This window comes from Gemmobacter aquatilis (genome assembly GCF_900110025.1).
In the GTDB taxonomy this organism is placed as follows: domain Bacteria; phylum Pseudomonadota; class Alphaproteobacteria; order Rhodobacterales; family Rhodobacteraceae; genus Gemmobacter; species Gemmobacter aquatilis.
Map to the genome: position 1 here is coordinate 112,582 of NZ_FOCE01000002.1, position 55,474 is coordinate 168,055.

The window sequence follows — 55,474 nt, forward strand, 5'->3', positions numbered from 1 at the left end:
CGATCTGCGGCATTTCAGAGGTCCGACTATTCGACATTGACCCCGCCGCCACCCGCAAATGCGCCGCCAATCTCGCGGGCCTCGGGTTGCGCGTGGTGCCCTGCGCCACGGCGCAAGAGGCGATCCTTGGCGCGCAGATCCTGACCACCTGCACCGCCGACAAGCAGAATGCCACGATCCTGACCGACAACATGGTGGGCAGCGGCGTGCACATCAACGCCGTTGGCGGCGATTGCCCCGGCAAGACAGAGCTGCACCGCGACATCCTGCTGCGCGCTGGCATCTTCGTCGAATACCCGCCGCAAACCCGGATCGAAGGCGAGATCCAGCAGCTTGCCCCCGACCATCCGGTGACCGAGCTGTGGCAGGTCATCGCCGGTCAGGCCGAGGGGCGCCATGACCCGCGCCAGATCACCCTGTTCGACAGCGTGGGCTTCGCCATCGAGGATTTCAGCGCCCTGCGCTATGTCCATTCGCGGCTGCGCGGCACCGGATTCTATCAGGATCTCGACATGATCGCCGACCCGGACGACCCGCGCGACCTGTTCGGGATGCTGCTGCGCGCGCAGGCCGCCTGAGCGTTTTGCGCCGCACTGATGCTGCACCGGGGGTGTACAGGGGGTGCCGCCTTGTCACCCCCCCTCAATGCAGCCGGAATTCCCCCACCACATTGCGCCACTCGCCCGGCCCGATCAGCTTGCGATGGGTGAAGCGGACCGAGTGCAGCGGCCCCTCGATCTTTTCCTGCCAGAATTCGATGAAGTTGAACAGTTTGGGATAATCTGGTGCAAGATCATACTCTTGCCAGATGAAGCTGTTCAGCACATTGCGAAAATCCGGCATCCGGTAATACAGCTCGGCCGTGGTCAGCCCATAGCCTTTCAGCATCAGTTCCGTATCGCGGTGCTCCATAAGATACCTCCGTGGTTTCTTCTTGTAGAATCAGGATGCCAAAAATCCGTTATTAATCAATGAAAACAGTGTGTTGTCACTCATTCGCCACGGCTGCCAATCGCGCCCGCGATGCGCGGTTGCACCCCATATCCGCGATGGTCTATAGTGCTGCCAACTACATCTTGGGGCCTCTGACACCCCGCAGAAAAGAAGGCGGCCTCCGTGACCGACCAGCCGGAAGACACTGAAAACATGGAAGAAAAACCGCGCAGCACCTATACGGGGCCGCAGGTTTCCATCGAGGCCGAGATGAAGACGGCCTATCTCGATTACGCGATGAGCGTGATCGTCAGCCGTGCGATCCCCGATCTGCGCGACGGGTTAAAACCTGTGCATCGGCGTATTCTTTACGCAATGTCGGAAACCGGCAACACCCATGACAAGGCCTATCGCAAGTCTGCCCGTCCGGTGGGCGATGTGATGGGGAAATACCACCCGCATGGCGATAGCGCGATCTACGACGCGCTGGTCCGCATGGCGCAGCCCTTCAGCATGTCGCTGAAACTCCTTGATGGACAAGGAAATTTCGGCTCCATGGATGGCGATAACGCCGCCGCCATGCGCTATACCGAAGTGCGGATGGACAAGCCCGCCGCCTTCCTTCTGGCCGATATCGACAAGGATACCGTCGATTTTCAGGACAATTATGACGGCAAGGACAAGGAACCCACCGTCCTTCCGGCGCGATTCCCCAACATGCTGGTGAACGGTGCGGGCGGTATCGCGGTCGGCATGGCGACCAACATTCCGCCGCACAATCTGGGCGAGGTGATCGACGGCTGTCTGGCGATGATCCAGAACCCCGACATCTCGACCGAGGCGCTGATGGAGATCATTCCGGCGCCCGATTTCCCGACCGGGGGCCATATCCTGGGGCGTTCGGGTGCGCGCAAGGCTTATCTAGAGGGGCGTGGTTCGGTCATCATCCGCGCCAAGACCCGCATCGAAGAGATCCGCAAGGATCGCTGGGCGATCATCCTCGACGAGATTCCCTATCAGGTGAATAAAGCGACGATGATCGAAAAGATCGCCGATCTGGTGCGCGAGAAGAAGATCGAGGGCATCTCCAACATCGCCGACGAATCCGACCGGATCGGCGTGCGCGTGGTGATCGAGTTGAAGCGCGACGCGACGGCGGATGTGGTGCTGAACCAGTTGTTCCGGTTCTCGCCGATGCAAACCACCTTCGGCTGCAACATGCTGGCGCTGAACGGCGGTCGCCCAGAACAATTGACGCTGCGCGATTTCCTGAGCCATTTCATTACCTTCCGAGAAGAAGTTGTGGCGCGCCGCACCGCGTATGAACTGCGCAAGGCGCGCGAGCGCAGCCATATCCTGTGTGGCCTGGCCGTTGCCGTGTCCAACGTGGACGAGATCGTGGCGACCATCCGCTCCTCCGCCGATCCGGCCGAAGCGCGCGAACGGCTGATGACCCGGCGCTGGCCTGCCCATGACATCGTGGCCTATATCCGGCTGATCGACGACCCGACCCACAAGGTCAATGACGACGGCACCTATAACCTGTCGGAAACCCAGGCCCGCGCCATCCTGGAACTGCGCCTGCAGCGCCTGACCGCGATGGGTGTCAAAGAGATCACCGACGAACTTGAAGAACTGGCTGCAAAGATCAAGGATTACTTGGAAATTCTTGGGTCTCGTGACCGGATCATGGCGATCATCTCGGACGAGCTGACCGAGGTGAAGACCCAGTTTGCCATTCCGCGCCGGACGGAAATCGTCGATTGGGCCGGCGATATGGAAGACGAGGATCTGATCGAGCGCGAGGATATGGTCGTCACCATCACCTCCGGCGGTTATATCAAGCGCACCCCGCTGGCCGAATTCCGTGCGCAGAACCGGGGCGGCAAGGGCCTTTCGTCGATGGCGACGAAAGAGGATGATGTGGTGACCACGCTTTTCGTGGCCAACACCCACACCCATCTGCTGTTTTTCACAACAGATGGAATGGTTTACAAGCTGAAATGCTGGCGGCTGCCTTTGGCCGGTCGCACGGCCAAGGGCAAGGCGATCGTCAATATCCTGCCGATCGAGCAAGGCGTTTCCATCGCCGCGCTGATGCCGGTGGACGTGCCGGAAGCGGAATGGGACGATCTGCAGATCGTCTTTGCCACCTCGGACGGCGATGTGCGGCAGAACGATCTGTCGGATTTCACCAATGTGAAGCGCAACGGCAAGATCGCCATGAACCTGCCCGAGGGCGTTTCGCTGGTGAATGCGGCCATTGCGGACGAGAATGACGACGTGATGCTGGTCACGGCGGGCGGGCGGGCGATCCGCTTTTCTACCACCGAGATTCGCGTGTTCAAGAGCCGCGGTTCGACCGGCGTGCGCGGCATCCGGCTTGCCGAGGGTGACAAAGTGGTCTCCATGGCGATCATCCGCCATTTCGAGGCCAATCCCGAAGAGCGGGAGGCCTATCTGAAACAGCGCCGCCTGATGGCCGGGGCGCCGGATGAAGAGGTTGAAGCCGACGATGAGGAAGAGGCGGTCGCCATCGGCCAACTCTCGCCCGAGCGCTATGCCGCGATGTCGGCGGCCGAGGATCTGATCCTGACAATTACATCAGGAGGGTCTGGTAAGCTCAGCTCCAGCCATGATTATCCGGTGCGGGGCCGTGGCGGCATGGGCGTGAAGGCGATGGATGGGGCGATGCGCGGCGGCAAGCTGGTGGCCTCGTTCCCGGTCGATCTGTCGGATCAGATCATGCTGGCTACCTCCACCGGCCAGTCGATCCGCGTGCCGGTGGATCAGATCAGCTTCCGTTCGCGCGGGGCGGGCGGCGTGCGGGTGTTCAATGTCGGCGCCGATGAAGAGGTCGTCTCGGTTGCGCGCGTGGCTGAACAGGGGCCCGATCAGGCAGATGAGTGATCTTGAGGCGCGGCTGGCCCTGCTGGCCGCGCAAGGCCAGACCATCGCCTATGGCGCGCTGGCCCGCGAATTGGGCTGGCGCGTCGCCGATCTGACGGCCGCGCTGGAACGGCTGATGGAACAGGACGCGGCGGCCGGAAAACCCCTGCGCGCCGCCCTATGCGAGGCACGCCTGACGCCCGGCCTGCCGGCACGCGGTTTTTTCGACAAGGCCGCGGCGCTGGGGTTCAGGTTCGGTGATCCGGTGGAATTCGTGGCCGCACAACGGCTTTTGCTGCGCAGTTAACCTTCGCGCAACGGATCTGTGGTTCAACAGGGGCAGGAGGAGCCGCTGATGAACCTTTATCACTGTCTGATCGAGTTGAAGCAGGAAAGCCGGGCGCTGGCCTTTGCCGGGGCTGTCGAAGCGTGGATGGCCTATCTGAAATCGGCCGGTTTGGTGCAGGGCTGGCGGCTGATGCGGCGCAAGTTCGGGCTGGCCTCAGGCACGCATACCGATTTCCTGCTGGAGATCGAGGTTGCAGGCCTCGCCGCGCTGGAAAACGCCTTCACCGCCCTTGCCACCGCAGATGATGCGGCAAGCCGCTGCTATGACCAGATGCACCAGATGATCGCCTCGGTGGAGGTGGGGCTGTACCGGCCTTACCCGGATCCGGCGCAGCGGGAGCGGATCGCCTTGATCTGAACGCCCCGCAGGGCTATGTGCGGCCTATGCATAAGACACTCCATATCATTGGCGGCGGAATGGCCGGATCGGAAGCAGCATGGCAGGCAGCCCAGATGGGTGTGCCGGTGGTGCTGCATGAAATGCGACCCCAGGTGGGCACCTTCGCCCATCGCACCGGCAATCTTGCCGAGATGGTCTGCTCCAACTCCTTCCGTTCGGATGATGACGAACGCAATGCGGTGGGTCTGCTGCATTGGGAAATGAGCGCGGCCAATGGCTTGATCATGGAAATGGCGCGTCGGCATCGCTTGCCTGCAGGTGGCGCGCTTGCCGTGGACCGCGATCTGTTTGCCGCAGCCGTGACGGCGCAACTGCTGAGCCACCCGCTGATTTCGGTCGAATATGGCGAAATCACCGATCTGCCGCAGGATGGGCACTGGATCATCGCCACCGGCCCGCTGACCTCGGGCGCGCTGGCCGAAAGTATCCGCGCGGAAACCGGAGCTGACAGCCTCGCCTTCTTCGATGCGATCGCGCCGATCGTCTATGCGGAATCGGTTGATATGTCGGTCGCCTGGATGCAATCGCGCTATGACAAGGGCGAGACGCTGGAAGAACAGACCGCCTACATGAACTGCCCGATGACCCGCGACCAATACGAGGCGTTCATCGACGCGCTGCTCGCCGCCGAAAAGACCGAGTTCCACGAGGGTGAGACGGCGGGCTATTTCGACGGTTGCCTGCCGATCGAGGTGATGGCCGAACGCGGGCGCGAAACCCTGCGCTTCGGCCCGATGAAGCCGGTGGGGCTGACCAATGCCCATAAGCCTGACGAGAAAGCCTATGCCGTGGTGCAACTGCGCCGCGACAACAAACTGGGCACGCTCTACAATATGGTGGGCTTCCAGACTAAGATGAAATACGGCGCGCAAACCGCTGTTTTTAAGATGATTCCGGGGCTGAAGAATGCCAGTTTCGCCCGGCTGGGCGGCATCCATCGCAACACGTTCCTGAATTCTCCGACGCTGCTGGACGATCAGATGCGCCTGAAATCGCGCCCGAACATTCGCTTCGCCGGCCAGGTGACCGGAGTCGAGGGTTATGTGGAAAGCGCCGCGATGGGCCTGCTGGCCGGGCGCATGGCAGCAGCGGAGCTTCTGGGCCAGACCCTGCCGCCGCCGCCGCCCGAAACCGCGATGGGTGCGCTGATCACCCATATCACCGGCGGGGCCGAAGCGAAGACCTTTCAGCCGATGAATGTCAATTTCGGGCTGTTCCCGCCGATTGACGCGAAAGGCGGGCGCCGGGGTCGGAAGGATCGCTACAAGGCCTATACCGACCGCGCAAAGGCCGCGTTCACGGCATGGCTTTCGTAACCCGCTTCGCCCCGTCACCCACCGGCCCGCTGCATCTGGGCCATGCCTATTCGGCCCTTCTGGCCCATGACATGGCGCGCGCCGCAGGCGGGCGTTTCCTGCTGCGAATCGAGGATATTGACCGCAGCCGCGCCCGGCCGGACTGGGAAGCGCAGATTTATGACGATCTGCGCTGGCTCGGCATCCACTGGGAAGAGCCTGTGCTGCGCCAGTCGGAGCAACTGCCGCGTTATGGGGCCGCGCTGGACCAGCTTTGGGCGCACGGCATGCTGTTTGCCTGCACCTGCAGCCGCCGCGACATCGAACAGGCGCTGAGTGCGCCACAAGAGGGTGTGACCCCGGTCTTTGGCCCGGATGGCATGGTCTATCCCGGCACATGCCGCAGCAAACCGCGCCCCGCATCGCGCCCGCGCGATGCCGTGCTGCGGCTGGACCTGCAGGCCGCGCTGAGCTGCACCCCGATGCCTCTGACCTTTAGGGAAACCGGCGAAGGCCCCCCCCGCAATGTTGTGACCAACGCGGCCACCTATCGCCACGAGATCGGCGACGCCGTGCTGGCACGCACCGAGATGGGCACCTCTTACCACCTGTCGGTCGTGCTGGACGATGCGGTACAGGGCGTGACCCATGTACTGCGTGGCGCCGACCTGTTCGAGGCGACCCGGTTGCACCGCCTGCTGCAAGCCCTTCTGGACCTGCCGACACCGGTCTATCACCATCACAGGCTGATCCGCGACGCCAATGGCAAACGCCTCGCCAAACGCGACGACGCCCGCGCCATCACGAAATACCGCGCCGAGGGCGCGACAGTGCAGGACATTAGGGAGATCACCGGTTTGGCGCCAGCGGCCTGATGCAGCTTCGAAGCGGCCAAGTACTTGAAAGAACTTGGAGGCGGGTACCGGAATCGAACCGGTCTTCACGGATTTGCAATCCGCTGCGTAACCTCTCCGCCAACCCGCCGTCGTCCGTGAGGTGTGTCCAATTAACCCGAGTCTGCCCCCTGTGCAAGGCCTGCTGACGAGAAAACTGGGCGCTTGATCGGTAAAGCGAAGCAGTGCTGCCAGCCGTTCTACATGTTCAGATTGGGGGATATGGTGCACCCAGCACGATTCGAACGTGCGACCTTTGCCTTCGGAGGGCAACGCTCTATCCAGCTGAGCTATGGGTGCGTGCGGCCTGAATAAACGAAGCCGCGCGGGGCTGCAACCGGAAACGTCAGGCAAAAAGGTCGTGGCAGAGTTCCAGCGCCTCGACCAGTTTGTCCACCTCGGCTTCGGTGTTGTACATGGCGAAAGAGGCGCGGCAGGTGGCGCTGACCCCCATATGTGCCATCAGCGGCATGGCGCAATGCGTGCCGGCGCGCACCGCGACGCCCTTCTTGTCCAGCACGGTCGAGATGTCATGCGCATGGGCCGGGCCTTGCAGCGTGAACGAGAAGATCGCTCCCTTCCCTGCTGAATTTCCCTGCACGTTCAGCCAGTTCAGCCCCGCCAGACGGTTGCGGGCGTAATCACGCAGCTTGCGCTCATGCGCGGCGACATCGGCCATGCCCAGCGACATCAGATAGTCCAGCGCCACGCCCATGCCGATCTGCTGCACGATACCGGGGGTGCCTGCCTCGAACTTCATCGGCGGGTCGGCATAGGTCACGGCATCGCGGGTGACCTCGCGGATCATGTCGCCTCCGCCAAGGAAGGGGCGCATCTCGTCCATCCTCTCGCGCCGGATGAAGATCGCACCGGACCCACTTGGCCCGTAAAGCTTATGCCCGGTGATGGCGTAAAAGTCGCAGCCCATCGCCTGCACATCCACCGGCATATGCACCGCCCCTTGCGAGCCATCCACCAGCACCGGCACGCCCTTTTCGCGGGCGGCATGGCAGATTGTGGCCACATCGACCACAGTGCCCAGCACATTCGACATCTGCGTGATGGCCACCAGTTTGGTGCGCGGGCCGATGGCGTCGATCACGGCCTGCGGGTCCAGATCGCCATTCGCGTCACAATCCACCCATTTCAGCACCACGCCCTGCCGTTCGCGCAGGAAATGCCAGGGCACGATATTGGCGTGATGCTCCATGACCGACAGCACGATCTCGTCGCCGGGCTGCAGGCGCGGGGCGGCCCAGGCGTAAGAGACCAGATTGATCCCTTCGGTGGTGCCAGAGGTGAAAACGATTTCCTCTTCCGAACGGGCGTTCAGGAATCGGGCAACGATGCCGCGCACCGCCTCGTATTTCTCGGTGGCGAGGTTCGACAGATAGTGCAGGCCCCGGTGAACATTGGCATATTCCATCGAATAGGCCTGCGTCACCGCATCAATCACGCATTGCGGCTTTTGTGCGGAGGCGCCGTTATCCAGATAGACCAGCGGCTTGCCGTTCACCTCGCGCGAAAGGATCGGGAAATCGGCGCGGACTTTTGCGACATCGAACATCACGACAGCTCCTGTAGCGGGCGCGCCACTTCCCGAAGGGCGACGCACCACTGGAAAAGGAAAGCGGCAAAGGTCAGCGCGCCGATACCGGCAAGCTGCGGGCCCGGCCCGATCATCCCGGCGACCATCCCCGACAGCAAAACCATCGGGCTGGCCGCGACCAAGGCCCAGAACAGCGCCAGACGCGCACCATAACCCGTGCCCTGCCCGCCCAAAGCCCGCATCGCAAGGTGGCTGAGCGCCGCCAGAGCGTACAGGGCCGGGATGGTGGCCAGCAGGCCCAGCCCCCGCGCCAGAAGTTGCGCCGAAACCGGGATCGTCGCATCCAGCGCCGTCACGCGGGCCGCGCTGGGGATCTGCGCCACGAAGGCCAGGATCAGGAACGCCACCAGCAGGCTGAAGGCAAAAGGCTCCGACTGGCCGCGCCGCAGATGGCTGCGGATGACAGAGCGCGGGTGCCGCCAGCTTTGAACGATATCGGTCGTGACGGCCATGCCCTGCCCTTACTGCCCGTGGCGCGCCAGCCAGCCTTCCAGCCGCGCGCGAATGTCTTCGGCCAGCGCCTCGTCCTCGATCTCGCCGATCGCTTCGGCAAGGAAGGCCTGCACCAGCAGCGATTGCGCCTGCCGCAGCGGCACCCCGCGCGACCGCAGGTAATACAGCGCCGTCTCGTCGATCGCGCCCGAGGTGGAGCCGTGCGAGCATTTCACATCGTCGGCATAGATCTCCAGCTCCGGCTTTGCGAGGAACTGGCAGTCATCATCCAGCAACAGGCATTGGCTGATCTGATAGCCATCGGTTTTCTGCGCGCCGGGCTTGACCAGAATCTTGCCCTGAAACACCCCGACCGCGCCGCTTTTCAGCACCTTCTTGAACACCTGGCGGCTTTCGCACCGCTCGGCGGCGTGGGTGATGAATACGGTGTCGTCATGGTGGAAATCGCCGTCCCCCAGCGCCGCGCCAGCAACATGCGCCACGGCGTCATCGCCGGTCAGCTCGATGATTGCTTCGTTGCGGGTCATCACCCCATTGGCGGTGAGGGTGAAGCTTTTGAACAGCGACTCGCGCCCCAGACGGGCGAAGATATGCGTCACGGCGCGGCGTTCATGGTCGCGCCCCTGCGCGCGGACATGGTGGAAGCGCGCGCCATCGCCCACCTCGACCTCCAACACCTTGTTGAAGCGCGCAGCGGCAGGGCCATTTTCCAGCAGGGTCAGTTCAGCGCCGCTTTCCAGCTTGATGCAATGGTGAAGGATCGCATCGGAACTCTCTGATGTATGCAGATAAATCAGGGAAACCGGCTTTGCGGCCTTTCCCGTCACCCGGATCAGCACGCCCTCGGTTGCCGCCGCCGTGTTCAGGGCGGCCAGCGGGCGGGCAACCGGGGTCTGGCCCCGGGTTTCCAGCACACCATACAGGCCCTGCGCCCAGTGGATGTCAGCCGACACACGGCTCAGCAGTTCTACGCCTGCCGCCACCGGATCGTCCGAGGCTGCCGGATCGAAAACGCCATCGACAAAGACCAGTTTCACCCGGTCTACCGCATCGAACATCGCCGGTTCGTCCCCCGCATCGAACAGTCGGGCGTGCGGAGCGTCGGCGGTGGTCAGCGAGGTCGGATCGGTGTAGCGCCAGTATTCATCGCGCTTGCCCGGCATCCCCATCGCCTGCAGACGCGCCGCAGCATCGTGGCGCGCCGCAGCCGACCAGCCGGTCTGCGGCAGGCTCAGCGCTGCCAGACGCGCCGCGGCGGCGTCGAGTTTCGCCTGCGCCACCGCCATCACAGCACCTCGGCCAGAATGTTGGCATAGCCGTTATGTTCCACTTCCAGCGCCAGTTCCGGCCCGCCGGTTTTCACGATGCGGCCATCGGCCATGATATGCACCACATCCGGTTTGATATGGTCCAGCAGGCGCTGATAATGGGTGATCACAAGGAAAGACCGCCCTGCGCTGCGCAGGGCATTCACGCCCTCGGCCACAAGTTTCATGGCATCCACGTCAAGGCCCGAGTCGGTCTCGTCCAGGATGCACATCTTGGGTTCCAGCATGGCCATCTGCAGGATTTCGTTGCGCTTCTTCTCGCCGCCCGAAAAGCCCACATTGACCGGGCGCTTCATCATCTCGGCGTCGATCTTCAGCGTCTTGGCCTTGGCGCGCACCACTTTCAGGAACTCGCCCGCCGACATTTCCTCTTCGCCGCGCGCCTTGCGTTGGGCGTTCACCGCCGTGCGCAGGAAGGTCATGTTGCCGACACCCGGAATTTCGACCGGATACTGGAAGGCCAGAAACAGGCCCGCCGCCGCGCGCTCTTCCGGCTCCATCTCCAGCAGTTCGGCGCCGTCCAGCGTGGCGGAGCCGTCGGTCACCTCATAGCCGTCGCGGCCCGACAGCACATAGGACAGAGTGGATTTGCCCGACCCGTTCGGCCCCATGATCGCATGAACCGTGCCGGCCTCCACCGTCAGGTTCACGCCTTTGAGGATCACCTTGTCCTCTTCTTCAAGTTTCACATGCAGGTTCTTGATTTCCAGCATTCTTTTCGATCCTATACCCGTAATGCCCGCGCGGGCATGAATCTTAGCCGACCGAGCCTTCAAGGCTGATCGCAACAAGGCTTTGCGCTTCCATGGCGAATTCCATCGGCAGGGCCTGCAGCACTTCCTTGCAGAAGCCGTTCACCACCAGCGCCACCGCCTCTTCCTCGTCCATCCCGCGCGAGCGGCAGTAGAACAGCTGGTCGTCATCGACCTTGCTGGTCGTGGCCTCGTGTTCCACGCGGCTCGAATTGTTCTTCACCTCGATGTAAGGCACGGTATGCGCCCCGCATTTGTCGCCGATCAGCAGGCTGTCGCATTGCGTGTAGTTGCGGCTGTCGGTGGCCTTGGGATGCATCGACACCAGCCCGCGATAGGTGTTCTGCGCCCTGCCCGCGCTGATCCCCTTGGACACGATGCGCGACTTGGTGCGCTTGCCCAGATGGATCATCTTGGTGCCGGTATCGGCCTGTTGGGCGTTGTTGGCGATGGCAATCGAGTAGAATTCGCCCTGTGAATCATCACCGCGCAGGATGCAGGACGGGTATTTCCAGGTGATCGCCGAGCCGGTTTCAACCTGCGTCCACATCACTTTCGACCGTGCGCCCCGGCAATCGGCGCGTTTGGTGACGAAGTTGTAGATACCGCCCTTGCCGTTCTCATCGCCCGGATACCAGTTCTGGACGGTGGAGTATTTCACCTCGGCATCCTCCAGGATGACGATTTCCACCACTGCGGCGTGAAGCTGGTGAGTGTCGCGCTTGGGCGCCGTGCAGCCTTCGAGATAGCTGACGTAAGAACCCTTCTCGGCCACGATCAGCGTGCGTTCGAACTGCCCGGTGTTTTCCGCGTTGATGCGGAAATAGGTGCTCAGCTCCATCGGGCAGCGGGTGCCTTCGGGGATATAAACGAACGATCCGTCGGAAAAGACGGCGCAGTTCAGCGTGGCAAAATAGTTGTCCGATTGCGGCACGACCGAGCCGAGGTATTTCTTCACCAGTTCCGGGTGTTCGCGCACGGCTTCCGACATGGAACAGAAGATCACGCCCGCCTTCGCCAGTTCGGCCTTGAAGGTGGTGCCCACCGAAACCGAATCGAAGACCGCATCCACCGCCACCTTGCGTGGCTCGTCAGCACCTTCGACACCGGCCAGAAGCATCTGTTCCTTCAGAGGAATCCCCAGCTTGGCATAGGTGGCCAGCAGCTTTGGGTCCACCTCGTCCAGCGATTTGGGCTTGGTCGCCATGCTTTTCGGCTTGGCGTAGTAATACTGGTCCTGATAGTCGATCTCTGGGTAATGCAGCATCGCCCAGCGGGGTTCTTCCATCTGCAGCCAGCGGCGATAGGCGGTCAGACGCCAGTCCAGCATCCACTCCGGCTCGCCGTTCTTTTCAGAGATCAGCCGCACGATGTCTTCCGACAGGCCCTTGGGGGCATATTCGGTTTCAATCTCGGTTTCCCAGCCGTGCTTGTATTTGCCGGCCATCGCCTGCACGGTTTCGATCGTCTCGCGGTCCACGCCTTCGCGCAGCTCGATCTGGTCTTCGCTGTCCAGTGCCGCCATGGCCCTTTCCCCTCTCATACCCGCGCGCGGGCTTTGTGATACTGCTTGCCCCACGCCTCGGCGAAGCGCAGCACCGCGTCTTTCGTCGTCTCGGGCCCGATCGAGATACGCAGCGCCGATGTCGCCGCGATGTCGTCGAACCCCATGGCGCGCAGCACCCGGCTGGGCCGGACCTTGCCGCTGGAACAGGCCGAGCCTGCCGAGACGGCAAAGCCTGCCAGATCCATCTGCATCACCTGCGTTTCACCCTTCCAGCCGGGCGTCACGAGGCAAAGCGTGTTCGGAAGGCGCGCACCGCCATTCCCGACTGAAATAGTCTCGTTTGCGATGGAAGACAATGCTGACTCTAGAATGTTTCTAATTTCAGCGACCTGTTCCCACACCCCATTGGCCAGATCGCGCGATGCAGCCTCGGCCGCAGCGGCGAAACCGGCGATGCCGATCAGGTTTTCGGTGCCAGCCCGGCGCCCCATTTCCTGCCCGCCGCCCTTCAACTGCGCCGGAACCTCCAGCCCCTGCCGCAGAATCAGCGCACCGATTCCCTTGGGGCCGCCCAGTTTGTGGGCCGACACGAGGCCCATGGCGCAGCCCAGCCAGTTGAAGGCGAAAGGCAGCTTGCCAAAGGCCTGCGTCAGATCGCTGACCGCCAGCCCGTCGGGCAGCACCTGCACGATGCCGGTTTCGGAATTGGCATATTGCAGCGCGGTCTGGGCGGGGGCGGTCACCGCCACCTGCCCCGCCGCATCCACCGCCAGATCGGACTGACACCAGGCGCTGACCGCCTCGTGTTCAATATCGGCACAGTGCAGCCCACGCCCGGCACAGGCCAGCGCCGCCGCCTCGGTCGCGCCCGAGGTGAAGACGATATCCGCCCCATCCGCGCCAAGCGCCGCCGCAATCTGCGCCCGCGCGCGTTCCATCAGCGATTTGGCCGCCCGCCCCTCGCCATGAACCGAGGACGGGTTGCCCACCACCTCCATCGCCGCAACCATCGCCGCCTTCGCCTCGGGGCGCAGCGGCGTGGTGGCGTTCCAGTCGAGATAGACGCGCGGTGCCATCAGAGCACCGGCAGCTTGTCGGCGTCAAACCCCGGTCCGGGCAGCAGTTCCACCCCGGCCTTGGACATGCGCACCTCGACCCCGGCGGCGGTCAGCGCGGCTTTCATCGCATCCACCAGAGCAAAGCTCTTGCTTTCCATCGCCTCGGCCCGAAGGCACGTCAGGTGGTTGACCCAAGGTGCCAGATCGAACGACAGTTCGGCCCAGGCCCCCATTTCTGGCAGCAACAGCCCCAGCATCTGCGCCGAGGCCAGCAGCCCCGCCGCATCGCCACGCGAGGCAAGGCCGTGCAGCTCCGCAATCGCGCCCGCCGTGTTCAGGTCATCCGACAAGGCCGCGACCACCTCGGGCGCGGCCACACCTGCCCCGGCCCCCGCTGTCAGCCCGCGCCACTTGCGCAGCGTTGCTTCGGCCTGCATCGCCTTGTCATGCGTCCAGTCCATCGGCTTGGTATAATGCGTGCCCAGATACACAAACCGGATGACCTCGCCCGGATAGCCCTGATCCAGCAGGTCGCGCACGGTGAAGAAGTTGCCCAAAGACTTGGACATCTTCTTGCCCTCAACCTGCAGCATCTCGTTATGCATCCAGACCTTGGCAAACCCGCCCTGCGGATGGGCGCAGCAGCTTTGGGCGATTTCGTTTTCATGGTGCGGGAATTGCAGGTCGATGCCGCCGCCGTGAATGTCGAAACTCTCGCCCAGCAATTCATGGCTCATGGCGGAACATTCGATATGCCAGCCGGGCCGCCCCCGGCCCCAGGGGCTGTCCCAGCCCGGCAGATCGTCGGTAGAAGGCTTCCACAGCACGAAATCCATCGGATCGCGCTTGTAGGGCGCAACCTCGACCCGCGCGCCCGCGATCATGTCGTCGATCGACCGGCCCGACAGCTTGCCGTAATCGGCATAGCTGCGCACGTCGAACAGCACATGGCCTTCGGCGGCATAGGCATGGCCGCCGTCAATCAGCCCCTGAATCATCCCGATCATCGCGCCGATGAACTCGGTCGCGCGCGGTTCCTGCGAGGGGCGCAGCGCGCCAAGCGCATCCATATCCTCGTGATACCAGCGGATCGTCTCGTCGGTGATGTCGCGGATCGGGCGGCCGGTCTCAGACGCCTTGGCGTTGATCTTGTCATCCACGTCGGTGAAGTTGCGCACATAGGTCACATGGCGCTCGCCATAGACATGGCGCAGCAGCCGGAACAGCGTGTCAAACACCACCACCGGGCGGGCATTGCCGATATGGGCGCGGTCATAGACGGTCGGGCCACAGACATACATCCGCACATTCGCCGGATCGAGCGGCACGAAATCTTCCTCCGCGCGCGTCTTACTGTTGTAGAGCCTGATATTGGCCATGACCCTCTCCCGTCTCGTCTGCGTAGCGCGGGCTTACCCGGTTCGGCGCGCGATTGGAACAGCCAAGCGGGCAGCAAAAGGCCGCGCGTCCGGGGGGGAACGCGCGGCCTTGCCGGGGCAAGCCCGGTCAGAAGCGGAAGTTGACCTTCACCGCCGCAGTGGTGGCATCGGCGTCGATGCCCGATTTGTCGAAATTGTCGAACTTGTGCATCAGCACCTCGCCGCCGACGGTCCAACGGTCATTCAGGGCATAGTCTGCGCCCAGACCACCGAAATAGCCGGTATCGCTGAGGCTGGCGCCGCCGACATCGGCCTTGGCATAGGCCGCGCCGCCCGTGGCATAGACCAGCGTGCGGCCCATGTCATAGCCCGCCTGCAGCTTCACGCGCGCCAGCGAATCGAGCTTGCCCGCCCCACCGTCAAAGCTGGCATCCGCCGCGCTGACATCGGCCTCGACGCCCAGCACGGTGCTGCCCAGATCCCAGCGATAGCCGGCCTGCACACCGCCCAGCACGCCGTCGCCAGTCACGGCATTGCCCTTGCTGCCCACATCGGCATAGCCCAACTGGCCCCCGACATAGGCACCGCCCCAGTCACCACTGGCGGCGGGGGTCACAACCGGCGGAGCCTCCAGCGGGGGCTCTGCGACAGGGGTCACCGGGCCACCGGCAAGGGCTGGTGCTGCCAGAAAAGCCGACCCGATCAGGGCTGCGATTGTGCGTTTCATCTTGTTCTCCTTGATCCCGCGCGGCGCCATCAGCGCCGCCCGTTCCCGATCTCGGCACCGCAGCACCGGGAAACAAGACAGATCACAGGGGCTTGAGCCGAAGTGAACGCAGGCGATCAGCCCGCCTTCTCTTCCAGATCCAGCCATTCCTCTTCGGCGGCGGTCAAGGCCGCCTGCCGGTCTGCCATCATTTCCGAGGCTTTGCGGAATTTCACCGGCTCTTTGCTGAACAGATCCGGCGCCTCCAGCAGCTCGGCCAGTTTGGCAATCTCGCGCTCCAGTTTGTCGATCACGCCGGGCAGCACGTCCAGCCGCTTGCGCTGCGAAAAGCTCAGCCCTTCTGGCTTGCGCGCTGGGGCAGACTTCGGCGCCACTGATCCGGCTTTGGGCGCGGCAACAACCGCCACCTCGGCCACCGGACGCTGCGACACATAGTCCGACCAGCCGCCGGGATAGGCGGTCGCATTGCCATCGCCTTCCATCGCCACGGTCGCCGTCGCCACCCGGTCGATGAAGTCGCGGTCGTGGCTGACCAGCAGCACGGTGCCGTCATATTCGCCCAGCAGATCCTGCAGCAGATCCAGCGTTTCCACGTCCAGATCGTTGGTCGGTTCGTCCAGGATCAGCAGGTTCGATTCCTGCGCCATCAGCCGCGCCAGCAGCAACCGCGCCTTCTCGCCTCCCGACAGGCTTTTCACCGGCGCCCGCGCCTGCCGTTCGTCGAACAGAAAGTCCTTGAGGTAAGCCACCACATGTTTCGGCGTGCCGCGCACCATCACCTGATCCGAGGCGCCAGAGACCGACATCAGCGGATCGCCGGTCAGGTTTTCCCACAGGCTCGCCGCCGGATCGAGCTGCGCGCGGGTCTGGTCGAACACCGCGATCTGCAGATTGGTGCCCAGCGTGACCGTGCCCGCATCCGGGGCTTCCTGCCCGACCAGCATCTTCAAAAGTGTGGTCTTGCCCACCCCGTTGGGGCCGACAAAGGCGATCCGGTCGCCGCGCAACACGCGCAGATCGAAATCCTGCACGATCTGGCGCGCACCAAAGGCCTTGCACAGCCCCTTCGCCTCAATCACCTTCTTGCCCGAGATGGCGCCGCTGTCCAGTTCCAGCGCCGCCGTGCCCTGACGGCGGATCTGCCCCGCGCGTTCCGCCTTCAGCGCGGCAAGGGCGCGCACCCGGCCCTGATTGCGCTTGCGCCGGGCGCTGATGCCTTCAACGGCCCATTTCGCCTCGGCCTTGATCTTGCGGTCCAGCTTGTGGCGCGCCTCGTCCTCTTCCGCCCAGATCTGCTCGCGCCATTCCTCAAACCCGTCAAAGCCAGATTCCCGCCGCCGCACCTCGCCCCGGTCCACCCAAAGGGTGCCTTTGGTCAGCGCGCGCAAAAACGCCCGGTCGTGCGAGATCAGCACGAAGGCTGTGCGCGTCTCGGCCAGTTCCCGCTCCAGCCACTGGATCGCCTGAATGTCCAGATGGTTGGTCGGCTCGTCCAGCAGCATCAGTTCCGGCGCCTCGGCCATCAGCTTGGCCAGTGCCGCGCGCCGCCGCTCGCCGCCCGAGGCACTGACCACCGGGGTCTCGGGGCTGAATTTCAACCCCTCCGCCACCACGGCCACCTTGTAGCTTTCCTCTTCCGGCAAGCCGCTCGCCGCGTAATCCCCCAGCGTGGCAAAGCCCGACAGATCGGGATCCTGCTCCATATATCCGACGGTCACGCCCGGCGATACGACGCGCGTGCCTGCATCCGGCTCCACCAGCCCGGCCATGACCTTCATCAAGGTCGACTTGCCCGAACCGTTGCGCCCGACCAGCGCCACCCGGTCGCCCGGTTGAACCACAAGATCAAGCCCGTCGAACAACGGATTGCCACCGAAGGTGAGCGAGATGCCGGAAAGCTGAAGAAGGGGTGCGCGTGCCATGGCAGGCGAGGTAACCGCGCCGCGGCCCCGGGTCAAGCGTTGCCCGCATCCACCTTCTTCTTTGCCCAAATACCCATACCCGACCGACACCGCGCTGCCACCAGGCTGAGCAGAGTCTGCGCAGCCTTCCATGGCAATGCCGGTGAAAGGGGCTCGATGCCCCTGACACTGGCGCCCCCGGGCAGGAAGATTTCAGCCCGCCGCCACCTGGCGCAGCGCTCGCGCCCGGGCGGCGGGAATGGCCCGGATCTCGACGCCCGTGAACACATGCAATGTGTTCATCTCGGCATCGACCACCGCATGGTCCGACACCCAGCCCCCCATCATCAGATAGGTGCGCAGCAAGGGTGGCATGGTCAGCAGCGCGCGTTTGGCATCGGGTTTCCGCCCGGCCAGCGCCTTGGCAAAGCGGAACACCCGGGGCGCCTTCACCCGTGGCAGCCAGCGTCGCGGTGCCAGATGCCCCTCTTTCAGCATGGCGAAGGCCTCGGTATAGGCCGCATCATCCGTACCGTGAAACGAGGCGCAACCGCACAGCAACTCTGCCCCGGTGGCATCGACGATCCGCGTCATCGCCCCCCAGGCCAGCCGCAGGATATCCGGGTCGGGAAAGTCGGGATGCACACAGAACCGCCCCAGTTCCAGCATCGGGCCGTGAAACCCGGCCAAACGGGACAACTCGTAGAACTGCGCCGAGTAGCTGCGCAGGATATCGGCACCTCCCCGCATCGGCAGCAGACGGTAGCAGCAGACCACCTCGCCGGTCTGCAGATCCTCCACCAGCACATGCGAACAGAGCAGATCGAAGGCATCGGCATCCAGCCCCGGCCCGGCCGTTGCGCCGCGAAAGCACAGATGCCGCAAGGCCTGCGCCCGACGCAAATCCTCTGCGCCGTCTGCCAGTCTGGCCTCGTAATGCCCCTTGCGCAGCGGCTCCACGCCCCTCACCTCCGATGTTCGGCCCCCGCGCTTGGCAGCACGGCAGGCGCAGCCTAGATACTACTCTCGAGATATCCCGGTGCAAGGGATCACAATCCTGAAACCGCAACGTGACGGAGACCCCATGGACAAGATCGTGAAGACAGACGAGCAATGGCGCGCCCAACTCTCGGACCTGGCCTATAAGGTCACCCGCAAGCATGGGACAGAACGCGCCTTCACCCATGACAGCTTTCCGAAAGCGCCCGGCACCTATCGCTGCATCTGCTGCGATGCGCCGCTGTTCGACCAGGACCAGAAATTCGACAGCGGCACCGGCTGGCCCTCGTTCTGGGCGCCCGCCGATCCCGAACGCGTCGAAACCCAAGAGGACCGCAGCTGGTTCACCCGCCGTACCGAAGTGCATTGCGCGGCCTGTGACGCGCATCTGGGCCATGTCTTCCCCGATGGCCCGCAACCCACCGGGCTGCGCTATTGCATCAACGGCGTGGCGCTGCGGTTCGAACCGGAAGAGTGACGGGCGGTCCGTCTGCCTGCGGCGTCAGTTCACCATGTCAACGGCCCGCATTCGGCCAAGGTTGCCCATGATCTGGCGGATGAAGCTCACACCCTTGATATTGGTGTCCGTGACCCGGCGCGACAGAGTGACGACCTGCCCATCTTCCAGCCCGAATCGTTCGACATTCTGCACCAGACCCGCCTCGGTGAAGGTGATCGCCACCCCCTGGCGGTCGATTTCCTTCGGCGCGCGTGCCGCATATTCTTCCCAGCGGCTTTGCACATAGAACCAGCCGACATCGTTCAGCAGGCCCGAGGTCGAGGGGCGCCCAACTTTTTCGGCCACAGTCTCGCGTGTGTCCTTGCCCACTTCGACCGCCGCCAACTCTTCTTCGGTTGGTACATAGCCATGGTCACGATAGATCGGCGTGCAGGCGGCGATGCCAAGCACCAAGACCCCGGCGGCGAGCCAGCGTGGAACGCGCCGCTGGATCGAGGCCCCGACCCCGGTCTTGCCCGCGTGCCGATGCTTGCCTGAATGGCTCATGCTCACTCCGCCTCCAAAGGGTACGGCAAGCCTTGCCATCATGGCGTAAGCCTCGTATCCCGAACCCATATTGCCGCCGCTCAAGGGGGTTCCCCCGGCGGCCTTTGCTCCGGCTTACCGAAGGACGGGCCTCAGTTCAAGAATGGAACGCGGGCGCCCTGACAACGGCGGGCCAAAGCCAGCCGATACGGGAGACATCATGTCCGACATCGACCCCTCTGTGCCCCTGAGCCTGCCGCTGCGTGTCGCGGCACTGGCGTCACGCAAGCCCACCCGGTTCGACCTGAAGCCCGACACAAAGGCCCGCGCCCTGATCGCTGCGCTGCTGGGCATCAGTGCCGTGCGCGAAATGCGCTTCAAGGGCGAGTTGCGCCCGGTCGGTCGCCGCGACTGGCTGCTGGAGGCCAATCTCGCCGCCGTGGTGGAACAGCCCTGTTCGGTCACGCTCGTCCCGGTGGTCACCCGTATCGCCGAACCCGTGCGCCGCAGCTATCTCGCTGAAATGCCCGAACCCGAGGGCGAAGAGATCGAGATCCCCGAAGATGACACGCAAGAGCCGCTGCCCGAGGTAATCGACCCCGGTGCCGTCGCCATCGAGGCGCTGGCACTTGCGCTGCCGCTTTACCCACGTGCCGAAGGTGCGGCGCTGGAGGCGGCGGTCTTTGCCCCGCCGGGCGTCACCCCCCTGCGCGACGAGGAATTACGTCCCTTTGCCGGTCTGGCAGGGCTTGCGCAGAAGCTCGGCACCCCCGATAAGTCCGAAAGCTGACGCGCGGGCGCGGGGATCTGGCAGGGTTGCAGAAAAGACTTGCGCCCGACCAGAATCCAAGTATGTTCCGCGCCTCGCAAACACCGTGGAAAAGCCGGTTCCCGCAAGGTTGGAATTCGGAATTTTCTTTAGGACAAACAGGGGCTTGCCCCTCACTAACCCGAGGTCGAGACATGGCTGTCCCGCAGAACCGAGTCACCAAATCCCGTCGCAACATGCGTCGTTCGCATGATGCTCTTGTCGCCGGAAACCCGGCTGAATGCTCCAACTGTGGCGAGCTGAAGCGCCCGCACCACGTTTGCGGCGCTTGCGGCCACTACGACTCGCGTGAAGTCGTGGCGCTCGCCAAAGAGGTCGATGTGGACGAGGACGCGGCGTAAGCCGCCTCCTTTCCCCGCTGCACGACAATGGAGAACGGAACCACTCGTCCGGCCCAGGCTGCGCAGCGCACCGTGATTTCGGTAGATGCGATGGGTGGGGATCGCGGACCGGCAACCGTAGTTGCCGGTCTTGTTGACTCTGCCCGGTCCGATGCCGATATCGCCTTTCTGCTGCATGGCGACGAAGCGGTGTTGCGCCCCTTGGTGGCCCAGCACCCGGAACTGGTTGATCGCTGTGACATCCGCCATGCCCCGCGCGTGGTGACGATGCATGACAAACCCAGTCAGGTCATGCGCAACGGCGCCGGCACCTCGATGTGGTCCACGATCGACAGTGTGAAGGCGGGCGAAGCCAGTGTCGCCGTAAGCTGCGGCAATACGGGCGCGCTGATGGCGGTCAGCATGATCCGCCTGCGCAAGCTGCCGGGTGTGAACCGGCCCGCGATTGCCTGCCTCTGGCCCTCGCGCAACCCCGGCGGGTTCAATGTCATGCTCGACGTGGGGGCCGACATCAAGGCCGAGGCCGAAGATCTGCTACAATTTGCCACGATGGGCACGGTCTATGCGCGCAACGGGCTGAACCTCAAACGCCCGCGAGTGGGCCTGCTGAATGTGGGCACCGAAGAGCACAAGGGCCGGGCCGAGCTGAAGCTGGCGCATGATCAGATGACCGCCGCGCAAGAGGCCGCTGGTTTTGAATTCGTGGGTTTTGTCGAAGGTGGCGATATTCCATCCGACCGGGTGGATGTGATCGTGACCGACGGGTTCACCGGGAATATCGCGCTGAAAACGGGGGAAGGCACCGCAAAGCTGATCTCCGATCTGCTGCGCGAGGCGTTCGGGGCCGGGCTCCTGTCGAAATTTGCAGCGCTTCTGGCACTCAACTCCTTGAAGCGGCTGCAAAAGAGAATCGACCCGCGGCGGGTCAATGGCGGCGTGTTCCTCGGCCTGAACGGGACTGTGGTGAAAAGCCACGGCTCGGCAGATGCGACAGGGGTTGCAGCGGCGATCCGGCTTGCAGCGCAGCTGGGCCGGTCCGGCTTCCTGGACCGTCTGTCGGCACGGCTTGCATCGGCAGGCCGCGCGGGGCAGGATGCCGCCGGGAATGGGAGCGGACAACAAGAATGACAATGCGCGCCGTGGTTAAGGGTGTGGGGCATTATCTGCCCGAACGGGTTGTGCCAAACAGCGAGTTCGAAGCCAGCATCGAAACATCTGATGAATGGATCCGCGCCCGCTCCGGGATCGAGCGGCGCCACTTTGCTGCCGAGGGGCAGACCACATCGGATCTCGCGGCGCGGGCTGCAGAGGCCGCGCTGGCGCAGGCCGGGATGAGCGCCGATGACATCGACGCGATCATCGTTGCGACCTCCACCGCCGACTTCACTTTCCCCTCGGCTGCGACCATGGTTCAGGCCCGGCTGGGCATGACCAAAGGCTATGCCTTTGATGTGCAGGCCGTCTGTGCCGGGTTCGTGTTCGCGCTGGCCAATGCCAATGCACTGATCGTCTCGGGTCAGGCGCGGCGCGTGCTGGTGATCGGCGCCGAAACCTTCTCGCGGCTGATGGACTGGACCGACCGCACCACCTGCGTGCTGTTCGGCGATGGCGCGGGCGCGCTGATCCTCGAAGGTCAGGAAGGCACCGGCGATGTCGGGGATCGCGGCATTCTTTCGACCGATCTGAACTCCGACGGGCGCCACCGTGAACTGCTATATGTTGATGGCGGCGTGTCCACCGGCGTGACTGGCCATCTGCGGATGCAGGGCAAAGAGGTGTTCCGCCACGCCGTCGAAAAGCTGGCCGAAACCGCCCATTGCGCATTGGACAAGGCCGGGCTCAGCGGCGCGGATGTCGATTGGATCGTGCCGCATCAGGCTAATATCCGCATCATCGAGGCCACCGCCAAACGGATGCAGGTGCCAATGGAGCGGGTGGTGGTCACCGTGCAGGATCATGGCAACACCTCTGCTGCCTCAATTCCGCTGGCGCTGTCTATTGGAGTGGAGCGCGGGCAGATCAAGCCCGGCGATCTTCTGGTGGCCGAGGCCATTGGCGGCGGCTTGGCCTGGGGCGCGGTCGTCCTGCGCTGGTGATCGTTTCCATCTTGCGCACAAGCCGTATTTGGCACGCGCAATGGCGCGAAAGACGCCTCTGAACAACCTCTTACAAGCCATTGATATTGACTCGAAAAGCGATTTGGCCCCAAGCTGTCACAAAAGCCGGGGGGATCGGATGAGCGAGAAGACTTTGACGCGGATGGATCTGAGCGAAGCGGTGTTCCGTGAGGTCGGCCTGTCGCGGAATGAATCGGCGGCACTGGTGGAATCGGTGCTCAAACATGTGTCAGACGCACTGGCCACGGGCGAGACGGTCAAGATCTCATCCTTCGGCACCTTCTCGGTGCGCGACAAGTCGGCCCGCGTGGGTCGCAACCCAAAGACGGGCGATGAAGTGCCGATCAGCCCCCGCCGCGTGCTCACCTTCCGCCCCTCGCATCTGATGAAAGAGCGTGTCGCCAACGGCAAGAAACGCTGAGGCGCGGGCTGCGGATGGACAAGTCGCCTGACGCCTTCCGCACAATCAGCGAGGTCGCAGACCTGCTGGAAACACCTGCCCATGTGCTGCGCTTCTGGGAAAGCCGCTTTCCACAGATCAAGCCTGTCAAGCGCGCCGGGGGGCGTCGCTACTATCGTCCTGTCGATGTTGCGCTGATCTCGGGCATCCGGCGACTGCTGCATGACGAGGGGATGACCATTCGTGGCGTTCAGAAAATATTGAGGGAACAAGGGGTTCGCTTTGTTTCCGGCTTGGCGGACGCCAGCGATGAGGATCTGCACGCCGCCTCGGACGCCGATTTCATCGAAGCGGAGGAGCATGCTGCGCCTGATACGCCCGAGGCCGATCCGCCCGCCGAGGTCGTCTCGCTGGCAGGCTGGCGTGCGCAACCTTCCAGCGGCAGTTCCGACACAGCGCCAGCGCGTCAAACCTCACTGTTCGATCTGCCCCCTTTTGTTGCCCCCGCGCTGCCCGAAGCAATGGCGACCCAACCCGATCGGCCCCCCCTGGCCGAAATCGGGGCAGTTCCGCCCGGTGACGAGGGGCAACCACCAGACGGCATTTCCCCCGCTGCGGTCGATGAACTCTCGGCGGCCGCGACAAGCGCTGAAGACGTATCCATACCACCTGCACCGCCCTTGGTCGATTCGTCGCAGGACGCCCCGCATGGCGAACCCGTGCCGAAAGATGAAGTCCATGCTTCGGTCGAAGATTCGCCCGGTGCCGTCCCGGCACCTGCCCGAGTCGAATCGGCTCCGCCCGAACCGCCTGCGCCACTGGTCTGGATTCCCACCAGAATCCGTGCCTTGTCGGCTGCCGACCGTGCCGTGCTGGCTGCGGCTCTTGCGCCTTTGACCCAACGTCTGAAGGCCCTGCATCGACGGCTGGACGATGCGCGCGGGCCGCGACGGCGATAAGATCGCAAAGATGCGTTTTGTTGCTTGCCCCTGCCGGAATTATCGTTATGTATCCGCCGTGTCGGGCCGTGGCGCAGCCTGGTTAGCGCGTCCGTCTGGGGGGCGGAAGGTCGTGAGTTCGAATCTCACCGGCCCGACCAACACGAAAACCGCCCGCCCTTGGCAACAAGGTGCGGGCGTTTTCATTTGCGGCTGGGGGATTTCAGCATGACACAGACCGGAGTGCTGCCCGCGCAGGCCCTGCGCCAGATGATCGCCGAGGGCGCGATTGCCGCCAGCCCAGACATCCTGCCCGCGCAGTTGCAGCCCGCCAGCCTCGATCTGCGGCTGGGCACTGTGGCCTACCGCGTGCGCGCCTCGTTTCTGGCCGGGCATGGCCGCAGCGTGGCCGAGCGTATCGCCGAATTCGAGATGCACCGCATGGATCTGACCGAAGGGGCGGTGCTGGAAAAAGGCTGCGTCTATGTCATCCCGCTGATGGAACGGCTGGCACTGCCGCCGGGCATCACCGCCGTGGCCAATGCCAAAAGCTCCACCGGGCGGCTGGATCTGCTGACCCGCACCATCACCGATGGCGGGGTGGAATTCGACCGCATCCCCGAAGCCTATACCGGCCCGCTTTATGCCGAGGTCTGCCCGCGCAGCTTTTCGGTGCTGGCGCGTGCCGGGCAGCGGCTGAACCAGATCCGCTTCCGCCAGGGGCAGGCGGTGCTGTCGGATGGCGATCTAACTGCGCTGCACGGGCAGGAACCGCTGGTCAGCGGCGAGGCGGTGATTTCCGAAGGGTTGGGCTTCTCGGTCGATCTACGGCCTGCTGTGGGCGATCTGGTGGGCTACCGCGCCAAGCCGCATACCGGCGTGATCGACCTGGACCGGATCGGCCATTATCCCGCCGCCGAGTTCTGGGAAGAGGTGCGCACCACCGAAGGCCGCATCATCCTTGATCCCGGCGCCTTCTACATTCTGGTCAGCCGCGAGGCGGTAACGATCCCCCCCGATTACGCCGCCGAAATGGCGCCCTATCTGGCGATGGTGGGCGAGTTTCGCGTGCATTACGCGGGGTTCTTCGACCCCGGCTTCGGCCATTCCGCCGCAGGCGGCGCCGGTTCACGCGGGGTGCTGGAGGTGCGCTGCCACGAGGCGCCCTTCGTGCTGGAACATGGCCAGATCGTCGGGCGGCTGGTCTATGAGCGCATGGCCGCGCGGCCGGAAACGCTCTATGGTGCGGGGATCGCCTCGAACTATCAGGGACAGGGGCTGAAACTGTCCAAGCACTTCCGCGCTTAGCGGCCCAGCCGCTTGGTGATCCGTGCGGCCTTGCGGGCCCGCTTGGTCATCTCGCGCGCCGATTTCGCCTGCTGGCGCTCCTTGGGGGTCATGTCCTGCGGCGCCTTGCCCCGCGTGGCGGCATAGTCGATGCCCTTGGTCACTGCCGTATTCACCACCCGGCGCAGCACCATGTTCACGATCATCTGCAGAATCTTGCCCAAGTCCATCGCTCAATCCTCGAAAAGTTCGCTCTGCCCATCGGGCGCCTCGCCCTCATCCTCATCCGGGCGCTGCATCGCTCCCGGCAGCGGCCGGTTGTCCAGCAGCCCCGCCGCGCGCAGATCCTTCAGCCCCGGCAGATCGCGGGCCGATTCCAGCCCGAAGTGATCGAGGAAGGTTTCGGTCACCACAAAGGTCACGGGCCGCCCCGGCGTCATGCGGCGGCGCCCGAAGCGGATCCACTCCATTTCCAGCAACTGGTCGATGGTGCCGCGGCTGAGCGCGACACCGCGGATTTCCTCAATCTCAGCGCGGGTGACGGGCTGGTGATATGCGATAATCGCCAGCGTCTCGATGGCGGCGCGCGAAAGTTTGCGATGCTCGACCACCTCTTTCTGCATCAGATGGCCCAGATCGGGCGCGGTACGAAAGGCCCAGGCCTCGCCCACCCGCACCAGCCGCACCCCGCGCCCCTCATAGCGGCGGCGCAGATAGGCCAGCGCCTCGGCAGCGTCGCAACCATGCGGCAGACGCGCCGCCAGTTCCGCCACCGTCACGGGTTCGGTGCTGGCGAACAGGATCGCCTCCACCATCCGCTCCTGTTCGGCGATGGGCGGGGCTTCGAACAGGCTGCGCTCGATCGGCTCGCTCATCCTGCATCCTTCCGGCGGATCTGGATCGGGGCGAAGGTCTCGCCCTGCCGGATGTCCACCTGCCCGCGCTTGGCCATTTCCAGGATCGCCGCGAAATGCGCCGCCAGAGACGAGCGCCGCCGCATCGGATTGGTGTCCCAGCCCTCGGGCAGCCAGGTTTCCAGATCCGACCAGTCCGCCGCATAGCCGATCAGGCCGCGCATCCGCTCCAGCGCCTGCTCCATGGTGAACAGGTGGTCGCGGTCCATCACGAAGGGGCGGAATTCATCCTTGGTGCGGATGCGGGCATAGGCGCGCATCAGGTCGATCAGCGTGGCGCTGTAGGTCACTTTGCGCGCGCGCTCCACCGTTTCCGGCAGGCCGCGCGCAAAGAAGTCGCGCCCCTTCTGATCGCGCGCCATCAACCGCGCCGCCGCCTCGCGCATCGCCTGCAGGCGTTCCAGCTGATAGGCCAGATGCGCGGCCAGTTCTTCGGCGCTGGGGCCGTCATCCGTCGGGTCCGGCGGCAGCAGCAGCCGCGATTTCAGATAGGCGAGCCAGGCGGCCATCACCAGATAATCCGCCGCAAGTTCGATCCGCAAGGCCTTGGCCTTGTTGACGAAGCCCAGATATTGCTCGGCCAGTTGCAGCACCGAGATGCGGCGCAGATCCACCTTCTGCGTGCGCGACAGCGTCAGCAGCAGATCCAGCGGCCCCTCGAACCCGTCCACATCGACGATCAGCGCCTCGGCGGCGAGCCTCTCGGTGACGCTCTGCCGCTCTGGCAGGGCGCCAAAGAGATCGCCGTCAGACATGGGTCAGGCCCAGAAGCCCGTCATGTTCGGCGCGCAGCGCGGCCAGATCAGCCGCCTCGGGCGGGTGGCGGGCGGCAAGCGCCGCAGTGGCGCGGGTGGCGGCTTGCGGGGTCAGGCGGCCCGCCGCCGTGGCAACCTCTTCCATCTGCGCCAGCACGCCCTTGCAATGCAGCGCAATATCGCAGCCCGCCGCCATCGCCTGCGCGGTGCGCTCTGCCAAGGTGCCCGACAGCGCCTCCATGTTCAGATCATCGGTCATCAGCAAGCCGCCAAAGCCGATCTCCTCACGGATCAGCCGGATCATCGGCGCCGAACAGGTGGCCGGAGCGGAATCGAACGCCTCGAACACGATATGGGCGGTCATGCCCAGCGGCAGATCGTTCAGCGCCCGGAAAGCTGCGAAATCCTGCGACTGCAGATCGGCGGCAGCGGCGCGCACCGTGGGCAGATCGTGATGGGTATCAGCATTGGCGCGACCATGGCCGGGGATATGCTTCACCACCGGCAACACGCCCCCCGCCAAGTGCCCCTCAGCACTGGCGCGACCCATTTCCACCACCGTCGCCAGATCGCTGCCAAAGCAGCGATTGGCCAGAAACGGATGTGTCACCGCCGTCGCAATATCCAGACAGGGCGCGCAATTGCCATCAATCCCCACCGCGCGCAGTTCCGCCGCGATAAGCCGGGCCCGCAGCCAGGACATGCGCGCGGCACCAGCCCCCGCCCGCTCCACCGCATCGCGCGGCGGCAGCCATTCGCTCCAGTAAGGTGCGCGCATCCGCTGCACGCGACCGCCTTCCTGATCAATGAAGATCGGCGCCTCCCACCCCACGCAGTCGCGCAGGCTGGCGGTCAGGCGCGACAGTTGCGCCGGCGTGTCGATGTTGCGCGCGAACAGGATGAAGCCGAACGGATCGGCGGCCCTAAAGAACGCCGCCTCGTCCGCCGTCAGCCCCAGCCCGTCCAGCCCGAAGATCGTGGCGCCTTGGCCGCCGCTCATCGCAGAGCCACCGGAATGCACTCCGGCCCCATCGCCGACACCGCTGCACAGAACCGCCGCGCATCCGCCTCGTCCGAGAACCCCTCGGCGCGCAGCCGATAGAAGGTGCGCCCGCCGCTTTCGGCGGATTGGATCACCCGCCCCTTGCCCGCCAGCAGATCGCCCACCGTTGCCCCCAGCTTGTCCCAATGCGCCTGCGCTTCTTCGATGCTGTCAAAGGCGCCGAACTGCACCAGACGGGTGCCGATGGCCAGTTGCGCCGGGTCCACCTCGCGCAGCGGCGCCGGGGCCGTGGCCACCGGCAGCAAAGCCATACCACCCGGGCGCGACATCGGGCGAAGTGACTTTCCGAGGCCACCCTTCACCACCGGCGGCGGCACGAATACCTCCGGCTCCACCACGGGCGCCACGGGTTCGGGCGGCACGGCCGCGGCGAGATCGGAGGCGAGTTGTTCGCTGGCGCTTGGCTCGGCCGCCTCGGGCGACACGCCGGCAGGCGATGGCTCGGCCAATGTGCTGGCCACGGCTTCGGGGGCGACACCGGGCGGCACGCCCGGAGCATCCACCTGCGGCAACAGCGGCTGCACCGGCGCTTCGGGCTGTGGCTTGGGTGCCAGGGCGGCAGGCGGTTCGGCGGCAAGGCCGGGCGTATCGTCCTCGGTCAGCTCCACCGCGCGCGGCGCCAGCACGATCTGTTCCGGCAAGGGCGTGGCCACACCGACCGCCGCCACATCATTGACCGACAGCCCCTGATGTTCGGCCTGTTCGCCGCCCGGATTTTCCGGCGCGATGCGCATCGGCCCTTCCATCGCGTGGATCACCGGCACGCCCATCACATTGCGCACCGCAATGCGATAGCCCCAGACCCCGGCCCCGATCAGCAGCGCGACCGAGGTCACCGCACCCGCGATGTTCACCCAGTTGCGCCTGCGCCCATTGCCTGGTGGCGGCATGTCATAGCCGCCATCGAACTCGTCGAAATCGACTTCCGCCATGTCCTGCCCCATCGCAGTTCCGCTTGCGCGGTTCCGCTGGTTTGCCTGTGTCACGCCGCGGGGCACCATGAAGTTCAGCGCATTTCCTCGACCGGCGTGACACCCAAGATAGCAAGGCCGGCGCAAATCACAACGCCCGCCGCACGCGCCAGCGCGATTTTCGCCTGCGTCACCGCGACATCATCCTGAATGAAGCGCAGCGCCGGTTCGTCATTGCCACGATTCCACAGACCGTGCAGGTCCGACGCCAGTTCATACAGGTAGAAGGCCACGCGATGCGGCTCGTTGCCTTTGGCCGCGATTTCCACCAGACGCGGCCATTCCGCCAGCTTAGCGGTCAGCGCGATTTCTGCCGGATGCACCAGCTGCGTCATATCGGCCACGGCCAGCGTCGCGTCATCCACCGCAACCCCCGCCTCGCGCGCCTTGCGCAGCACCGAGTTGATGCGGGCATTGGCGTATTGCACATAGAAAACCGGGTTGTCCTTCGACTGTTCCAGAACCTTGTCGAAGTCGAAATCCAGCGCCATGTCGTTCTTGCGGGTCAGCATGACAAAGCGGGTGACATCGGCCCCCACCATCTCCACCACGTCGCGCAGCGTGACGAAAGTGCCCGCGCGTTTCGACATCTTGAAGGGTTCGCCGTTCTTGAACAGCTTGACCAGCTGGATCAGCTTGATGTCCAGCGGCACGCGGCCACCGGACAGCGCCGAAACTGCCGCCTTCATCCGCTTCACATAGCCGCCATGGTCGGCGCCGAAAATGTCGATCAGCTGATCGAAGCCGCGCTGCACCTTGTTGAAGTGATAGGCGATGTCGGGCGCGAAATAGGTCCAGCTTCCGTCCGATTTCTTCACCGGGCGATCCACGTCATCGCCATGCGCGGTGGAACGGAACAGGGTTTGCTGGCGCGGCTCCCAATCTTCCAGCGTCTTGCCTTTCGGCGGTTCCAGCACGCCTTCGTAAATCAACCCCATGCCGCGCAGCGTGTCGATCGCCGCCTCGATCTGCCCCGTGCCATACAGCGCCTTTTCCGACGAGAACACATCCATGGTGACGCCAAGCGCCGCCAGATCCTCACGGATCATCGCCATCATCATTTCGGTGGCAAATTCGCGCACATCGGCCAGCCAGACGCTTTCCGGCTGGTCGATCAGGCTGGCGCCGTATTTGGCCTTCAGCGCCTCGCCCACCGGGATCAGGTAATCGCCGGGGTAAAGCCCCTCGCGGATTTCCGGCTCCAGCCCATTGGCCTCGCGGTAGCGTTCATAGGCCGAGCGTGCCAGCACATCGACCTGCGCGCCGCCGTCGTTGATGTAATATTCGCGCGTCACCTGCCAGCCCGCAAAGGCCAACAGGTTCGACAGCGCATCGCCCACCACCGCGCCGCGCACATGGCCCACATGCATCGGCCCGGTCGGGTTGGCAGAGACGAATTCCACGTTCACCTTGGCCCCGCCCCCGATGGTCGATCGGCCATAATCGGCGCCGGTCTGCAGCACGGTCTTCACCAGCCCCTGCCAGACCACCGGCTGCAGACGCAGGTTCAAAAAGCCCGGCCCCGCCACTTCGGCGCTTGCCACGCGCGGATCAGCGGCCAGACGTGCGGCCAACGCCTCGGCAATCGCGCGCGGCTGCATCCCCGCCGGTTTCGCCAGCACCATCGCGGCATTGGTCGCCATATCGCCATGCGCCGGATCGCGCGGCGGCTCGACCGCCACCGCCGAAGTATCCAGACCCGCGGGCAGCGTGCCCGCCTCTGCCATGGCGCCGAGTTCGGCGATCACGAGGCTGCGCAGTTCGGTGAACAGGTTCATCTCTCACGTCCTTCCATTGCCTCCGCACATGCCAGAGGCCGGAAGGCGGGTCAAGTTCGTGGCGGTTTTCCGCCCGCGCGGGTGAGGAAATGCAGCCCCACAATCCCGCTGGCAAGGCCCCAGACCGGCCAGGGCGTCAGCCCCAGCGCCGCCATCCCTGCGCTGTAGCGCGCGGGATCGTAGAACGCGGCCCCCACCAGCGCAAAGACCGACAGCACCGCAAGCGGACGGATCGCCCGGTTCAGCCCCTCGATCAGCGTGGGCAGCGGCGGGCCATCTTCGCCCAGCCCCTCACGCAGGATGGCAGCGATACGGCGCAGCCGCGCGGTATCCGAGGCCAACCCCAGCAGATTCACCCCCATGTCGCCACCCGTGCCCGGTGCTGCGCCAGCGTCAGGTGGTAGGCGGGCGAGATGAACTCTTCGGCGCGGGTGATCCAGCCGCCCTTGCCGCCCGCCCGGGTCAGCACATATTTCCGGCTGGCCGGACGGGCATCGGCCAGCGCGTAATAGTAATTGCGCCGCGCAATGCCATAAGCATCGGCCAGCGTGTCGGGCATCGCCTCGACCGCCATCTCTGCCGCCCGCGCGGTCAACGGCCCGATCACCCCATCATCCGTCAGCGGATACCCCAGATCGCCCAGCAGCCGCTGCAGGATCTTCACCGCATTGGCCCCCGCATTCACATACATGTCGAAGACCGAGGCGCGCAGACATTCGGGCAGGCGCCCGATGCCGGGGCGTTCGTAATAATCGCGCAGGAAGATATCGACCGCCTGTTCCCGGCTGAGCCTGCGCACATCGGCGCTGGTCACCCGCCCGTCGCGCGTGAGGTCCAGCCCCAGCCGCTGCATCGTGCCCAGCGTCACGCCGTATTTCGTGGCGCCGCCCGGGTCGTCGGGGTCGTTTACATAGCCGCCTTCGCGGGCGACAATCGCCTTGGCAATCTCGGTAACGCTGTGCATGAGGCCTCCTCGGGGGTGAAGGCCCTATCCTTCCGCCCCGAGGTTAACCCCGATGAAATCAACCGTTCGGCGGCTCGTAGACGCCCTGTTCCTTCAAGGCGTCAATCACCTCTTTCGGCATATAGGTCTCGTCATGCTTGGCGAGGATTTCGGTGGCGACAAAGGTGCCCTCCACCATCTGCCCGGTGCCGATCATGCCCTGACCTTCGGAAAACAGGTCCGGCAAGACGCCCGTGAAACTGACAGGAATGGTTTCCTTGGTGTCGGTCACGCTGAAGGTGACCGTCTCGCCCTGCCCGCGCACCAAAGACCCGGCCTCCACCAGCCCGCCCAGACGGAACACCTCGCCCGGTGCGGGCGGCTCGCTGACCACCTGCGCCGGGGCGCGAAAGAAGTTGATGCCGTCGCGCATCGCATAGCCGATCAGCGCCGTCGATCCGGCCAGCGCCACGAAGGCCAGCGCGATGATCTGGATGCGGCGTGTCTTCTTCAGCCCCTTCATGTCGCCCCCTTACGGGAAAACGGGGGCCAGCATCAGCCCGTCCGTCTCCTCCAGCCCCAGCATCAGGTTGGCGTTCTGGATCGCCTGACCGGAAGAGCCCTTGGTCAGGTTGTCCAGCACCGCCACCACCAGCGTGCGGCCGGGAATCCGATCCCCAACCACGCCAATATGGCAGTAATTGGAGCCGCGGATGTCGCGTGTCGAGGGGAGTGCGCCGAAAGGTAGCACCTCGATGAACGGCTCCAGCGCATAGCGCGACTCCAGCGCCGCCCAGACGGTCTGCGCCTCGCCCTTCACATAGACCGAGGCGAGGATGCCGCGATTCATCGGGCTGAGATGCGGGGTGAACTGCACCAGAACCGGGCGCCCGGCGATCTTGCTGAATTCCTGATCGAATTCGCCCAGATGCCGGTGCTTGCCTCCCGCCGAATAGGCGTGCGTGCCCTCCGAAAGCTCGGCGTGCAGCAGGTTTTCCTTCAGCGACCGCCCGGCGCCGGAAACCCCCGCCTTCAGGTCGATCAGGATGTCGTCCAGATCAATGCAGCCCGCCTCGATCAGCGGGCGCAGCGCGAATTGCCCGGTGGCCGCATTGCAGCCGGTGCCCGCCACCAGCCGCGCCGCGCGGATGTCGTCGCGGTAGAATTCGGTCAGGCCATAGACGGCCTCGGCCTGCAGTTCCGGCGCGGCATGGGGCTGGCCATACCATTTCTGATATTCCGCCACATCGCGCAGCCGGAAATCCGCGCTCAGATCCACCACCCGCAGATCGCGCGGCAGTTCCCTGATGACAGCCTGTGAGGTGGCGTGCGGCAGCGCGCAGAAGGCCAGATCGACCCGGGAAAAATCAATCTCGTCGATCTTGCACAGTTTCGGCAGATCCAGATGGCGCAGAAAGGGGAACACCTCGGCCATGGCCATGCCTGCCTTGCGGTCACCCGACAGCGCCACGATCTGCATATGCGGATGGGTGGCAATCAGGCGGACGAGTTCCGCCCCAGTGTAGCCAGATGCGCCAAGGATTGCGATTTTCTTTTTCATGTCAGTTGGTTCCGGTCGAAAATTCAGGTGATCTCAGGCGGCTTCAAAGGTGATCCTGCGTCGCAGGAACTGCGTGGCCTTGCTGGAGACATAGGCCGGATCGCCGGTGGTCAGAAATTTCGACACCGTGCCAGACCCCAGCATGTCCGGCTTGCGCGCCAGATAGTCGGCAAGGCTTTCTGCCACCAGATTGGCTTGGCTATAGACCTTCACATCCGCCCCCAGCGCGTCCTGAAACGCCTGCTGCATCAGCGGGTAATGGGTGCAGCCCAGAATGGCCGCCTGAGGATGCGGCATCCGCCGTTTCAGCGCCTCGACATGGCTGCGCACCAGCGCTTCGGCCAGGATCTCGTCGCCCTGCTCGATGGCGTCCACCACACCGCCACAGGGCTGCGCCTCGACATCCACGCCAATGGCGCGGAAGGCCAGCTCGCGCTGAAAGGCCCGGCTGGCCACCGTGGCGGGCGTGGCGAACAGCGCCACATGTTTCACCGCCACTTCGCGCGGCGGCGAATTATCGCCCCATTGCCGTTCGGTCAGCGCCTCGATCAGCGGCACGAACACGCCCAGCACCCGCTTGTTCGGCGGGATCCAGCGTTCCTGCATCCGCTTCAGCGCCGCCGCACTGGCGGTGTTGCAGGCCAAAATCACCAGATCGCAACCCTCGGCCCAAAGCCGTTCCACCGCGGCGCAGGTCAGGTTGAAGATGTCGTCATGTGTGCGCACCCCGTAAGGCGCATGGGCATTGTCGCCGAAATACACAAACGGCACATCGGGCAGGCGCCGGGTCACGGCGTCCAGCACCGTCAGCCCGCCCAGACCCGAATCGAATACACCCACTGCCATGACTGCCCTCCCGCTACCGGGTTTTATACTTTGCCTCGAACTCGTGCCCGTAAGCATAGGGATCCAGAGGCTCCGGTGAAAGCTCATAGGTCGAAGCGCGCAGGAAATCCATCATCCCTTTCGCGTCAGAGCCGAATGTCGCAAGCCGCCCCGGCGGGATCGGCGCGCCGATCACGATGGGCACCGGGCGATCCAGCCGGGCGCGAAACTCCTTGATCAGCAGGCCAAGCCGCAGCGTGGCGTGCAGGTGGCTAGCCACCTGAAACAACCGGCTGTTCTGGCCGCTGAAGAACACCGGCACCACGGTCGCCCCGCTGCGCTGGATCAGCTTGGCGGTGAAGTTGCGCCAGCCCGGGTCCATCGGCCGCGCCCCGAAAGGCCGCGCGGCGGTGGACACCGTGCCGCCCGGAAAGATGCCGATTGCCCCGCCCGCGCCCAGATAGTCTAGCGCCGCGCGGCGGGTCTGCAGGTTCAGGCTCACCGCCGCCTCGGTCGGATCAAAGCTGATCGGCAGCACCACGCGGCGCAGATCGGGCGCCTTGACGAAGACCGCATTGGCCAGAATACGGAAATCGCCGCGGGCGCGGTCCAGCAGATGGCCCATCATCAGCCCGTCCAGGATGCCATAAGGATGGTTGGCAATCACCACCAGCGGGCCATTGGCGGGCAGGTTGGCAAGGCTGCCGCCTTGTACCTCCAGCGTCAGGCCAAACCGTTCGGGCAGCACCTGCCAGAAGCTTTGCCCGCCCGCCACCGCCTGTTCATAGCCCGCTGCGCGGCGGATCAGCCGGGTGCGCCCGGTTGTCGCCTCCAGCGCGCGGATGATGCCACGCCCCCACCGCGTCTGCGCGGCACTGGCATAGCTGATGTCACGGCTGACGCCCTCTGTGGTCATGGCCCGGCCCTCCTGTCGCCTGCACAGGGCAAACGACAGGAAGGTTACAGGATGATGACACTTATTCCGCCGCCATGCGCGGGGCGGCGTCGCCCCCCGCCTGGATACGGGCAATCAGCGCCGCGCGCCGTGTGGCGGCCTTGGCGACATTGGCCTCCTTCACCGGGCCAAAGCCGCGGATCGACAGCGGCAGGTCCAGCAGCTCGCGCAGCAGCGGTTCGGTCGCCGGGGTCAGCAGCGGCAGCAGCGCATCCAGATCGGCCTCGTATTGTGCGATCAGCGCCCGTTCCGTCCGCCGTTCAGCGGTGCGCCCGAACGGGTCCAGCGCGGTGCCGCGCAGTCCTTTCGCTTGCGCCAGCAGCCGGAACAGCGGCACGATCCACGGCCCGAAGGCCCGCTTCTTCGGCCGCCCGTCCGGCCCTTTGCCGCCCAGCAAAGGCGGCGCCAGATGGAAGCTGGGCCGCAACGCCCCTTCCAGTTCCGCCTTCGCCTTGTCCAGCGTGGTCAGATGCAGCCGCGCCACTTCGTATTCGTCCTTATAGGCCAAGAGCTTGTGATACGATCTTGCCACGCTCAACCGCAGCGGACCCGGCACCGTTGCAAGCCGCGCCAGATAGCGCGCCGCCAGCGCCTCGCCCTGATAGGCGCGCAAATGATCCGCCCGGAACGCCACCGGATCGACCTGCGCCACCGCCACCGGCCGCAGCACGGCCCGCGCCTGATCGGGATGCTCCGCCGCCCAACGCCCCAGATCGAAGGCGCGCAGATTGGCCTCCACCCCCGCGCCGTTCAGCTCCACCGCCTTGCGCAGCGCCGCTTCCGACAGCGGCACCAGCCCCGCCTGCCACGCCATGCCCAAGAGCATCATGTTGGAGAAGATCGAATCCCCCAGCGTCACGCGCGCCAGTTCGGACACATCCAGAAACGCCACCCCTTCGCGCAGCCGCGCTTGAAGGGCGACGCGCAAATCCTCGGAAGGAATGCGGAATTCGGCATTGCGGGTAAATTCGCCGGTGACGATTTCATGGTCATTCACCACCGCCCGCGTGCGGCCCGTGGTCATCAACCCGATGGTTTTCGCCCCCGCCGTCACCACCAGATCGCCGCCGATCACCGCATCAGCCTCGCCCACCGCCACCCGTATGGCCGAGATATCCTCGGGCCGTTCCGCGATGCGGCAATGGATATGCACCGCGCCCCCCTTCTGGGCCAGCCCCGCCATTTCCATCAGCCCGGCGCCCTTGCTGTCCAGATGCGCGGCCATGGCCAGCACCGCGCCCACCGTCACCACCCCGGTGCCGCCGACGCCGGTGATGACGATGTTATGGGTGCCGCGGATTGCTGGCAGCACCGGCTGCGGCAGATGCGGCAGGTCCAGCGCCATCGGCGCCGCCTTGCGCGGCTTTGCCCCTTCCAGCGTCACGAAAGACGGGCAAAACCCGTTGAGGCAGGAATAATCCTTGTTGCACGAGCTTTGGTCGATCGCCCGTTTGCGCCCCAGCTCCGTTTCCACCGGCACGATGGACACGCAGTTGGATTGCACACCGCAATCGCCGCAGCCTTCGCAGATGTCGGTATTGATGAAGACCCGCTTGTCCGGGTTGGGGAAGGCGCCCTTCTTGCGCCGCCGCCGTTTTTCCGCCGCACAGGTCTGCACATAAAGGATCGCCGAAACCCCCTTCACCTGCGACAGCCGCTCTTGCACCACCATCAACTCATCGCGGGTATGGCGGCTGACTTCGGCGGGGAAGCGGCTCAGATCCAGCCCCTCTTTCGGGTCATGCACCAGCGCCACCGTCTGCACCCCCATCGCCAGCAATTCCCGCGCGATGCGGTCGGGCTTCAGATCGCCCTCGTTATGCTGGCCGCCGGTCATCGCCACGGCATCGTTATAGAGGATCTTGTAGGTGATATTCGTGCCCGCCGCCAAAGCCGCGCGGATCGCCTGCACGCCCGAATGGTTATAGGTTCCGTCCCCAAGGTTCTGGAACACATGGCCGCGCGTCGAAAACGGCGCCTCGCCGATCCAGTTCGCGCCCTCGCCGCCCATATGGGTGAAGCCGCTGGTCGAACGGTCCATCCACTGCACCATGTAATGGCAGCCGATCCCGGCATAGGCGCGGGCCCCCTCGGGCACTTTGGTAGAGCTGTTATGCGGGCAACCGGAACAGAAATAGGGCAGCCGCGCCGCCAGATCGCGGGCATTGTCGGCCCGGCGCATCTCGGCGATGCGCGCCAGCCCGGCCTTCACCGAATCCACCCCACGCCCCTCTTCCGTCAGGATCGCGCCCAGCTTTTCGGCGATCAGCATCGGGTCCAGTGCGGCGCGGGTCGGAAACAGTTCTTCCTTGGTGCGATCATGGTGCCAGCCCAGCACGCGCCGCCCCCGGCGATCATCGAAGATCGCCTCTTTCACCTGAACCTCGATCAGCTTGCGCTTTTCCTCGACGACGACGATCACCTCCAGCCCCTCGGCCCAGTCGTGAAAGCCCTTCATGTCCAGCGGGAAGGTTTGCCCCACCTTGTAGGTGGTCAGGCCCAGCCGTTTGGCCTCGTCCGCATCAATCCCCAGCAAGGACAACGCATGGGTCAGATCCAGCCAGTTCTTGCCCGCCGCCACGAAGCCGATCTTCGCGCCCGCCTGCCCCCAGACCCGCCGGTCCATCCGGTTGGCATGGCTGAACGCCTCGGCGGCAAAGCGCTTGTGGTCGATCATCCGCGCTTCCTGCGCCACCGGCGTATCGCCCAGCCGGATGTTCAGCCCGCCCTGCGGCATCCGGAAATCGGGCAGCACGAAGGCCATCCGATGCGGATCGCCATGCACCACCGCCGTGGCCTCCACCGTGTCCTTCATCGTCTTCAGCCCGACCCAGAGCCCGGAAAACCGGCTCAGCGCCCAGCCATACAGCCCGTAGTCCAGCACCTCCTGCACGCCTGCGGGCGACACGACCGGCATATAGGCATCCACCATCGCCCAGTCCGACTGGTGCAGCACGGTAGAGCTTTCGCCGGTGTGGTCATCCCCCATGGCCATCAGCACCCCGCCGAACCGGCTGGTGCCCGCCATATTGGCATGGCGCATCACGTCGCCCGAACGGTCCACCCCCGGCCCTTTGCCATACCACAGGCCAAAGACGCCATCGAAGCGGCCTTCGCCGCGCAGTTCGGCCTGCTGGCTGCCCCAGATCGCGGTGGCGGCCAGATCCTCGTTCAGCCCCGGCTGAAACAGGATATCCGCCGCCTCCAGCTCGCGCTGCGCCTTGGCCATGGTCAGATCCACCGCGCCCAGCGGCGAGCCGCGATAGCCGGTGCACAGCCCCGCCGTGTTCAGCCCCGCCGCCTTGTCGCGTGCCTTCTGCATCAGCATCAAGCGCACCAGCGCCTGCGTGCCGTTCAGCAGAACCGTTTCCTTGGACAAGTCATATCTGTCGGCAAGGGTTACCCCCTGACGGATCATTTCCTGCCTGCTCATTGGGCACCTCCCCTTGCAAAACGAGCTGCAAGGCCATGTTAGGTCAAAAATGCTGACCTACAAAGCGCAAAAAAGGCACAACCGGCATTTACACTCAGTTTATACTCTCTAAGTAAGCCCGAAAATGTTAGCGACAGTAAAACGATCAAGAGTTGCGCGATGGATTGGGACAAGCTCAGAATATTTCATGCCGTCGCCGACGCGGGTAGCCTGACCCACGCCGGTGATACCCTGCACCTGAGCCAGTCTGCCGTCAGCCGGCAGATCCGGGCGCTGGAAGAAAGCCTGAATGTCACCCTGTTCCACCGTCATGCCCGCGGCCTGATTCTCACCGAACAGGGCGAATTGCTGTTCGACGCCACGACCGCCATGGTCAAACGGCTGGACGCCACCGCCGCCCGCATCCGCGACAGCGAGGACGAAGTGTTCGGCGAGCTGCGCGTGACCACCACCACCGGCTTCGGCACGCTGTGGCTGGCGCCGCGCCTGCCCAAACTGTTCAAGAAATTCCCCGGCCTGAAGATCGACCTCATGCTGGAAGAGCGCGTGCTGGATCTGCCGATGCGCGAGGCCGATGTGGCCATCCGCATGAAGGAACCATCGCAGGCCGATCTGATCCGCCGCCGCCTGATGAACATCCGCATGCGGCTCTATGCGTCGCCGGAATACCTCGCCGAATTCGGCACGCCCAAGACGATGGATGATTTCAGCCAGCACCGGCTGATCTGCCAGCACGCCGGCACCGCACAGGTCGCCGCGGGCGCCCTGCTGGTGGCCGAGCTGATGAGCCATGACATCCCGTCCACCTTCACGGTGAACAACTATTTCGGCGTGCTGCAGGGCGTGCTCAACCATCTGGGCATCGGGGTCATGCCCGATTACATCACCGAAGATTTCCCCCAGCTCGTCCGCGTGCTGCCCGAGACCGAGTCCATCGAAGTGCCGGTCTTCCTCGCCTATCCCGAAGAGCTGCGCCATTCGAAACGCGTGGCCGCCTTCCGCGATTTCGTGACCGAGGAAATCTTCCAGTTCCGCAAGGCGCATCAAGACTGACGCGCAAGCCATGCGCCAGGCGCATGGCAGACATGCTGCATCTGCGGCATATAACACTTGAACGGAATCGCACGCACCCCTAAATCCCCACTCGAAGGCGGTGATCGAGATAGCATCTCTCATCCTCTTCATACCTCCCTGTTGGACTTGGGCCGAGCTTCTGCTCGGCCTTTTTTTTCGTTTGACGCGACCTGCCGCAAATTGATGCAGATTTTCGCTGCAGCGCCGCATGGGCGAGCGCCCCGCAGACAGGCCGTCAGGCCAGATCCGCAGTTTTCGGCAAGAATCACCCGGCGCGGCCCCCTCAGCCCGCAGCCCCGGCAGCCCGGCGCCTGACCACCGCAGGTTTTCGCGCCAAAACACCCTCCGGGCTGGCAACGCGGCCATTTTCCGGCTTTCCTCGCCTTCGGGCTGCGCTTAAAAGCCGCTCGAACGGCCCAGGGGACATGACATGCAAGAACCGCAGATCACCGCAGAACTCATCGCCTCGCACGGGATCAAGCCGGACGAATACCAGCGCATCCTCGACATCATCGGGCGCGAGCCGACCTTCACCGAGCTGGGCATCTTTTCGGCCATGTGGAACGAGCATTGTTCCTACAAATCGTCGAAGAAATGGCTGCGCACCCTGCCGACGACCGGCCCGCAAGTGATCTGCGGCCCCGGAGAAAACGCGGGCGTGGTGGATATCGGCGATGGCCAGGCCGTCATCTTCAAGATGGAAAGCCACAACCACCCCTCTTACATCGAGCCGCATCAGGGCGCGGCCACCGGCGTGGGCGGCATCCTGCGCGACGTGTTCACCATGGGCGCCCGCCCGATTGCCGCAATGAACGCGCTTTCCTTCGGCCTGCCCTCGCATCCGAAAACCAGCCATCTGGTCAAAGGCGTGGTCGAAGGCATCGGAGCCTATGGCAACGCTTTCGGCGTGCCGACGGTGGGCGGCGAAGTGCGCTTTCACCGCAGCTATAACGGCAACTGCCTTGTGAACGCCTTCGCGGCGGGCATCGCCGATGCCGACAAGATCTTCTACTCCGTCGCCTCGGGTGTCGGGATGCCGGTGGTCTATCTTGGCGCCAAGACCGGCCGCGATGGCGTGGGCGGCGCCACCATGGCCTCCGCCGAATTCGACGACACGATCGAGGAAAAACGCCCCACCGTGCAGGTCGGCGACCCCTTCACCGAAAAGCGCCTGCTGGAGGCCAGTCTCGAACTGATGGGCTCGGGCGCGGTGATTTCCATTCAGGATATGGGGGCTGCAGGTCTGACCTGTTCGGCGGTGGAAATGGGCGACAAGGGCAACCTTGGCATCAAGCTGATCCTCGACGCCGTGCCGCAGCGCGAAGCGGCGATGACCGCCTATGAGATGATGCTGTCCGAAAGCCAGGAGCGGATGCTCATGGTGCTGAAGCCGGAAAAAGAGGCTGAGGCGCGGGCGATCTTTGAAAAATGGGATCTCGATTTCGCCATCGTGGGGGAAACCATCCCCGAAGACCGCTTTCTGATCCTGCATGGCAATGAGGTGAAGGCCGATCTGCCGCTGTCCAAGCTCAGCTCCAGCGCGCCGGAATATGATCGCCCGTGGATCGAAACGCCTGCCGCAGCGCCCTTGGGCGAGGTGCCCGCCATTGGCGCCATTGACGCGCTCAAGGCTCTGATCGGCAGCCCCTCCTATGCCCACAAATCCTGGGTCTGGGAACAATATGACAGCCAGGTCGGCGCCGATACCGTGGTCCGCCCCGGCATGGCCGCAGGCGTGGTGCGCGTGCATGGCACCGGCAAGGCGCTGGCCTTCACCAGCGACGTGACGCCGCGCTATGTGAAGGCCAACCCGTTCGAGGGTGGCAAACAGGCCGTGGCCGAGGCGTATCGCAACCTGACCGCCGTCGGCGCCCTGCCTCTGGCTACCACCGACAACCTGAACTTCGGCAACCCGGAAAAGCCCGAGATCATGGGGCAGTTCGTCGGCGCCATCAAAGGCATCGGCGCTGCCGTGGCCGCGCTGGAAATGCCGATCGTGTCGGGCAACGTGTCGCTCTACAACGAAACCGACGGTTCGGCGATCCTGCCCACGCCCACCATCGGTGCGGTGGGTATCCTCGCCTCGCTGGATGACCTGATCGCGGGCCAACCGGCAGAGGGCGACATCGCGCTGCTGATCGGCGAGACCTTCGGGCATCTGGGCCAGTCGGCCCTGCTGGCCGAAGCGTTCGGGATCGAGGCCGGCGATGCGCCGCATGTCGATCTGGCTGCCGAAAAGCGCAATGGCGACTTCCTGCGCGCCAACCGCAAGGCCCTGCGCGCCGCGACCGATCTGGCCGATGGCGGGCTGGCCCTTGCCGCGTTCGAGATGGCCGAGGCCGCCGGTCTGGGCCTCAACCTTGACGCGGGCGATATTCCCACGCTGTTCGGCGAAGATCAGGCGCGCTACCTCGTGGCCTGTTCGGCGGAAGGCGCCGCCGCGCTGGAGGCCGCCGCCCTTGCCACCGATGTGCCGGTGCTGCGCGTCGGCCGCTTCGGCGGCACCTCGGTCAGCTTCGGCAGCGCCAGCGCGCCACTGGCCGACCTGTCGGCGCTCTATCGCGGCGCCTTTGCGGCGGCGGTCGAGTAACCCCCCTCACCCTGCCCTCTCCCCCAGGGGGAGAGGGTCTGCCCCGTCGAAGGACACCTGCCGCTCCCGCATAACGCCCCCCTCTCCCCAACGGGGGAGAGGGTTGGGGTGAGGGGGCGAAGGCCACGCAAGAGAACGCAACGCTTCCCGCCTTGCAGCCCGCCCCTGCCCGTCCTAGATTTACCCAAAGGACAGGAGACCTGCACATGCCGATGGAAGGCAAGGATATCGAGGCCCTCATCCGCGAGGGCTTCCCCAATGCGAAGATCACCATCACCGACCTCGCCGGCGACGGCAATCACTGGGCGGCGGAAGTGATTGACGACAGTTTCAAGGGCATGAACCGGGTGCAGCAGCAGCGCGCGGTCTATGCCAGCCTCAAGGGCAAGATGGATGGCGCCCAGGGCGAACTTCACGCCCTGGCGCTGACCACCAAAGCCCCGGAATAACGAAAGGAAACCGCGATGAGCGCGCAGGATCAGATCCGCGAGACGATCGAGAAGAATGACGTGGTGCTGTTCATGAAGGGCACCAAGATGATGCCGCAATGCGGGTTCTCGTCCCGCGTGGCCGGTGTGCTGAACTACATGGGCGTCGATTTCGCCGATGTGAACGTGTTGGCCGATGCCGAAATCCGTCAGGGCATCAAGGATTTCTCCGAGTGGCCGACCATTCCGCAGCTTTACGTCAAGGGCGAATTCGTCGGTGGCTGTGACATCGTGACCGAGATGACCCTGTCGGGCGAGCTGGATCAGTTGTTCGAGTCGAAAGGCGTGGCCTATGACAAGGACGCCGCCGAAAAGATCCGCGCCGCCAACGCCTGAGCGTCGGAGGATATCACCCGCAGATACCAGAAGGCCCGCCAGACCGGCGAGCCTTTTTCATTCCACTGCAGCCCCGCGTCAGGCCAGCCGCTCTTCGACCTTCTGTGCCAGGGCTTCGGCCCGGGCGGCGATCTCGGCCAGCGTTTCGCCCACCTGCGGTGGGATCACCGGCACCTCGATGCGCAGCGGCTCGGGCACAGGGCGCGCCTCCAGCTCGGCCACGCGGGCTTGCAGCAGACGCAACTCGTCCTCCACCGCCGCCGTCTTGTCGGCCAGCATCAGCCCTGCCATCAGCAGCATCCGCCCCTCGGGCAGACGCCCCATCTGGGCGAGGATCGGTTGCGCCTCCTGATCCAGCATCTTGGCGGCGGAATGAAGAAAATGCTCTTCCCCCGCCTGGCAGACCACCTGGAACCCGCGCCCGCCAATCATAATTTCGACCTCAGGCATCCGTCTTCTCCGTTCCTGCAAGGATCGGGGTCAGTTCGGCCAGGATCTCGTCCAACTCCGCCACTTCGGACGAACGGGCGGCACGCAGCGCCTCCAGCTCGGCCAGCATGGCCTTGTTGAGAAGATGCGCCTCCACTTCGCCCTGTTTCTGTTCGCGCAACTGTCGCAGGCTTTCGCGCAGCTGGATCGTGCTCTTGCGCATCCGCTGCAATTCCAGCCCCTGCACGTCAAGCTGGCGGGTCAGCTGCTCCAGCCGCGCCTGCAGCTTCGCGCCTTCTTCGCCGTCCCGCTCCTTCACTGCGCGCAGCCGCTCGTTCAACTGGGCATTAATGGCGCGCTCGGCCTCCAGTGCGGATTGCAGCGCGGCAATCTCCGCCGCCTGTTCTCCCTCTGCCACCCCGGCCTGCGGCGGTGCCGCCTCAGCGGTGCTCAGCGCGTCCAGCCCGGCGCCGATCCGCGCCAAGGCTGCCGTGATGCGCCGCTCCAGCTCTGCCAAATCGCTCATGCTCTCTGCCTTCTTCGGTTCTTCCCTTGGGCCCCGCCCCATCGGGACGAATCGTAACGGGACCGTGTTTTCACGATCTTAACGCAAAGATTGTCGGGAATGTGCCCCCAATCGGTCCGTTTTTCCGCCGCGTATCGCCAATGCCGTGCTTGATCTTGGCGCCGGGGCTGGTATGGACCCAGCCAACGCCGTCACATCTTGAGGAATACCGCCTTGGATATCGCCAGCCTGCGCGCCCAGCACCCTGACCACTGGAAGAAAGCCTGCGCCATTCGTGTGCTCACGCTTGATGCCGTGGCCGCCGCGAACTCCGGCCATTCCGGTATGCCGATGGGCATGGCCGATGTGGCCACCGTGCTGTTTGAAAAGCACCTGAACTTCGATCCCACTGCCCCGCTCTGGCCGAACCGGGATCGGTTCATCCTGTCGGCGGGCCATGGCTCGATGCTGATCTACAGCCTGCTGCACCTGACCGGCTATGCGCAGGCCACGCTGGAAGAGCTGAAGAACTTCCGCCAATGGGGTGCCCGCACCGCCGGTCACCCGGAATATGGCCATCTGGAAGGTGTCGAAACCACCACCGGCCCGCTGGGTCAGGGCATTTCCAACGCCGTGGGCTTTGCCATGGCCGAAGAAAGCCTGCGCGCTCGCTGGGGCGCCAAGGTGATGGACCATTACACCTATGTCATCGCCGGCGACGGCTGCCTGATGGAAGGGGTCAGCCAAGAGGCCATCGGCATCGCCGGCAAGCACCAGCTGTCGCGCCTGATCGTGCTGTGGGACAACAACGGCATCACCATCGACGGCAAGGTCGAACTGTCGGACGTGACCGACCAGAAGGCCCGTTTCGCCGCTTCCGGCTGGGATGTGTTCGAATGTGACGGCCATGATCCGGTCGCCATCGACGCGGCAATCACCGCCGCCAAGGCCTCGCCCCGACCGGCAATGATCGCCTGCAAGACGCATATCGCGCTGGGATCTTCGGCGCAGGACACGTCGAAAGGCCATGGCGCGCTGACCGACAAGCAGTTGATCGCCGACACCCGCGCCGCCTATGGCTGGGAAAACGGCCCGTTCGACATCCCCGCCGATGTGAAAGCCGCATGGGAGGCCATCGGTGCCCGGGGTGCCGCCACCCGCGCCGCATGGGAGGCCCGTCTGGCAACCCTGCCCGCTGGCAAACAGGCCGAATTCGCCCGCATCTTCGCCGGGGATGCCCCCGCCAAACTCGCCTCGGTGATCCGTGGCGTGAAGAAGGCCGCCGTTGACGCGCCGAAGAAACTCGCCACCCGCTCCGCCTCGGAAGTGGTGTTGACGGCTGTCAACCCGGTGATGGGGGAAACCATCGGCGGCTCGGCTGACCTGACCGGCTCGAACAACACCAAGACCGCCGATCTGGGCGTGTTCGATCCGATCAACCGCAAGGGCCGCTATGTGTTCTGGGGCATCCGCGAACATGGCATGGCGGCGGCGATGAACGGCATGGCGCTGCATGGCGGCGTGCGGCCCTATTCGGGCACCTTCATGTGCTTCACCGATTACGCCCGCCCGTCGATGCGCCTGTCGGCGCTGATGCAGGTGCCGGTGGTCTATGTGATGACCCATGACAGCATCGGCCTTGGCGAAGACGGCCCGACCCACCAGCCGGTGGAACATCTGGCCATCTCGCGCGCCACGCCCAACACCCATGTCTTCCGCCCGGCCGATCTGGTCGAGGTGGCCGAGGCCTGGGAACTGGCGCTGTCCAGCAAGACCACGCCGTCGGTGCTGGCGCTCAGCCGCCAGAATCTGGCCCCCGTGCGCCTGACCCATACCAACCAGAACCTCTCCGCCCGCGGCGCCTATGTTCTGGCCGAGGCGACCGGGAAACGTCAGGTCATCCTGATCGCCACGGGCTCCGAGGTGGAAATCGCCATGAAGGCGCGCGAGATGCTGGAGGCCGAAGGCATCGGCACCCGCGTCGTCTCGATGCCCTGCATGGAGCTGTTCGCGCAGCAGGACGAAGCCTATCGCAAGAAGGTGCTGCCCGCCGGTCCGGCCCGCGTCGCCATCGAGGCGGGCGTGCAGATGGGCTGGGATCGCTGGCTGCTGGGCGAGCGTGGCAAGGAAAGCAAGGCGGCCTTCATCGGCATGACCGGCTTCGGCGCCTCGGCCCCGGCGGATCGGCTGTACAAGGAATTCGGCATCACGGCTGAAAACGCCGTCGCCCAGGCCAAGGCTCTGATCTGAGCGCCGGATCTGAGTGCAGTCCGAATTTTCGCAGAAAATTCGCCCCCGCAATCTGCAAAGGCCGCGCATCAGCGCGGCCTTTCGCTTTGGGTCAATGCGCTGCCGATTTCTTGCCGGTCAGCGCCGCGACGGCAGGCCCGATCACCCGCGTCGCCAGCGGGATCAGCGCCAGCCCCAGCACCAGCCCGAACACCCCGTCCAGCGTCGCCTTCACCGTCCAGACCACCAGCCCCTGCGCCGCAGGCAACAGCGCCCCGGTCCGTTCCGCCCAAACTTCGATCACATGACCGAATTCCCACAGATGCAGTTCGGCAAAGCCATGCAGCACGATGGACCCACCCACCCATAGCATCGCCAGCGTGCCTACTGCGGACAGCAGCGCCATCAGCTTGGGCATCGCCACCACCAGCCCGCGCCCGAGGCCGCGCAGCGCGCCGGTGCGCGCCGTGGCCGCCAGATGCAGACCGACATCGTCCATCTTCACGATCAGCGCCACCGCGCCATAAACCGCCACGGTGATCATCACCCCCACCACCGCCAGGGTGATCGCCTCCATCACCAGCGAACCTTCGGGAATCGTCGCCAACGCAATCGTCATGATCTCGGCCGACAGGATGAAATCGGTCTTGATCGCCCCCGCTACCTTTTCTTCTTCCAGATGCGCCGGGTCTTTGGTGTCGAAATCCGCCTCCACCACTTCGTCGCCATGCGGGGCCAGCATGTGGAACACCTTCTCGGCCCCCTCGAAACACAGATAGGCCCCGCCGATCATCAACAGCGGCGTGATCAGCCACGGCGCCAGCGCGTTCAGCGCCAGCAAGCCCGGCAGCAGGATCATCAGCTTGTTGCGCAGGCTGCCCTTGGTGATCTTCCAGATCATCGGCAATTCGCGCTTGGCGGAAAATCCATGCACATATTTGGGCGTCACCGCCGCATCGTCAATCACGACACCCGCCGCTTTTGCCCCCGCCTTTCCTGCCGCCGCCGCAATATCATCGACCGAAGCCGCCGCCACCTTGGCAATCGCCGCCACATCATCCAGCAGCGCCAGCAATCCGCTCATGTCCTGATCCCCTTGAAGTTCGCCCGCAGCTTATGCCATGCACCCTGCGGCGAAAACATGCCCATCGCACGCCCCTGTTAGCGAAAACACGGGAAGTTTGCGCTAACACAATGAATTTTATGCGAATTTTGACTTTGCGATATCGTCTGCCCAAGGTATAGGCAAGGCCATTGACGCGGGCTGACAGGACGGAGACCTCAGGGATGACCATCACCATCGGGATCAATGGCTTCGGCCGCATCGGGCGCTGCACTCTGGCTCACATCGCCGAATCTGCGCGCAACGACGTTCAGGTGGTGGCGATCAACGCCACCGGCCCGATCGAGACCAATGCCCACCTGCTGAAATACGACTCGGTTCATGGCCGCTTCCCCGGCCTCGTGAAGGTTGAAGGCAACACGCTGGATCTGGGCCGTGGCCCGATGCGCGTGATGTCCACCTACAACCCCGACGAGCTGGATTGGGAAGGCGTGGATGTGGTGCTGGAATGCACCGGCAAGTTCAACGACCGGGACAAGGCGGCTGTTCACCTGGGCCGTGGCGCCAAGCGCGTGCTGGTCTCGGCTCCGGCCAAGAATGCCGACAAGACCATCGTCTATGGCGTCAACCACCGCGCGCTGACCGCCGAACATCTGGTCGTCTCCAACGGGTCCTGCACCACCAACTGCCTGGCACCGCTGGCCAAGGTGCTGAACGATGCCATCGGAATCGAATCGGGTATCATGACCACGATCCATTCCTACACCGGCGACCAGCCGACGCTGGACCGCCGCCACAAGGATCTGTATCGCGCCCGCGCCGCTGCCATGGCGATGATCCCCACCTCCACCGGCGCCGCCAAGGCGATTGGCGAGGTGCTGCCGGAACTGAAGGGCAAGCTCGACGGGTCCGCCATCCGCGTGCCCACCCCGAATGTCTCTGCCGTCGATCTGACCTTCGTCGCGTCCAAGGATGTCACCGTCCATGACGTGAACGAAATCGTGCGCGAGGCTGCCGCCGGTTACATGGGCATGGTTCTGGCCTATGACCCGGAACCGAAAGTCTCGATCGACTTCAATCACACGCCGCATTCGTCTATCTTCGCCCCCGACCAGACCAAGGTCGTCGGCGGTCGCACCGTCCGCGTGCTGGCCTGGTATGACAACGAATGGGGCTTCTCCTGCCGCATGGCCGACGTGGCGGGTGCAATGGGGCGGCTCCTCCAGTAACGGAGGGGTCGTGACCGACCGCATCGCTCTCGTCCTCGGACTGTTGATCGTGGCACTGGCCGCGTTGGATGTCCTCGCCAATGGCGGGGGCATTTTGCTGTTTATTGCCAAGAAAATTGCCGATCTGACAGAATATCTGGCATTCTGGCGCTGAGTGGGCCGAACTTCCGGTTGATCTTTGCGCCGATCCGCTCATGTTAGCGCTATCAATGCACCGGAGATTCGCCGGCGCGTTTGCCCATGGGTAAGGAGGCTACCATGTCCGTCAAAGTGGCAATCAACGGCTTCGGTCGTATCGGGCGCAATGTGCTGCGCGCCATCGTCGAATCGGGCCGCACCGATATCGAGGTCGTGGCGATCAACGATCTGGGCCCGGTGGAAACCAATGCCCACCTGTTGCGCTTCGATTCGGTGCATGGCCGCTTTCCCGCCACGGTGACCACCGGCGAAGACTGGATCGACGTGGGCCGCGGCCCGATCCGCGTCACGGCGCTGCGCAACCCTGCCGATCTGCCCTGGGCGGATGTCGATGTGGTGATGGAATGCACCGGCATCTTCACCTCCAAGGAAAAATGCCTGGCGCATCTGGAAAACGGCGCGAAGCGCGTGCTGATTTCCGCCCCCGGCGAAGGCGCCGACAAGACCATCGTCTACGGCGTGAACCATGACACGCTGACCAGCGCCGACCTGATCGTGTCGAACGCCTCCTGCACCACCAACTGCCTGTCGCCGGTGGCCAAGGTGCTGAACGATGTGATCGGCATCGAAAAGGGGATGATGACCACCATCCACTCCTATACCGGCGACCAGCCGACGCTGGACACGATGCACAAGGATCTCTATCGCGGCCGCGCGGCGGCGCTCAGCATGATCCCCACCTCCACCGGTGCCGCCAAGGCCGTGGGTCTGGTGCTGCCGGAACTGAAGGGCAAGTTGGACGGCTTCGCCATCCGCGTGCCGACGCCGAATGTGTCGGTGGTGGATCTGAAATTCATCGCCAAGCGCGCGACCAGCGTCGAAGAGGTGAATGCCGCGATCAAGGCGGCGGCAGAGGGGCCGCTGAAAGGCATCCTCGGCTATACCGAGTTCAAGAACGTCTCGTCGGATTTCAACCACGACCCCCATTCCTCGGTCTTCCACATGGATCAGACCAAGGTGATGGATGGCACGATGGTGGCGATCCTCAGCTGGTATGACAATGAATGGGGCTTCTCGAACCGCATGGCCGATACCGCCGTGGCGATGGGCAAGCTGATCTGATCCGCGGGTAATTCCGACAGAACCGGCAAGGGCGCTTTCGGGCGCCCTTTTGCTTTGCCGCCAGCCATGCAGTTGCTGCATCGCGGCAATGCGCCCCACAACCTTGTTAGCGCCACCATTTCCGCCCATCTGTATCGGGTGGCAGGCATCCGGCCCGCCACGACACCACGCGGAAGTGGAAAGGATACGACAATGCTGAACCTGATCGAAAAACTGCAAAGCGCCGCCCGCAACCATGCGCGCTATGTGCGCACCCGTGACGAGATTGCGCGGATGCCGCTGGATGTGGCGCTGGACCTGGGGATCTTCCCCGGCGACGCCCATCGCATCGCCCATGAGGCAGTCTACGGGCGCGCCTGACGCGCGCCCCGGCGTCAGGCGTATTTGACCTTCAGCGCCTCTGCCACCGGCGGGGTGACGAATTTCGACACATCCCCCCCCAGCCGCGCGATTTCCTTCACCAGTTTCGAGGCAATCGCCTGCCGCCGCGCATCGGCCATCAGAAACACCGTCTCGATGCTGGAATCCAGCGCGCGGTTCATGCCAACCATCTGGAATTCATATTCGAAATCCGCCACCGCCCGCAGCCCGCGCACGATGACATTGGCCCCCACGTCGCGCGCGCAATCGATCAGCAGGTTTTCAAACGGGTGAACCACGATCTCGCCACCACAGGCTGCGGTGATCTTGGCACATTCATCCTCGACCATCGCCACCCGCTCTTCCAGGCTGAACAGCGGCCCCTTGTCGCGGTTGATCGCCACGCCGATGACCAGCCGATCCACCAGCTGGATCGCCCGCTGAATGATATCAACATGCCCCAGGGTGATCGGGTCGAACGTTCCCGGATACAGACCGATGCGCATGGGTCCCCCCTCTCATGCAATCGGAAACACGCAACAATATTGCGCGGCGCTTTGCAAGTGCGAAAGCGCCGCGCCGCAGCAATCAGTCGGGCACCCCGACCGATCAGAAGCCCTTGATCATGCCTTCCAGCGCGTCCTTCTCGGCGGCCAGCTCCATCAGCCGCGCTTTCACCACGTCCCCGATGGAGATCAGCCCGACCATCTCGTCGCCATCCATCACCGGCATGTGACGAAAGCGCCCGTCGGTCATCTTCTGCAGCAGATCATGGGTGCTGTCCTCGCGCTTGCAACTGACGATTTTCGCCGTCATCAGCGCGCTTGCCGGATCGGTCAGACAGGACGGCCCGCGCTTGCCCAATTCGCGCACCACGTCGCGTTCCGACAGAATCCCCGCAACATGCTTGCCATCGGATGATACGACCACCGCCCCGATGCGCCGCATCGAAAGCACATGCGCCACCTCAGCCACGCTCATTTCAGGGGTGACGGTGACCACACCGTCATCGGCCTTGGATTTCAAAATCTGCGAAACAAGCATCGGCTCCTCCTCATTCATATTCCGGCAACCACAGCGTTGCTCTTGCGAAATTTTATGTCAAGCGCTCGCCTCCAGACGCAAGACTTCTTTGCGAACCCCCTGCACCAGCAGTGCGGCAAAACGGCTCAGCCGCTCCACCCGCCCGTCATCGGCATGGCGAATCAACCAGAAGCTGCGCGTCAGGCTGACCTGCTCGGGGATGATGCGTTGCAATTCCGGCGCGGCGGGCAGCGCAAAATCATGCACCACCCCCACCCCGGCCCCATGGCGCAGCCAATTGAGCTGCACCGAGACGGAATTGGAGGCCAGCGGCACCGTCTGCGCGCCCAACTGCCCCAGATAATCCAGTTCCTTGTCAAAGATCATGTCGGGGATATAGCCCACCACCCGATGCGCCAGCAGATCCTCGGGCGCGCGGATCGCCTCATGCCGCGCCAGATACCCGCGCGAGGCGGCAAGGCTCAGCCGGTAATCCGTCAGCTTCTGCACCGACAGCCGCCCGGTTTCCGGCCGCGACACCGCCACCGCCATATCCGCCTCGCGCTTCGACAGGTTGAAGACCCGCGGCAAGGCGATGATCTGCACCTCCAGCCCCGGATTCTCGTCGCAGATCGCCGCCAGAACCTGCGGCAGCAGGTAATTCGCGCAACCATCCGGCGCGCCGATGCGGATCTGGCCCGAAAGCCCCTGCGCGCCGCGCAACTCCTCCACCGCGCCGACCATCGCCTGTTCCGCCCGTTCGGCATGGGTCAGGATACGCCCCCCCGCCTCGGTCAGCGCATAGCCCTGCGGGCTCTTGGCAAACAGCCGCGCGCCAAGGGCCTCTTCCAGCCGCGCGATACGCCGCCCCACCGTCGCCGGGTCCAGCCGCAGCACCTTGCCCGCGCCTGACAGGCTGTCATGGCGCACCACGGCCAGAAACAGGCGCAGGTCGTCCCAATCCATCGCACCCTCATTTTTGCAAAACGCTTTTGGAAACTTGCTGCTGTTAGCCGCGAAAATGCAAGCCTATTGTCCGCTCAGCAAATCGAGGGGGACCCCATGAAAGAGATCGGACACTGGATCAACGGCAAGGTTGTAAGCGGCACTTCGGGCCGCTTCGCCGATGTCTTCAACCCTGCCACCGGCGAAGTGCAGGCGCGCGTGGCGCTGGCCTCCAAGGCCGAACTGGATGCCGCCACCGCTGATGCCGCAGCGGCACAGGTGAAATGGGGCGCCACCAACCCGCAGCGCCGGGCGCGCGTGATGATGGAAATGGTGCGCCTGCTGAACCGCGACATGGACAAGCTGGCCGAAGCGCTGTCGTCGGAACATGGCAAGACCATCCCCGATGCCAAGGGCGACATCCAGCGCGGGCTGGAAGTGATCGAATTCTGCATCGGCGCGCCGCATCTGCTGAAAGGTGAATTCACCGACAGCGCCGGTCCGGGCATCGACATGTATTCCATGCGCCAGCCGATCGGCGTGGCAGCGGGCATCACGCCCTTCAACTTCCCGGCCATGATCCCGATGTGGAAAATGGGCCCGGCACTGGCCTGCGGCAACGCCTTCATCCTCAAACCCTCGGAACGCGCACCGACCGTGCCGATGATGCTGGCCGCGCTGATGCAGGAAGCAGGCCTGCCCGATGGCGTGCTGCAAGTGATCAACGGCGACAAGGAATCGGTCGATGCGATCCTGGATAACCCGATGATTTCCGGCATCGGTTTCGTGGGCTCCACCCCGATTGCCGAATACATCTATGGCCGTGGCTGCTCCAACGGCAAGCGCGTGCAGTGCTTCGGCGGCGCCAAGAACCACATGATCATCATGCCCGATGCCGATCTGGATCAGGCGGCGGATGCGCTGGTGGGGGCCGGTTACGGCGCTGCGGGCGAACGCTGCATGGCGATTTCGGTCGCGCTGCCGGTCGGCCAGAAAACCGCCGATGCGCTGATCGAAAAGCTGATCCCGCGCATCGAAAAGCTGAAGGTCGGCCCCTATACCGCTGGCAATGACGTGGATTACGGCCCGGTCGTTACCGCTGCAGCCAAGGCCAATATCCTGAAGCTGGTCGAATCGGGCGTGGCGCAGGGTGCGAAACTGGTGGTCGATGGCCGCGATTTCCACCTGCAGGGCTATGAGGACGGTTTCTTCGTCGGCCCGCATCTGTTCGACCATGTGACCACCGACATGGACATCTACAAGAAAGAGATCTTCGGGCCGGTCCTGTCCACCGTGCGCTGCGAAACCTACGAGCAGGCGCTGGGCTATGCCATGGACCACGAATATGGCAACGGCACCGCGATCTACACCCGCGATGGTGACACGGCGCGCGATTTCGCCAACCGGATCAATGTCGGCATGATCGGCATCAACGTGCCGATCCCGGTGCCGCTGGCCTATCACACCTTCGGCGGCTGGAAGAAATCGTCCTTCGGCGACCTGAACCAGCACGGGCCGGATTCGTTCCGCTTCTACACCCGCACCAAGACCATCACCTCGCGCTGGCCCTCGGGCATCAAGGAAGGCGCCGCGCTGAACTTCAAGCAGATGGACTGATTTGCGGCAGGGGGCCGCCCTGCGGCCCCCTGCGAAAACGCTCCGGTGGAGCGTTTTCAGCAAATCAGGCCCGAGGCACAAGCCGAGGGCCCGCACCGTCGGCCAAGATTTCCCCTGTATCGCCCCAACGGGGCGATACCCCCCTGCGGCAGCCCAACAGCCGCCCCCGGCCCGCGAAATTTGCCCTGCAAGACCGCCTCTTGCAAAACTCTCGCAACACTCGAAAAATAAACACACGTTCAATTCCAGCAAGGGAGGGCTCGGGATGGATTTCGCTTTGTCCGAGGAACAGCAAGCCATTTTCGATATGGCACAGGCGTTTGGACAGGAACATATCGCCCCCCACGCCCGCCAGTGGGAGGCCGAGGGCACGATTCCCCGCGCGCTTTGGCCCAAGGTGGCCGAGCTTGGTCTTGGCGGCGTCTATGTCAGCGAAGACTTCGGCGGCTCGGGCCTGTCGCGGCTTGATGCCACACTGGTGTTCGAGGCGCTGGCCATGGCCTGCCCCTCGGTCGGCTCGTTCCTGTCGATCCACAACATGTGCGGCGGCATGATCGACAAATTCGCCGCGCCCGAGATGAAAGCCCGCCTGCTGCCCAAACTGTGCAGCATGGACAACGTGTTCTCCTACTGCCTGACCGAACCGGGGTCGGGATCGGATGCCGCATCTTTGCGCACCAAGGCCAGCCGCACCGATGAGGGCTGGGTGCTGACCGGCACCAAGGCCTTCATTTCCGGCGGCGGCTATTCCGATGCCTATATCGTGATGGCGCGCAGCGGCGCCGACGGCCCGCGCGGCATTTCGGCCTATGTGATCGAGGCGGGCACACCGGGGCTCAGCTTCGGCGGGCTGGAAGACAAGATGGGCTGGCGCGCCCAACCCACCCGGCAGGTGCAGATGGATGATTGCGCGATCCCGTCCGACAACCTGCTGGGCGAGGAAGGCCGCGGCTTTGCCTATGCCATGGCGGGGCTGGATGGCGGGCGGCTGAACATCGCCGCCTCGGCGCTTGGCGGCGCGCAGGCGGCGTTTGACGCAACGCTGGGCTACATGGCGGAACGCAAGGCCTTCGGCAAATCGCTCGACCAATTTCAGGCGCTGCAATTCCGTCTGGCCGAGCTGGAGGTGAAACTGCAATCCGCCCGCACCTTCCTGCGGCAGGCGGCATGGAAGCTGGACGCCAAGGCCCCCGACGCCACCAAATTCTGCGCCATGGCCAAGCTTTACGTCACCGATGCCGCCTTTGACGTGGCCAACCAATGCCTGCAACTGCATGGCGGCTATGGCTATCTGGCCGATTACGGCATCGAAAAGATCGTGCGCGATCTGCGCGTGCACCAGATCCTGGAAGGCACCAACGAGATCATGCGCCTGATCGTCGCGCGCGGTCTGATCGAGGGGAAGGCATGAGCGATATCGACATCCGCAAACAGGGCCGCGCCGGGCACATCACCCTCAACCGGCCCGAGGCGCTGAACGCGCTCAGCTATCCGATGTGTCTGGCGCTGGATGCCGCGCTGATCGCCTGGCGCGACGACCCGGAGGTGGCGTTGATCGTGATCGACGCGGCGGGCGACCGGGCCTTCTGCGCGGGCGGTGACATTGCCCGGCTTTACGCCGAAGGCACGGCGGGCAACCACGCCCATGGGCAGGAATTCTGGCGTGACGAATACCGGATGAACGCCCGGATTGCGTCTTATCCCAAACCCGTCGTCGCCTTCATTCAGGGCTTCTGCATGGGCGGCGGCGTAGGCGTCGC

Annotated in this window: 57 protein-coding genes and 3 tRNA genes (2 of these 60 running past the window's edge); 27 read left to right on the forward strand and 33 right to left on the reverse strand. The window is 64.4% G+C overall.

What is annotated here, in order from left to right; genetic code table 11:
* A protein-coding gene (locus BMX43_RS04310) for an ornithine cyclodeaminase (protein WP_091297531.1) crosses the window boundary here: on the forward strand, positions 1-578 show its 3' portion. The gene continues 472 nt to the left of window position 1, outside the view; 578 of the gene's 1,050 nt are visible here — the last part of the coding sequence; the start codon falls outside the window, past its left edge; its stop codon occupies positions 576-578.
* A 64-nt stretch (positions 579-642) separates the two neighbouring features.
* Here BMX43_RS04310 and BMX43_RS04315 read toward each other — a convergent pair whose 3' ends face one another.
* Positions 643-912: an usg protein gene (locus BMX43_RS04315; protein WP_091297535.1), complete on the reverse strand. Its 270-nt coding sequence runs from the start codon at positions 910-912 to the stop codon at positions 643-645.
* A gap of 234 nt (positions 913-1,146) precedes the next feature.
* Here BMX43_RS04315 and gyrA point away from each other — a divergent pair, with 234 nt between their 5' ends.
* From gyrA to gluQRS, 5 genes are read left to right on the forward strand one after another with little or no spacing between them, the layout of a single operon-like run.
* On the forward strand, positions 1,147-3,843 hold the full coding sequence (gyrA, locus tag BMX43_RS04320; protein WP_091297539.1) for a DNA gyrase subunit A: 2,697 nt from the start codon (positions 1,147-1,149) through the stop codon (positions 3,841-3,843).
* Positions 3,836-4,129 (forward strand): hypothetical protein, encoded by a 294-nt coding sequence (locus BMX43_RS04325; RefSeq protein ID WP_091297543.1) that lies wholly within the window; start codon positions 3,836-3,838, stop codon positions 4,127-4,129. The genes gyrA and BMX43_RS04325 overlap by 8 nt, the downstream gene beginning before the upstream one ends.
* 48 nt (positions 4,130-4,177) lie before the next feature.
* Entirely contained in the window at positions 4,178-4,528 is a 351-nt protein-coding gene (locus BMX43_RS04330; RefSeq protein WP_091298961.1) for a DUF6614 family protein, read from the forward strand.
* Between the two features lie 26 nt (positions 4,529-4,554).
* A complete protein-coding gene (trmFO, locus tag BMX43_RS04335; protein WP_091297547.1) occupies positions 4,555-5,886 on the forward strand; it encodes a methylenetetrahydrofolate--tRNA-(uracil(54)-C(5))-methyltransferase (FADH(2)-oxidizing) TrmFO in 1,332 nt (443 codons plus the stop codon).
* Positions 5,874-6,740 (forward strand): tRNA glutamyl-Q(34) synthetase GluQRS, encoded by an 867-nt coding sequence (gluQRS, locus tag BMX43_RS04340; RefSeq protein WP_091297550.1) that lies wholly within the window; start codon positions 5,874-5,876, stop codon positions 6,738-6,740. Before trmFO ends, gluQRS begins: the two co-directional genes overlap by 13 nt.
* A gap of 35 nt (positions 6,741-6,775) precedes the next feature.
* Here gluQRS and BMX43_RS04345 read toward each other — a convergent pair.
* The 12 genes from BMX43_RS04345 to BMX43_RS04400 form a co-directional block, all read right to left on the reverse strand.
* A tRNA-Cys gene (locus tag BMX43_RS04345) sits at positions 6,776-6,849 on the reverse strand.
* A gap of 132 nt (positions 6,850-6,981) precedes the next feature.
* Positions 6,982-7,058: transfer RNA gene (locus tag BMX43_RS04350), tRNA-Arg, on the reverse strand.
* 46 nt (positions 7,059-7,104) lie between these two features.
* A complete protein-coding gene (locus BMX43_RS04355) occupies positions 7,105-8,325 on the reverse strand; it encodes a cysteine desulfurase (RefSeq protein WP_091297553.1) in 1,221 nt (406 codons plus the stop codon).
* Positions 8,325-8,819 (reverse strand): hypothetical protein, encoded by a 495-nt coding sequence (locus BMX43_RS04360; RefSeq protein ID WP_091297556.1) that lies wholly within the window; start codon positions 8,817-8,819, stop codon positions 8,325-8,327. Before BMX43_RS04360 ends, BMX43_RS04355 begins: the two co-directional genes overlap by 1 nt.
* A 9-nt stretch (positions 8,820-8,828) precedes the next feature.
* Complete coding sequence (gene sufD, locus BMX43_RS04365) at positions 8,829-10,106, reverse strand: Fe-S cluster assembly protein SufD (protein ID WP_091297558.1); 1,278 nt, start codon at positions 10,104-10,106, stop codon at positions 8,829-8,831.
* Complete coding sequence (gene sufC, locus BMX43_RS04370; protein ID WP_091297561.1) at positions 10,106-10,861, reverse strand: Fe-S cluster assembly ATPase SufC; 756 nt, start codon at positions 10,859-10,861, stop codon at positions 10,106-10,108. Before sufC ends, sufD begins: the two co-directional genes overlap by 1 nt.
* A 43-nt stretch (positions 10,862-10,904) precedes the next feature.
* Positions 10,905-12,425, reverse strand: a complete 1,521-nt coding sequence (gene sufB / locus BMX43_RS04375; RefSeq protein WP_091297563.1) for a Fe-S cluster assembly protein SufB — start codon at positions 12,423-12,425, stop codon at positions 10,905-10,907.
* A 14-nt stretch (positions 12,426-12,439) separates the two neighbouring features.
* Positions 12,440-13,483 carry a cysteine desulfurase family protein gene (locus BMX43_RS04380; protein WP_091297566.1) on the reverse strand — a complete coding sequence of 348 codons (1,044 nt, stop codon included), beginning with the start codon at positions 13,481-13,483 and terminating at the stop codon, positions 12,440-12,442.
* Positions 13,483-14,844, reverse strand: a complete 1,362-nt coding sequence (cysS, locus tag BMX43_RS04385; protein WP_091297568.1) for a cysteine--tRNA ligase — start codon at positions 14,842-14,844, stop codon at positions 13,483-13,485. Before cysS ends, BMX43_RS04380 begins: the two co-directional genes overlap by 1 nt.
* Positions 14,845-14,971: 127 nt before the next feature.
* Positions 14,972-15,571 carry an outer membrane protein gene (locus tag BMX43_RS04390; RefSeq protein WP_091298964.1) on the reverse strand — a complete coding sequence of 200 codons (600 nt, stop codon included), beginning with the start codon at positions 15,569-15,571 and terminating at the stop codon, positions 14,972-14,974.
* Positions 15,572-15,687: 116 nt separating this feature from the next.
* On the reverse strand, positions 15,688-17,493 hold the full coding sequence (locus BMX43_RS04395) for an ABC-F family ATP-binding cassette domain-containing protein (protein ID WP_091297572.1): 1,806 nt from the start codon (positions 17,491-17,493) through the stop codon (positions 15,688-15,690).
* A gap of 192 nt (positions 17,494-17,685) precedes the next feature.
* On the reverse strand, positions 17,686-18,432 hold the full coding sequence (locus tag BMX43_RS04400) for a GNAT family N-acetyltransferase (RefSeq protein ID WP_091297575.1): 747 nt from the start codon (positions 18,430-18,432) through the stop codon (positions 17,686-17,688).
* A 124-nt stretch (positions 18,433-18,556) separates the two neighbouring features.
* Here BMX43_RS04400 and msrB point away from each other — a divergent pair, with 124 nt between their 5' ends.
* The gene (msrB, locus tag BMX43_RS04405) at positions 18,557-18,949 is read left to right on the forward strand and encodes a peptide-methionine (R)-S-oxide reductase MsrB (protein WP_091297578.1); all 393 of its coding nucleotides are present in this window, start codon (positions 18,557-18,559) and stop codon (positions 18,947-18,949) included.
* 24 nt (positions 18,950-18,973) lie between these two features.
* Here msrB and BMX43_RS04410 read toward each other — a convergent pair whose 3' ends face one another.
* Positions 18,974-19,477 (reverse strand): outer membrane protein assembly factor BamE, encoded by a 504-nt coding sequence (locus BMX43_RS04410; protein WP_091297581.1) that lies wholly within the window; start codon positions 19,475-19,477, stop codon positions 18,974-18,976.
* A gap of 199 nt (positions 19,478-19,676) precedes the next feature.
* Here BMX43_RS04410 and BMX43_RS04415 point away from each other — a divergent pair, with 199 nt between their 5' ends.
* From BMX43_RS04415 to BMX43_RS04450, 8 genes are all read left to right on the forward strand, one after another.
* The gene (locus BMX43_RS04415) at positions 19,677-20,246 is read left to right on the forward strand and encodes a YceD family protein (protein WP_091298967.1); all 570 of its coding nucleotides are present in this window, start codon (positions 19,677-19,679) and stop codon (positions 20,244-20,246) included.
* A 173-nt stretch (positions 20,247-20,419) separates the two neighbouring features.
* Positions 20,420-20,626 (forward strand): 50S ribosomal protein L32, encoded by a 207-nt coding sequence (rpmF, locus tag BMX43_RS04420; RefSeq protein ID WP_091297584.1) that lies wholly within the window; start codon positions 20,420-20,422, stop codon positions 20,624-20,626.
* Positions 20,627-20,653: 27 nt separating this feature from the next.
* Entirely contained in the window at positions 20,654-21,754 is a 1,101-nt protein-coding gene (gene plsX / locus BMX43_RS04425; RefSeq protein ID WP_091297586.1) for a phosphate acyltransferase PlsX, read from the forward strand.
* Positions 21,751-22,722 carry a beta-ketoacyl-ACP synthase III gene (locus BMX43_RS04430; protein ID WP_091297589.1) on the forward strand — a complete coding sequence of 324 codons (972 nt, stop codon included), beginning with the start codon at positions 21,751-21,753 and terminating at the stop codon, positions 22,720-22,722. The genes plsX and BMX43_RS04430 overlap by 4 nt, the downstream gene beginning before the upstream one ends.
* A gap of 139 nt (positions 22,723-22,861) precedes the next feature.
* Positions 22,862-23,164 (forward strand): integration host factor subunit alpha, encoded by a 303-nt coding sequence (gene ihfA / locus BMX43_RS04435; RefSeq protein WP_091297591.1) that lies wholly within the window; start codon positions 22,862-22,864, stop codon positions 23,162-23,164.
* Positions 23,165-23,172: 8 nt separating this feature from the next.
* Positions 23,173-24,102: a MerR family transcriptional regulator gene (locus tag BMX43_RS04440; protein WP_425431782.1), complete on the forward strand. Its 930-nt coding sequence runs from the start codon at positions 23,173-23,175 to the stop codon at positions 24,100-24,102.
* A gap of 62 nt (positions 24,103-24,164) precedes the next feature.
* Positions 24,165-24,242 (forward strand) — tRNA-Pro (locus BMX43_RS04445).
* A 67-nt stretch (positions 24,243-24,309) separates the two neighbouring features.
* On the forward strand, positions 24,310-25,389 hold the full coding sequence (locus tag BMX43_RS04450; RefSeq protein ID WP_139201522.1) for a 2'-deoxycytidine 5'-triphosphate deaminase: 1,080 nt from the start codon (positions 24,310-24,312) through the stop codon (positions 25,387-25,389).
* Here BMX43_RS04450 and BMX43_RS04455 read toward each other — a convergent pair.
* From BMX43_RS04455 to BMX43_RS04515, 13 genes are all read right to left on the reverse strand, one after another.
* Positions 25,386-25,598, reverse strand: a complete 213-nt coding sequence (locus BMX43_RS04455) for a hypothetical protein (protein ID WP_091297601.1) — start codon at positions 25,596-25,598, stop codon at positions 25,386-25,388. The two genes, BMX43_RS04450 and BMX43_RS04455, sit on opposite strands and share 4 nt — an antisense overlap.
* A 3-nt stretch (positions 25,599-25,601) precedes the next feature.
* Positions 25,602-26,243, reverse strand: coding sequence for an SMC-Scp complex subunit ScpB (gene scpB, locus BMX43_RS04460; protein ID WP_091297604.1), 642 nt, complete (start codon positions 26,241-26,243; stop codon positions 25,602-25,604).
* Positions 26,240-27,037 carry a segregation and condensation protein A gene (locus BMX43_RS04465; protein ID WP_091297605.1) on the reverse strand — a complete coding sequence of 266 codons (798 nt, stop codon included), beginning with the start codon at positions 27,035-27,037 and terminating at the stop codon, positions 26,240-26,242. Before BMX43_RS04465 ends, scpB begins: the two co-directional genes overlap by 4 nt.
* The gene (locus BMX43_RS04470) at positions 27,030-28,037 is read right to left on the reverse strand and encodes a glycoside hydrolase family 3 N-terminal domain-containing protein (RefSeq protein WP_091297609.1); all 1,008 of its coding nucleotides are present in this window, start codon (positions 28,035-28,037) and stop codon (positions 27,030-27,032) included. Before BMX43_RS04470 ends, BMX43_RS04465 begins: the two co-directional genes overlap by 8 nt.
* A complete protein-coding gene (locus BMX43_RS04475) occupies positions 28,034-29,032 on the reverse strand; it encodes an SPOR domain-containing protein (protein ID WP_091298970.1) in 999 nt (332 codons plus the stop codon). The genes BMX43_RS04470 and BMX43_RS04475 overlap by 4 nt, the downstream gene beginning before the upstream one ends.
* 74 nt (positions 29,033-29,106) lie before the next feature.
* Positions 29,107-30,849, reverse strand: a complete 1,743-nt coding sequence (gene argS / locus BMX43_RS04480) for an arginine--tRNA ligase (protein ID WP_091297612.1) — start codon at positions 30,847-30,849, stop codon at positions 29,107-29,109.
* Positions 30,850-30,899: 50 nt separating this feature from the next.
* On the reverse strand, positions 30,900-31,211 hold the full coding sequence (locus BMX43_RS04485) for a 3TM-type holin (RefSeq protein ID WP_091297615.1): 312 nt from the start codon (positions 31,209-31,211) through the stop codon (positions 30,900-30,902).
* Positions 31,202-31,813, reverse strand: coding sequence for a holin-associated N-acetylmuramidase (locus BMX43_RS04490; RefSeq protein ID WP_091297617.1), 612 nt, complete (start codon positions 31,811-31,813; stop codon positions 31,202-31,204). Before BMX43_RS04490 ends, BMX43_RS04485 begins: the two co-directional genes overlap by 10 nt.
* A gap of 58 nt (positions 31,814-31,871) precedes the next feature.
* Positions 31,872-32,315, reverse strand: a complete 444-nt coding sequence (ccmE, locus tag BMX43_RS04495; protein ID WP_091297621.1) for a cytochrome c maturation protein CcmE — start codon at positions 32,313-32,315, stop codon at positions 31,872-31,874.
* Positions 32,316-32,324: 9 nt separating this feature from the next.
* The gene (gene argC, locus BMX43_RS04500) at positions 32,325-33,353 is read right to left on the reverse strand and encodes an N-acetyl-gamma-glutamyl-phosphate reductase (protein ID WP_091297625.1); all 1,029 of its coding nucleotides are present in this window, start codon (positions 33,351-33,353) and stop codon (positions 32,325-32,327) included.
* A 33-nt stretch (positions 33,354-33,386) separates the two neighbouring features.
* Entirely contained in the window at positions 33,387-34,199 is an 813-nt protein-coding gene (murI, locus tag BMX43_RS04505) for a glutamate racemase (protein ID WP_091297628.1), read from the reverse strand.
* A 13-nt stretch (positions 34,200-34,212) separates the two neighbouring features.
* Positions 34,213-35,094, reverse strand: a complete 882-nt coding sequence (locus tag BMX43_RS04510) for a lysophospholipid acyltransferase family protein (RefSeq protein ID WP_091297631.1) — start codon at positions 35,092-35,094, stop codon at positions 34,213-34,215.
* Between the two features lie 61 nt (positions 35,095-35,155).
* A complete protein-coding gene (locus tag BMX43_RS04515; protein ID WP_091297635.1) occupies positions 35,156-38,551 on the reverse strand; it encodes an indolepyruvate ferredoxin oxidoreductase family protein in 3,396 nt (1,131 codons plus the stop codon).
* 174 nt (positions 38,552-38,725) lie between these two features.
* On the opposite strand from BMX43_RS04515, the gene BMX43_RS04520 reads away from it, so the two are divergent.
* The 4 genes from BMX43_RS04520 to grxD all read left to right on the forward strand — a co-directional run bounded on the left by BMX43_RS04520 (position 38,726) and on the right by grxD (position 43,054).
* Positions 38,726-39,619 carry a LysR family transcriptional regulator gene (locus BMX43_RS04520; RefSeq protein ID WP_091297638.1) on the forward strand — a complete coding sequence of 298 codons (894 nt, stop codon included), beginning with the start codon at positions 38,726-38,728 and terminating at the stop codon, positions 39,617-39,619.
* 451 nt (positions 39,620-40,070) lie between these two features.
* Positions 40,071-42,230 carry a phosphoribosylformylglycinamidine synthase subunit PurL gene (gene purL, locus BMX43_RS04525; RefSeq protein ID WP_091297641.1) on the forward strand — a complete coding sequence of 720 codons (2,160 nt, stop codon included), beginning with the start codon at positions 40,071-40,073 and terminating at the stop codon, positions 42,228-42,230.
* Between the two features lie 206 nt (positions 42,231-42,436).
* A complete protein-coding gene (locus BMX43_RS04530) occupies positions 42,437-42,679 on the forward strand; it encodes a BolA/IbaG family iron-sulfur metabolism protein (protein ID WP_091297644.1) in 243 nt (80 codons plus the stop codon).
* 15 nt (positions 42,680-42,694) lie between these two features.
* On the forward strand, positions 42,695-43,054 hold the full coding sequence (grxD, locus tag BMX43_RS04535) for a Grx4 family monothiol glutaredoxin (protein ID WP_091297648.1): 360 nt from the start codon (positions 42,695-42,697) through the stop codon (positions 43,052-43,054).
* Positions 43,055-43,132: 78 nt separating this feature from the next.
* On the opposite strand, the gene BMX43_RS04540 is transcribed toward grxD, so the two are convergent.
* Together BMX43_RS04540 and BMX43_RS04545 are read right to left on the reverse strand one after the other, a co-directional pair.
* The gene (locus BMX43_RS04540; protein ID WP_091297651.1) at positions 43,133-43,504 is read right to left on the reverse strand and encodes a cell division protein ZapA; all 372 of its coding nucleotides are present in this window, start codon (positions 43,502-43,504) and stop codon (positions 43,133-43,135) included.
* Positions 43,497-44,009, reverse strand: a complete 513-nt coding sequence (locus BMX43_RS04545) for a hypothetical protein (RefSeq protein ID WP_091297655.1) — start codon at positions 44,007-44,009, stop codon at positions 43,497-43,499. Before BMX43_RS04545 ends, BMX43_RS04540 begins: the two co-directional genes overlap by 8 nt.
* A 213-nt stretch (positions 44,010-44,222) precedes the next feature.
* Here BMX43_RS04545 and tkt point away from each other — a divergent pair, with 213 nt between their 5' ends.
* Positions 44,223-46,238, forward strand: coding sequence for a transketolase (gene tkt, locus BMX43_RS04550; protein WP_091297658.1), 2,016 nt, complete (start codon positions 44,223-44,225; stop codon positions 46,236-46,238).
* 91 nt (positions 46,239-46,329) lie between these two features.
* On the opposite strand, the gene BMX43_RS04555 is transcribed toward tkt, so the two are convergent.
* Positions 46,330-47,301, reverse strand: a complete 972-nt coding sequence (locus BMX43_RS04555) for a DUF808 domain-containing protein (protein WP_091297662.1) — start codon at positions 47,299-47,301, stop codon at positions 46,330-46,332.
* Between the two features lie 203 nt (positions 47,302-47,504).
* Here BMX43_RS04555 and gap (BMX43_RS04560) point away from each other — a divergent pair, with 203 nt between their 5' ends.
* From gap (BMX43_RS04560) to BMX43_RS19975, 4 genes are all read left to right on the forward strand, one after another.
* The gene (gene gap / locus BMX43_RS04560; RefSeq protein ID WP_091297665.1) at positions 47,505-48,509 is read left to right on the forward strand and encodes a type I glyceraldehyde-3-phosphate dehydrogenase; all 1,005 of its coding nucleotides are present in this window, start codon (positions 47,505-47,507) and stop codon (positions 48,507-48,509) included.
* Positions 48,510-48,519: 10 nt separating this feature from the next.
* A complete protein-coding gene (locus tag BMX43_RS19740; protein ID WP_091297668.1) occupies positions 48,520-48,663 on the forward strand; it encodes a hypothetical protein in 144 nt (47 codons plus the stop codon).
* Positions 48,664-48,767: 104 nt separating this feature from the next.
* On the forward strand, positions 48,768-49,769 hold the full coding sequence (gene gap, locus BMX43_RS04570; RefSeq protein ID WP_091297673.1) for a type I glyceraldehyde-3-phosphate dehydrogenase: 1,002 nt from the start codon (positions 48,768-48,770) through the stop codon (positions 49,767-49,769).
* Positions 49,770-49,961: 192 nt separating this feature from the next.
* Positions 49,962-50,129: a hypothetical protein gene (locus tag BMX43_RS19975; RefSeq protein ID WP_217643932.1), complete on the forward strand. Its 168-nt coding sequence runs from the start codon at positions 49,962-49,964 to the stop codon at positions 50,127-50,129.
* Positions 50,130-50,143: 14 nt separating this feature from the next.
* On the opposite strand, the gene coaD is transcribed toward BMX43_RS19975, so the two are convergent.
* From coaD to BMX43_RS04590, 3 genes are all read right to left on the reverse strand, one after another.
* Positions 50,144-50,635, reverse strand: a complete 492-nt coding sequence (gene coaD / locus BMX43_RS04580) for a pantetheine-phosphate adenylyltransferase (protein ID WP_091297681.1) — start codon at positions 50,633-50,635, stop codon at positions 50,144-50,146.
* 103 nt (positions 50,636-50,738) lie between these two features.
* Complete coding sequence (locus tag BMX43_RS04585) at positions 50,739-51,173, reverse strand: CBS domain-containing protein (protein ID WP_091298973.1); 435 nt, start codon at positions 51,171-51,173, stop codon at positions 50,739-50,741.
* Between the two features lie 57 nt (positions 51,174-51,230).
* The gene (locus tag BMX43_RS04590; RefSeq protein ID WP_091297684.1) at positions 51,231-52,118 is read right to left on the reverse strand and encodes a LysR family transcriptional regulator; all 888 of its coding nucleotides are present in this window, start codon (positions 52,116-52,118) and stop codon (positions 51,231-51,233) included.
* A gap of 96 nt (positions 52,119-52,214) precedes the next feature.
* Between BMX43_RS04590 and BMX43_RS04595 the strand changes: the two genes are divergently transcribed.
* The 3 genes from BMX43_RS04595 to BMX43_RS04605 all read left to right on the forward strand — a co-directional run.
* Complete coding sequence (locus BMX43_RS04595) at positions 52,215-53,714, forward strand: CoA-acylating methylmalonate-semialdehyde dehydrogenase (protein ID WP_091297688.1); 1,500 nt, start codon at positions 52,215-52,217, stop codon at positions 53,712-53,714.
* Between the two features lie 265 nt (positions 53,715-53,979).
* Entirely contained in the window at positions 53,980-55,125 is a 1,146-nt protein-coding gene (locus tag BMX43_RS04600; RefSeq protein WP_091297690.1) for an acyl-CoA dehydrogenase family protein, read from the forward strand.
* Positions 55,122-55,474, forward strand: the 5' end (the start) of a protein-coding gene (locus BMX43_RS04605) for an enoyl-CoA hydratase/isomerase family protein (protein WP_091297693.1). 679 nt of this gene lie beyond the right edge of the window; only the first 353 of its 1,032 coding nucleotides appear in the window; its start codon is at positions 55,122-55,124; its stop codon lies off the right edge, out of view. Before BMX43_RS04600 ends, BMX43_RS04605 begins: the two co-directional genes overlap by 4 nt.

Coding starts and splice junctions, on each gene's coding strand:
- BMX43_RS04315 (WP_091297535.1), bottom strand. CDS start 912: ATGGAGCACCGCGATACGGAACTGATGCTGAAAGGCTATGGGCTGACC.
- gyrA (WP_091297539.1), top strand. CDS start 1,147: ATGGAAGAAAAACCGCGCAGCACCTATACGGGGCCGCAGGTTTCCATC.
- BMX43_RS04325 (WP_091297543.1), top strand. CDS start 3,836: ATGAGTGATCTTGAGGCGCGGCTGGCCCTGCTGGCCGCGCAAGGCCAG.
- BMX43_RS04330 (WP_091298961.1), top strand. CDS start 4,178: ATGAACCTTTATCACTGTCTGATCGAGTTGAAGCAGGAAAGCCGGGCG.
- trmFO (WP_091297547.1), top strand. CDS start 4,555: ATGCATAAGACACTCCATATCATTGGCGGCGGAATGGCCGGATCGGAA.
- gluQRS (WP_091297550.1), top strand. CDS start 5,874: ATGGCTTTCGTAACCCGCTTCGCCCCGTCACCCACCGGCCCGCTGCAT.
- BMX43_RS04355 (WP_091297553.1), bottom strand. CDS start 8,325: ATGTTCGATGTCGCAAAAGTCCGCGCCGATTTCCCGATCCTTTCGCGC.
- BMX43_RS04360 (WP_091297556.1), bottom strand. CDS start 8,819: ATGGCCGTCACGACCGATATCGTTCAAAGCTGGCGGCACCCGCGCTCT.
- sufD (WP_091297558.1), bottom strand. CDS start 10,106: ATGGCGGTGGCGCAGGCGAAACTCGACGCCGCCGCGGCGCGTCTGGCA.
- sufC (WP_091297561.1), bottom strand. CDS start 10,861: ATGCTGGAAATCAAGAACCTGCATGTGAAACTTGAAGAAGAGGACAAG.
- sufB (WP_091297563.1), bottom strand. CDS start 12,425: ATGGCGGCACTGGACAGCGAAGACCAGATCGAGCTGCGCGAAGGCGTG.
- BMX43_RS04380 (WP_091297566.1), bottom strand. CDS start 13,483: ATGGCACCGCGCGTCTATCTCGACTGGAACGCCACCACGCCGCTGCGC.
- cysS (WP_091297568.1), bottom strand. CDS start 14,844: ATGGCCAATATCAGGCTCTACAACAGTAAGACGCGCGCGGAGGAAGAT.
- BMX43_RS04390 (WP_091298964.1), bottom strand. CDS start 15,571: ATGAAACGCACAATCGCAGCCCTGATCGGGTCGGCTTTTCTGGCAGCA.
- BMX43_RS04395 (WP_091297572.1), bottom strand. CDS start 17,493: ATGGCACGCGCACCCCTTCTTCAGCTTTCCGGCATCTCGCTCACCTTC.
- msrB (WP_091297578.1), top strand. CDS start 18,557: ATGGACAAGATCGTGAAGACAGACGAGCAATGGCGCGCCCAACTCTCG.
- BMX43_RS04410 (WP_091297581.1), bottom strand. CDS start 19,477: ATGAGCCATTCAGGCAAGCATCGGCACGCGGGCAAGACCGGGGTCGGG.
- BMX43_RS04415 (WP_091298967.1), top strand. CDS start 19,677: ATGTCCGACATCGACCCCTCTGTGCCCCTGAGCCTGCCGCTGCGTGTC.
- rpmF (WP_091297584.1), top strand. CDS start 20,420: ATGGCTGTCCCGCAGAACCGAGTCACCAAATCCCGTCGCAACATGCGT.
- plsX (WP_091297586.1), top strand. CDS start 20,654: ATGGAGAACGGAACCACTCGTCCGGCCCAGGCTGCGCAGCGCACCGTG.
- BMX43_RS04430 (WP_091297589.1), top strand. CDS start 21,751: ATGACAATGCGCGCCGTGGTTAAGGGTGTGGGGCATTATCTGCCCGAA.
- ihfA (WP_091297591.1), top strand. CDS start 22,862: ATGAGCGAGAAGACTTTGACGCGGATGGATCTGAGCGAAGCGGTGTTC.
- BMX43_RS04450 (WP_139201522.1), top strand. CDS start 24,310: ATGACACAGACCGGAGTGCTGCCCGCGCAGGCCCTGCGCCAGATGATC.
- BMX43_RS04455 (WP_091297601.1), bottom strand. CDS start 25,598: ATGGACTTGGGCAAGATTCTGCAGATGATCGTGAACATGGTGCTGCGC.
- scpB (WP_091297604.1), bottom strand. CDS start 26,243: ATGAGCGAGCCGATCGAGCGCAGCCTGTTCGAAGCCCCGCCCATCGCC.
- BMX43_RS04465 (WP_091297605.1), bottom strand. CDS start 27,037: ATGTCTGACGGCGATCTCTTTGGCGCCCTGCCAGAGCGGCAGAGCGTC.
- BMX43_RS04470 (WP_091297609.1), bottom strand. CDS start 28,037: ATGAGCGGCGGCCAAGGCGCCACGATCTTCGGGCTGGACGGGCTGGGG.
- BMX43_RS04475 (WP_091298970.1), bottom strand. CDS start 29,032: ATGGCGGAAGTCGATTTCGACGAGTTCGATGGCGGCTATGACATGCCG.
- argS (WP_091297612.1), bottom strand. CDS start 30,849: ATGAACCTGTTCACCGAACTGCGCAGCCTCGTGATCGCCGAACTCGGC.
- BMX43_RS04485 (WP_091297615.1), bottom strand. CDS start 31,211: ATGGGGGTGAATCTGCTGGGGTTGGCCTCGGATACCGCGCGGCTGCGC.
- BMX43_RS04490 (WP_091297617.1), bottom strand. CDS start 31,813: ATGCACAGCGTTACCGAGATTGCCAAGGCGATTGTCGCCCGCGAAGGC.
- ccmE (WP_091297621.1), bottom strand. CDS start 32,315: ATGAAGGGGCTGAAGAAGACACGCCGCATCCAGATCATCGCGCTGGCC.
- argC (WP_091297625.1), bottom strand. CDS start 33,353: ATGAAAAAGAAAATCGCAATCCTTGGCGCATCTGGCTACACTGGGGCG.
- murI (WP_091297628.1), bottom strand. CDS start 34,199: ATGGCAGTGGGTGTATTCGATTCGGGTCTGGGCGGGCTGACGGTGCTG.
- BMX43_RS04510 (WP_091297631.1), bottom strand. CDS start 35,094: ATGACCACAGAGGGCGTCAGCCGTGACATCAGCTATGCCAGTGCCGCG.
- BMX43_RS04515 (WP_091297635.1), bottom strand. CDS start 38,551: ATGATCCGTCAGGGGGTAACCCTTGCCGACAGATATGACTTGTCCAAG.
- BMX43_RS04520 (WP_091297638.1), top strand. CDS start 38,726: ATGGATTGGGACAAGCTCAGAATATTTCATGCCGTCGCCGACGCGGGT.
- purL (WP_091297641.1), top strand. CDS start 40,071: ATGCAAGAACCGCAGATCACCGCAGAACTCATCGCCTCGCACGGGATC.
- BMX43_RS04530 (WP_091297644.1), top strand. CDS start 42,437: ATGCCGATGGAAGGCAAGGATATCGAGGCCCTCATCCGCGAGGGCTTC.
- grxD (WP_091297648.1), top strand. CDS start 42,695: ATGAGCGCGCAGGATCAGATCCGCGAGACGATCGAGAAGAATGACGTG.
- BMX43_RS04540 (WP_091297651.1), bottom strand. CDS start 43,504: ATGCCTGAGGTCGAAATTATGATTGGCGGGCGCGGGTTCCAGGTGGTC.
- BMX43_RS04545 (WP_091297655.1), bottom strand. CDS start 44,009: ATGAGCGATTTGGCAGAGCTGGAGCGGCGCATCACGGCAGCCTTGGCG.
- BMX43_RS04555 (WP_091297662.1), bottom strand. CDS start 47,301: ATGAGCGGATTGCTGGCGCTGCTGGATGATGTGGCGGCGATTGCCAAG.
- gap (WP_091297665.1), top strand. CDS start 47,505: ATGACCATCACCATCGGGATCAATGGCTTCGGCCGCATCGGGCGCTGC.
- gap (WP_091297673.1), top strand. CDS start 48,768: ATGTCCGTCAAAGTGGCAATCAACGGCTTCGGTCGTATCGGGCGCAAT.
- BMX43_RS19975 (WP_217643932.1), top strand. CDS start 49,962: ATGCTGAACCTGATCGAAAAACTGCAAAGCGCCGCCCGCAACCATGCG.
- coaD (WP_091297681.1), bottom strand. CDS start 50,635: ATGCGCATCGGTCTGTATCCGGGAACGTTCGACCCGATCACCCTGGGG.
- BMX43_RS04585 (WP_091298973.1), bottom strand. CDS start 51,173: ATGCTTGTTTCGCAGATTTTGAAATCCAAGGCCGATGACGGTGTGGTC.
- BMX43_RS04590 (WP_091297684.1), bottom strand. CDS start 52,118: ATGGATTGGGACGACCTGCGCCTGTTTCTGGCCGTGGTGCGCCATGAC.
- BMX43_RS04595 (WP_091297688.1), top strand. CDS start 52,215: ATGAAAGAGATCGGACACTGGATCAACGGCAAGGTTGTAAGCGGCACT.
- BMX43_RS04600 (WP_091297690.1), top strand. CDS start 53,980: ATGGATTTCGCTTTGTCCGAGGAACAGCAAGCCATTTTCGATATGGCA.